This window comes from Streptomyces sp. NPDC003456, assembly GCF_042878735.1.
Classification (GTDB): Bacteria; Actinomycetota; Actinomycetes; order Streptomycetales; family Streptomycetaceae; genus Streptomyces.
This window is the reverse complement of sequence record NZ_JBIAOK010000004.1, coordinates 1-56,397: the sequence shown is the minus strand read 5'-3', so window position 1 is coordinate 56,397 and position 56,397 is coordinate 1. Positions and strand designations below refer to the sequence as shown.

The following is a 56,397-nucleotide window of genomic DNA, read 5'->3' as shown; positions in this document are numbered from 1 at the left end:
GCGCACGTGGTCGCGGAGCTGGCGGCCAACGCGGCGACGCACGGCCGGGTCCCGGGCCGCGACTTCGGCCTGCTGCTGTACGTCGTGGGCGGCACCCTCCGCATCGAGGTGACGGACACCCGCGACGACCGGCTACCGCTGGCCCGGCCCGCCGACGCCGAGGCCGAGTCCGGCCGCGGGTTGCTCCTGGTGGACGCGCTCGCCGACCGCTGGGGCGTCACCCGCGGGCTCCCGCCCCGCAAGACGGTGTGGGCCGAACTCGACCTCCGCCCGGAGGGCCTGACCGCGCCCGTGCCGCCCCGTACGCTGCGCCCATGACCCGCACCACCCCTGCCCGCCCCCTCGACATCACCGGCCTCTTCCCCGAGCTGGCCCCCCTCGCCCGCACCGCCGTGCGGCTGCACCCCCGGGCCGGTGCGCCGACCGCGGCCGACAGTTCCATCGGCGGACCCCTGCTGTGGCCGGCCGCTGAGCCCTGGCCCGGTTGCCCCGAGCACACCGGCCCCTGGCACCGGGGTCTCGACCCGGTCGGCGTCCGGCGCCGGCGGCGGATCCTCGCGGAGGCCTGGGCTCGTCCCCGCGCGGAGGGAGCGGAGCTGCTGACCGAGGAGGAGCGCGCGATCGTCGACGGGGCGACCGAGAAGAGCCGGATACCGCAGGACGGGCCTGTCCCGTTGGTGCCCGTCGCCCAGCTGTACGCCGCGGACATCCCGGGCCTGCCCTGCCCGGAGGGCGCCGACCTGCTGCAGGTGCTGTGGTGCCCGTTCGGCCACGGCCCGGACCAGCTGCCCAGCACGGAGCTGCGCCGGCGTATCGCCGCCGACGTGGTCACGCCGCTCGGCGACGTCCCGCAGCCGTCCGTCATCGGTGACGACGGTTTTCTGCCCGAGCCGTGCGTGCTGCATCCCGAGCAGGTCACGGAGTACCCGGCCCCGCACGAGCTGCCCCGGCAGCTCGCCGAACGGATCGACGCGTGGGAGGAGGGACAGGCGGAGGAGGCCGACGAGACGGAGGCCGACGACGTGACGGACGAGATCTCCTACCAGTACGACCTCGCGGTCGCCCCGGGCAGCAAGGTCGGCGGTCACGCCCCCTGGAGCTTCTCCGATCCGTTTCCCATGTCCTGCCCCGAGTGCGCCGGCCCGGTCCGCCCCCTGCTCACCCTCGACGGCACGGAGTGGGACGGCGGCAGCGCGAGCTGGCGGCCGGTGGAGGACGCCGGGTACGGCGGTCACCACTTCCTCGGCCCGGCCCGCGACACCCAGCTGGAGATCGGCCGGAGCTACAGCCTGCAGCTCTACGTCTGCCGGGCATCGCCCGGCCACCCGCACGTCCAGAACATGCAGTGACCGCGGACCCGTCGCCGCCGCGGCGGGAACGGCAAAGGGGCCCGTACGACCGAAGTCGTACGGGCCCCTTCGAGCCACTCAGGTCAGTGGACCCTCAAGTCAGTCCGGGGACTTACTTGTTGATCTTGGTGACCTGGCCGGCGCCCACGGTCCGGCCACCCTCACGGATGGCGAACTTCAGGCCCTCTTCCATGGCGACGGGCTGGATGAGCTCCACCTTCATCTCGGTGTTGTCACCCGGCATGACCATCTCGGTGCCCTCGGGGAGGGTCACCACGCCGGTCACGTCCGTCGTGCGGAAGTAGAACTGCGGGCGGTAGTTGTTGAAGAACGGCGTGTGGCGGCCACCCTCGTCCTTGGACAGGATGTAGGCCTGCGCCTCGAACTCGGTGTGCGGGGTGACCGAGCCCGGCTTGATGATGACCTGGCCGCGCTCGACGTCCTCGCGCTTGATGCCACGGAGGAGCAGACCGACGTTCTCACCGGCCTGGCCCTCGTCGAGGAGCTTGCGGAACATCTCGATGCCGGTGACCGTGGTGGTGGTCTTCTCCTGCTTGATGCCCACGATGTCGACGGTCTCGTTGACCTTGAGGACACCACGCTCGATACGACCGGTGACGACGGTGCCACGACCGGTGATCGTGAAGACGTCCTCGATCGGCATCAGGAACGGCTTGTCGACGTCACGCTCGGGCTGCGGGATGTTCTCGTCCACGGCCTTCATGAGCTCGAGGACGGAGTTGCCCCACTCCTTGTCGCCCTCGAGCGCCTTGAGCGCCGAGACCTTGACGACCGGCAGGTCGTCGCCCGGGAACTCGTACTCGGAGAGGAGCTCACGGACCTCGAGCTCGACGAGCTCCAGGATCTCCTCGTCGTCCACCATGTCGGCCTTGTTCAGGGCGACGACGATGTACGGAACGCCGACCTGGCGGGCCAGGAGCACGTGCTCCTTGGTCTGCGGCATCGGGCCGTCGGTGGCGGCGACCACGAGGATGGCGCCGTCCATCTGCGCCGCACCCGTGATCATGTTCTTGATGTAGTCCGCGTGACCGGGGCAGTCGACGTGGGCGTAGTGACGCGTCTCGGTCTGGTACTCGACGTGCGCGATGGAGATGGTGATACCGCGCTGGCGCTCCTCAGGAGCCTTGTCGATCTGGTCGAAGGCCGAGGCCTCGTTCAGGTCCGGGTACGCGTCGTGCAGCACCTTGGTAATGGCGGCCGTGAGGGTCGTCTTACCGTGGTCGATGTGACCGATGGTGCCGATGTTGACGTGCGGCTTAGTCCGCTCGAACTTCGCCTTCGCCACTGGGGTCCTCCTGGGAGTGGTTCTGGTACGCCTTACTTCATCGGCGCCAGGTGATCTTTGCTGGAAAGCCCGGGCCTCGGGGCATTCTCACCACGATTGCGGCGGAATGCCCCTCAAGGCTCCGGAGTCAAGCCTACGGCGTGTAGACGCGGTGCGTTACTCGCCCTTGGCCTTCGCGATGATCTCCTCGGCGACGTTCCGCGGAACCTCGGCGTAGGAGTCGAACTGCATGGAGTAGCTCGCACGGCCGGACGTCTTGCTGCGCAGGTCGCCGACGTAGCCGAACATCTCCGAGAGGGGCACGAGGCCCTTCACGACGCGGGCACCGGCCCGCTCCTCCATGGCCTGGATCTGACCACGGCGGGAGTTGATGTCGCCGATGACCTCACCCATGTAGTCCTCGGGCGTGGTGACCTCGACGGCCATCATCGGCTCGAGCAGCACGGGGCTGGCCTTGCGCGCGGCCTCCTTGAAGGCCTGCGAGCCGGCGATCTTGAACGCGAGCTCGGAGGAGTCCACCTCGTGGTAGGCGCCGTCGAGCAGCGTCACGCGGACGCCGGTCATCTCGTAGCCGGCGAGGATGCCGAACTGCATGGCCTCCTGCGCACCGGCGTCCACCGAAGGGATGTACTCCTTCGGCACACGGCCACCGGTCACCTTGTTGATGAACTCGTACGAGGCGTCGCCGCCCTCGATCGGCTCGATCGCGATGATGACGCGAGCGAACTGGCCGGTACCACCCGTCTGCTTCTTGTGGGTGAACTCGACCTTCTCGACGGCCTTGCGGATCGTCTCGCGGTAGGCGACCTGCGGCTTGCCGACGTTGGCCTCGACCTTGAACTCACGGCGCATGCGGTCGACCAGCACCTCGAGGTGCAGCTCGCCCATACCGCCGATGATGGTCTGGCCGGTCTCCTCGTCCGAGTGGACCTGGAAGGACGGGTCCTCCTCGGCCAGGCGCTGGATCGCGACGCCGAGCTTCTCCTGGTCGCCCTTCGACTTGGGCTCGATGGCGACCTGGATGACCGGCGCCGGGAAGTCCATGGACTCCAGGATCACCGGGTTCTTGTCGTCGGACAGCGTCTCACCGGTGGTGGTCTGCTTCAGGCCCATGACGGCGACGATGTCGCCGGCGCCCACCGACTCGATCTCCTCACGCTTGTTCGCGTGCATGCGGTAGATCTTGCCGATGCGCTCCTTCTTGCCCTTGACGGAGTTCAGCACCTGCGTGCCGGACTCCAGGCGGCCCGAGTAGACCCGGACGAAGGTGAGCTTGCCGAGGTGCGGGTCGCTCATGATCTTGAACGCGAGCGCGGCGAGGGGCTCCTCGTCCGACGGCTTGCGGGCGATGACCTGCTCCGGGTCCTTGACGTCGTGACCCTCGATGGCCTCGACGTCGAGCGGGGTGGGCAGGTAGCGCACGACCGCGTCGAGCAGGGGCTGGACGCCCTTGTTCTTGAACGCGGTGCCGCAGAACACGGGGGTGACGGTGGTGCCGCCGCCCTTGCCGGACGCGATGGTGATGCGACGGATCGCGGCGTAGAGCTGCTCCACGGTGGGCTCGGTGCCCTCCAGGTACAGCTCCATCAGCTCTTCGTCGTTCTCGGCGACGGCCTCGAGCAGCTTGCCGCGGTACTCCTCGGCAGCCTCGGCGTGGGTGTCCGGGATGTCGACGGTGTCGTACATCTCGCCCTTGGTCGCCTCGGCCGACCAGACCAGGGCCTTCATCGTCACGAGGTCGATGACGCCCTTGAAGTCCGCCTCCGCACCGATCGGCAGCTGCATGACCAGCGGCTGCGCGCCCAGGCGGTCCGAGATCATGTCCACGCAGCGGTGGAACTCGGCGCCGGTACGGTCCAGCTTGTTCACGAAGCAGATGCGCGGCACGCCGTAACGGTCGGCCTGACGCCACACCGTCTCGGACTGCGGCTCGACACCGGCGACGCCGTCGAACACCGTCACGGCACCGTCGAGCACGCGCAGGGAGCGCTCCACCTCGACGGTGAAGTCGACGTGACCCGGGGTGTCGATGATGTTGATGGTGTAGTCGTCGCCCTCGAGCGGCCAGTGACAGGTGGTGGCAGCAGAGGTGATCGTGATGCCACGCTCCTGCTCCTGCTCCATCCAGTCCATGGTGGCAGCGCCGTCGTGGACCTCACCGATCTTGTACGAAACGCCGGTGTAGAACAGGATCCGCTCGGTGGTGGTCGTCTTGCCCGCGTCGATGTGGGCCATGATCCCGATGTTGCGGACCCTGGCCAGGTCAAGCGAAGTGGTAGCCATAAGGCTTCAGTCTTCTCTCGGTCTCGATGGGGTCTGCGACTACCAGCGGTAGTGCGCGAAGGCCTTGTTGGACTCGGCCATCTTGTGCGTGTCCTCGCGCTTCTTCACAGCGGCGCCGAGGCCGTTGCTGGCGTCGAGGAGCTCGTTGAGCAGACGCTCGGTCATGGTCTTCTCGCGACGGGCGCGGGAGTAACCGACCAGCCAGCGCAGCGCCAGGGTGTTGGCACGGCCGGGCTTGACCTCGACCGGGACCTGGTAGGTGGCGCCACCGACACGGCGGGACTTGACCTCGAGGGTCGGCTTGATGTTCTCGAGAGCGCGCTTGAGCGTGATGACCGGGTCGTTGCCGGTCTTCTCGCGCAGACCCTCCATGGCGCCGTAGACGATGCGCTCGGCGGTGGAGCGCTTGCCGTTCAGCAGCACCTTGTTGATCAGGGAGGTCACCAGAGGAGAGCCGTAGACCGGGTCGATGATGACCGGGCGCTTCGGGGCGGGGCCCTTACGAGGCATTCTTACTTCTCCTTCTTGGCGCCGTAGCGGCTGCGAGCCTGCTTGCGGTTCTTGACACCCTGGGTGTCGAGCGAACCACGGATGATCTTGTAGCGAACACCCGGCAGGTCCTTCACACGGCCGCCGCGCACGAGCACGATGGAGTGCTCCTGCAGGTTGTGTCCCTCACCCGGAATGTAAGCGGTGACCTCGATCCCGCTGGTCAGACGCACACGCGCGACCTTACGCAGGGCCGAGTTCGGCTTCTTCGGGGTGGTCGTGAACACGCGCGTGCAGACACCGCGACGCTGAGGCGAACCCTCGAGTGCGGGCGTCTTGTTCTTCTCGACCTTGTCCTGCCGGCCCTTCCGGACCAGCTGCTGGATCGTAGGCACTACTTCTCCGGTTTCTGTGTGCCGATTGGTGAAGCTAACCTGGAACGTCGCCGACCCACGCGGTCGGGTGTGTCGAATCCCGCGGACTCCCGCCGCCAGGCAGAATTAAGCGCGGATTGCGGTGGCCGGTGTCAGCTCGCTGTGCGGTTGATGGCACGCACGAGAGCCAGGGCACACCCCAGGCACAAGGTCTGAGCGTACCTATCGCATTCGCTGCGGTCAAAACAAATGGGCACCGCCCGCATCACCATGCGGAGCATGTCAAGACCCTCGGCCCTCGACGATCTTCATTTCGACGGCGGACACCCGCTCCGCGGCCCCGTTCAGGCGGCCAGGGCGGACACCACCGTGAGCAGCACCAGGACGAGTGCCCAGCCTGCGGTGGACAACCACCCCAGCACGATCCCGGTCAGCGCCAGCCCCTCCCCCAGCTCCCCGCGGCTGCGGATCTCGGCCCGCGCCACGTGGCCCAGCACGACGGCCGGGATGCCGGTGAGGCCCATGGTGGGCACGCACAGCAGCCCGCACACACCGGCCGCGACCGCCTTGCCGTTCGTCTGCGGCCGCGGCACCGGCGCGAACGTGCGCGGCACCGGCATCACGCCCGGCGGCTGCGCCAGGGGCCCCTGCGGCAGATCGGCGACGAGCAGCGCCAGCTCCCCCACCGTGCGCGCCCCGTAGGCCCGGGCGACCCGCTTGTCGAACTCCTCGCGCTCCATGCGCCCCTCGCCGTACCCGGCTCTGAGCACGTCCACGGCCCTCTCCCGGTCGGCGTGCGAGGCGAGCATGGACGGTCCGCCGGCGCCCTGCCAGGGCTGCCAGGCCGGATAGTGCGGCTGCGACACGGAGCACCTCCCCGGAGGCCCAAGTCCTTCCATGATGCGCCGAACACCGCGTATCGGCACCGGTGCGTCCCCCACGGCGACGGCGTGTCGGCCAGCTGCCCCGGCGCAGCGCCGGGGGCGCTCGCGGCTCGCGGGAGGCCCCGGGTGCCGCTGACCGCCGTCCGGGAACGCCGAAGGGCGGCCACCCCGGAGGATGACCGCCCTTCGTTCAAGCGACCCGCTTACTGGTTGTACGGACCGTAGTCGTAGTCCTCCAGCGGAACGGCCTGGCCGGAGCCGGTGCCGAACGGCGAGTAGTCGATGTCGTCGTAGCCGACGGCCGAGTACATCGCGGCCTTGGCCTCCTCGGTCGGCTCGACCCGGATGTTGCGGTAGCGGGACAGACCCGTACCGGCCGGGATGAGCTTACCGATGATGACGTTCTCCTTGAGGCCGATGAGGCTGTCGGACTTGGCGTTGATCGCCGCATCCGTCAGGACTCGGGTCGTCTCCTGGAAGGAGGCGGCCGACAGCCAGGATTCCGTCGCCAGCGAGGCCTTGGTGATACCCATCAGCTGCGGACGACCGGAGGCCGGGTGACCGCCCTCCTGGACCACACGACGGTTCTCGTGCTCGAACTTCGAGCGCTCGACCAGCTCGCCGGGCAGCAGCTCGGCGTCGCCGGACTCGATGATCGTCACGCGGCGCAGCATCTGCCGGATGATGATCTCGATGTGCTTGTCGTGGATCGACACACCCTGCGAGTTGTAGACCTTCTGGACCTCGCCGACCAGGTGGACCTGGACGGCACGCTGGCCCAGGATGCGCAGCACGTCGTGCGGGTTGGTGGCACCCACGGTGAGCTTCTGGCCCACCTCGACGTGCTCGCCCTCGCTGACCAGGAGACGGGCGCGCTTCGAGATCGGGTAGGCCGTCTCGTCGCTGCCGTCGTCCGGCGTGATGACGATCTTCTTGGTCTTCTCGGTCTCCTCGATCCGCACGCGGCCGGAGGCCTCGGAGATCGGGGCGACACCCTTCGGGGTACGGGCCTCGAAGAGCTCGACGACACGCGGCAGACCCTGGGTGATGTCGTCACCGGCCACACCACCGGTGTGGAAGGTACGCATCGTCAGCTGGGTGCCGGGCTCACCGATGGACTGGGCGGCGATGATGCCGACCGCCTCACCGATGTCGACCAGCTTGCCGGTGGCCAGCGAACGGCCGTAGCACATCGCGCAGGTGCCGACGGCGGACTCGCAGGTCAGGACCGAGCGGGTCTTGACCTCCTCGACGCCGCGGGAGACGAGCTCCTCGATGAGGACGTCGCCCAGGTCGGTGCCGGCCGGGGCCAGCACCTGGCCGTCGACCACGATGTCCTCGGCGAGGCAGCGCGCGTACACGGACGTCTCGACGTCCTCCGCCTTGAGCAGGGTGCCCTCGGCGTTCCGGTCGGCGATCTTCAGACGCAGACCGCGCTCGGTGCCGCAGTCCTCCTCGCGGATGATGACGTCCTGGGAGACGTCGACCAGACGACGCGTGAGGTAACCCGAGTCGGCGGTACGCAGAGCGGTGTCCGCCAGACCCTTACGGGCACCGTGCGTGGAGATGAAGTACTCCAGCACGGACAGGCCCTCACGGAACGACGCCTTGATCGGACGCGGGATCGTCTCGTTCTTCGCGTTCGACACCAGACCACGCATACCGGCGATCTGACGCATCTGCATCATGTTGCCTCGTGCACCCGAGTTCACCATCATGAAGATCGGGTTGGTCTTCGGGAAGTTGTCGTTCATCGCCTCGGCAACCTCGTTGGTCGCCTTGGTCCAGATCGCGATGAGCTCCTGCGTGCGCTCGTCCTTGGTGATCAGACCGCGCTCGTACTGCTTCTGGACCTTCTCGTCCTGCGCCTCGTAGCCGCGGACGATCTCCTTCTTCGCCTCGGGGACGACGACGTCGGAGATCGCGACGGTGACGCCGGAGCGGGTGGCCCAGTAGAAGCCGGCCGCCTTCAGGTTGTCGAGCGTCGCCGCCACGATGACCTTCGGGTAGCGCTCGGCGAGGTCGTTGACGATCTCGGAGAGCTGCTTCTTGCCGACCTCGTAGTCGACGAACGGGTAGTCCTCGGGCAGCAGCTCGTTGAAGAGCGCGCGGCCCAGCGTGGTGTTCAGCCGGAAGCTGTCACCCTGCTGCCACTCGGGCTCACCCTCCTCGCGCGCCGGCGGGGTCCAGCCGCGCGGCGGGATGGTGCCGACCGGGAAGCGGACGTCGATCTTCGACTGGAGCGACAGCTCGCCCGCGTCGAAGGCCATGATCGCCTCCGCGACCGAGGCGAAGGAACGGCCCTCGCCCTTGAGGTCGCGCATCTCGCCGTCGGTGGTGAGGAAGAACAGACCGAGGACCATGTCCTGGGTCGGCATCGTCACCGGGCGGCCGTCGGCCGGCTTGAGGATGTTGTTCGAGGACAGCATCAGGATGCGGGCCTCGGCCTGCGCCTCCGCGGACAGCGGCAGGTGCACGGCCATCTGGTCACCGTCGAAGTCCGCGTTGAACGCGGTGCAGACGAGCGGGTGGATCTGGATGGCCTTGCCCTCGACCAGCTGCGGCTCGAAGGCCTGGATGCCGAGGCGGTGCAGCGTGGGCGCACGGTTCAGCAGAACCGGGTGCTCCGCGATGACCTCTTCCAGCACGTCGTACACGACCGTGCGGCCGCGCTCGACCATGCGCTTGGCGCTCTTGATGTTCTGCGCGTGGTTCAGGTCGACCAGGCGCTTCATCACGAACGGCTTGAAGAGCTCCAGCGCCATGGCCTTGGGCAGACCGCACTGGTGCAGCTTCAGCTGCGGGCCGACGACGATGACGGAACGCGCCGAGTAGTCGACTCGCTTGCCGAGCAGGTTCTGGCGGAAGCGGCCCTGCTTGCCCTTCAGCATGTCGCTGAGGGACTTCAGCGGGCGGTTGCCGGGACCGGTGACCGGACGGCCGCGACGGCCGTTGTCGAACAGCGCGTCCACGGCCTCCTGGAGCATGCGCTTCTCGTTGTTCACGATGATCTCGGGCGCGCCGAGGTCGAGAAGCCGCTTCAGGCGGTTGTTGCGGTTGATCACACGGCGGTACAGGTCGTTCAGGTCGGAGGTCGCGAAGCGGCCACCGTCCAGCTGCACCATCGGACGCAGGTCCGGCGGGATGACCGGCACGCAGTCGAGCACCATGCCCTTGGGGCTGTTGCTGGTCTGCAGGAACGCGGAGACGACCTTCAGGCGCTTGAGCGCACGGGTCTTCTTCTGGCCCTTGCCGGTGCGGATGATCTCCCGGAGGCGCTCGGCCTCCTCGTCGAGGTCGAAGGACTCCAGGCGCTTCTGCAGCGCCGCGGCACCCATCGAGCCGTCGAAGTACGTGCCGAAGCGGTCACGCAGCTCGCGGTAGAGCAGCTCGTCGCCCTCCAGGTCCTGGACCTTGAGGTTCTTGAACCGGTTCCACACCTCGTCGAGGCGGTCGATCTCGCGCTGCGCGCGGTCGCGCAGCTGCTTCATCTCGCGCTCGGCACCCTCGCGCACCTTGCGGCGCACGTCGGCCTTGGCGCCCTCGGCCTCCAGCTCGGCCAGGTCGGTCTCGAGCTTCTTGGCGCGGGCCTCCAGGTCGGCGTCGCGGCGCTGCTCGATCTGCTGGCGCTCGACGGAGACGTGGGCCTCCAGCGAGGGCAGGTCGCGCGTGCGGCGCTCCTCGTCGACGTACGTGATCATGTACGCCGCGAAGTAGATGACCTTCTCGAGGTCCTTGGGAGCCAGGTCGAGCAGGTAGCCCAGCCGGCTCGGGACACCCTTGAAGTACCAGATGTGCGTGACGGGCGCGGCGAGCTCGATGTGGCCCATCCGCTCACGGCGCACCTTGGCGCGCGTGACCTCGACGCCACAGCGCTCACAGATGATGCCCTTGAAGCGGACGCGCTTGTACTTGCCGCAGTAGCACTCCCAGTCCCGGGTCGGACCGAAGATCTTCTCGCAGAAGAGTCCGTCCTTTTCGGGCTTGAGCGTGCGGTAGTTGATGGTCTCGGGCTTCTTGACCTCGCCGTGGCTCCACTGACGGATGTCGTCAGCGGTGGCCAGACCGATCCGGAGCTCGTCGAAGAAGTTGACGTCGAGCACTATGCGTCAATCCCTCTCAGGGTTGTAAGTCTTTGGTCTGATACGGGGGTCCTGGGGCCGGCGGCCTTCGAGGTGAAGGCCGCCGGACTCCCGTCAGACCTCTTCGACGCTGCTCGGCTCGCGCCGGGACAGGTCGATGCCGAGCTCCTCCGCAGCGCGGAAGACGTCCTCGTCGGTGTCGCGCATCTCGATGGACATGCCGTCCGAGGACAGCACCTCCACGTTGAGGCACAGGGACTGCATCTCCTTGATGAGCACCTTGAAGGACTCGGGGATGCCGGGCTCGGGGATGTTCTCGCCCTTGACGATGGCCTCGTAGACCTTCACGCGGCCGGTGACGTCGTCGGACTTGATGGTCAGCAGCTCCTGGAGGGCGTACGCGGCGCCGTAGGCCTCGAGGGCCCACACCTCCATCTCACCGAAGCGCTGGCCACCGAACTGGGCCTTACCACCCAGCGGCTGCTGGGTGATCATCGAGTACGGACCGGTCGAGCGGGCGTGGAGCTTGTCGTCGACCAGGTGGTGCAGCTTGAGGATGTACATGTACCCGACGGAGATCGGGTCCGGGAACGGCTCGCCGGAGCGGCCGTCGAACAGCCGGGCCTTGCCGGTCGGGAGCACCATGCGCTCGCCGTCCCGGTTCGGGATGGTGTGGTTCAGCAGACCGGCCAGCTCGTCCTCGCGGGCACCGTCGAAGACCGGGGTCGCGACGTTGGTGCCGGGCGCGACCTGGTCGGCGCCGATGGCCTGCAGGCGCTGCGCCCACTCCTCCGCGAGGCCGGAGACGTCCCAGCCGCGGCTGGCGAGCCAGCCGAGGTGGATCTCCAGGACCTGCCCCGGGTTCATTCGGGACGGGACACCCAGCGGGTTGAGGATGATGTCGACCGGGGTGCCGTCCTCCAGGAACGGCATGTCCTCGATCGGCAGGATCTTCGAGATGACGCCCTTGTTGCCGTGCCGGCCGGCGAGCTTGTCACCGTCGGTGATCTTGCGCTTCTGCGCGACGTAGACGCGCACCAGCTGGTTCACACCGGGGGGAAGCTCGTCGCCCTCCTCGCGGTCGAAGACGCGGACGCCGATGACCTTGCCGGTCTCGCCGTGCGGCACCTTCAGCGAGGTGTCACGGACCTCACGGGCCTTCTCACCGAAGATCGCGCGCAGCAGGCGCTCCTCCGGCGTCAGCTCGGTCTCGCCCTTGGGCGTGACCTTGCCGACGAGGATGTCGCCGGCGATGACCTCGGCGCCGATGCGGATGATGCCGCGCTCGTCGAGGTCGGCGAGGACCTCCTCGGAGACGTTCGGGATGTCCCGGGTGATCTCCTCGGGGCCGAGCTTGGTGTCACGGGCGTCGACCTCGTGCTCCTCGATGTGGATCGAGGAGAGGACGTCGTCCTGCACGAGGCGCTGCGACAGGATGATCGCGTCCTCGTAGTTGTGACCCTCCCACGGCATGAACGCCACGAGCAGGTTCTTGCCCAGCGCCATCTCGCCGTTCTCGGTGGCCGGACCGTCGGCCAGGACCTGGCCCTCGATGATCCGGTCGCCCTCGTTGACGATGACCTTCTGGTTGACCGAGGTGCCCTGGTTGGAGCGGGCGAACTTGGCCAGGCGGTACGTGATGTACGTGCCGTCGTCGTTGGCGGTGGTGATGTAGTCCGCGGAGACCTCCTGGACCACACCGGGCTTCTCGGCCTTGACCACGTCGCCGGCGTCGACCGCGGAGCGGTACTCCATGCCGGTGCCGACGAGCGGGGACTCGGACTTAATCAGCGGCACGGCCTGACGCATCATGTTCGCGCCCATGAGGGCACGGTTGGCGTCGTCGTGCTCGAGGAAGGGGATCATGGCGGTCGCGACCGACACCATCTGGCGCGGCGAGACGTCCATGTAGTCCACGTCCTCGGGGCCGACGTAGTCGACCTCGCCGCCCTTGCGGCGGACCAGCACGCGGGCCTCGGCGAAGCGCATGTCGTCACCGAGCGTGGCGTTGGCCTGCGCGATGACGAAGCGGTCCTCCTCGTCGGCGGTCAGGTAGTCGACCTCGTCGGTGACCTGGCCGTCGATGACCTTGCGGTACGGGGTCTCGACGAAACCGAACGCGTTGACCCGGCCGTAGGAGGCGAGCGAGCCGATCAGACCGATGTTCGGGCCTTCGGGCGTCTCGATCGGGCACATGCGGCCGTAGTGCGAGGGGTGCACGTCGCGGACCTCGAAGCCGGCCCGCTCACGGGAGAGACCACCCGGGCCGAGAGCCGACAGGCGGCGCTTGTGGGTGAGACCCGACAGCGGGTTGTTCTGGTCCATGAACTGCGACAGCTGGCTGGTGCCGAAGAACTCCTTGATGGAGGCGACGACCGGCCGGATGTTGATCAGGGTCTGCGGCGTGATCGCCTCGACGTCCTGGGTCGTCATCCGCTCGCGGACGACACGCTCCATACGCGCCAGACCCGTGCGGACCTGGTTCTGGATGAGCTCGCCGACGCTGCGCAGGCGGCGGTTGCCGAAGTGGTCGATGTCGTCGGTCTCGACGACGATGTTCGTGCCACTGTCGCCGACCGTCTCGGTCTCGCCCGCGTGCAGCTTCACCAGGTACTTGATCGTCGAGATGATGTCCTCGACGGTCAGGATGCCCGCGTCCAGCGGAGCGTCCGCACCCAGCTTCTTGTTGACCTTGTAGCGGCCGACCTTGGCCAGGTCGTAGCGCTTGGGGTTGAAGTAGAGGTTCTCGAGCAGCGTCTGCGCGGCCTCACGCGTGGGGGGCTCGCCCGGACGCAGCTTGCGGTAGATGTCGAGCAGCGCGTCGTCCTGGCCCTGGGTGTGGTCCTTCTCCAGGGTGGCGCGCATGGACTCGTACTCGCCGAACTCCTCGAGGATCTGCTCGGTGGTCCAGCCGAGCGCCTTGAGCAGGACGGTGACGGACTGCTTGCGCTTGCGGTCGATGCGCACACCGACCATGTCGCGCTTGTCGATCTCCATCTCCAGCCAGGCACCCCGGGACGGGATGATCTTGGCGGAGAAGATGTCCTTGTCGGACGTCTTGTCGATGGAGGAGTCGAAGTAGACACCGGGCGAACGGACGAGCTGCGACACGACGACACGCTCGGTGCCGTTGATGACGAAGGTGCCCTTGTTCGTCATGAGCGGGAAGTCGCCCATGAAGACCGTCTGGGACTTGATCTCGCCGGTCTCGTTGTTGGTGAACTCAGCGGTGACGAAGAGCGGGGCCGCGTACGTGAAGTCGCGCTCCTTGCACTCGTCGATGGAGTTCTTCGGCGGCTCGAAACGGTGGTCGCGGAAGGTCAGCGACATCGACCCGCTGAAGTCCTCGATCGGGGAGATCTCCTCGAAGATCTCCTCGAGCCCGGACTTGGTGGGGACGTCCTGACCGTTCTCGAGAGCCTCCTCGACCCGACTCTGCCAGGCGGTGTTGCCGAGCAGCCAGTCGAAGCTCTCGGTCTGCAGCGCGAGCAGGTTCGGAACCTCGAGAGGCTCCTTGATCTTTGCAAAAGAGATGCGCAGCGGGGCAGTGCTGGCGGCGTTGTTCGTATTCGCGGTCGAGGCGTTGCGCGAGGCGGCCAAGAGGGGGTCCTTCCGAGGGCTCGGACTCACTACGCGCGTACCGGCCCCTCTCCCGTACACGGAGACAAGCTGTGCCCACAGGGCCGAAAGGCCAGGTCAGGCATGTCTTGTCATCGATGCTCGGGCGAGGGCAGACCCCTGGTGACGGGCAGGGGACAGCTAACAGGCAGCGCAAAGGGTCAGTGTAGCCACTTGGCACACTGATGTCCAGTCCGGGTTGTCAGGCCCGTGTTCACCCTCGTTGTTCCACTCCTGCGACAAGGCGCTGCCCTCAACGCACGTTGATACTGCCCTCTTCGTCGTCGATCCATGCCTCGGATTGGATCCTTGTGACGACGCGTCCTGAGAATTGCGCGCTGCGTGCCGTTCGTCAAGGCCCCCCAGCCCCCGAACCGGGGCCGCCCGGAGACACGACGAAGATCACCATACCCCCCGCCACAGAGGCTGCAAGGCAACCGTGGCCGCACCCCTGGAACGCCGAAGAGCGACCACCCGGATGGATGATCGCTCTTCGGCGCTTGCGCGTTACACGCCCAGCGGGACGTGTTGCGGATCCTGACGGATCCGGAAGGTGTTACTTGACCTCGACGGAGGCGCCGGCGCCCTTGAGGGACTCGGCGGCCTTCTCGGCGGCGTCCTTGGCGACCTTCTCGAGAACGGGCTTCGGGGCGCCGTCCACGAGGTCCTTGGCCTCCTTCAGGCCCAGGGAGGTCAGCTCACGCACGACCTTGATGACCTGGATCTTCTTGTCGCCGGCGCCGGTGAGGATGACGTCGAACTCGTCCTTCTCCTCGGCGGCCTCGGCGGCGGCGCCACCAGCGGCACCACCGGCGACGACGACCGGGGCGGCCGCGGCGGCGGTGACGTCGAACTTCTCCTCGAACGCCTTCACGAACTCGGAGAGCTCGATGAGGGTCATCTCCTCGAACTGCGCGAGCAGGTCTTCCTGAGACAGCTTCGCCATGATGGCGGTCCTTCCACTAATTCGGCTGGTGCCGGATGTACATGTGAGGCGGGCGTACTACTGGCCCGCGACGGCCTCCGCGTTCAGGCAGCGGGGGCCGGGATGCGAGCCGAGTTACTCGGCACCGCCCTGCTCGTCCTGCTTGGCACGGAGCGCGTCCACGGTGCGGACGAGCTTCGACGGCAGCGCCTGGAAGACAGAGGCAGCCTGCGACTGCTTGCCCTTCATGGCACCGGCCAGCTTGGAGAGCAGAACCTCGCGGGACTCGAGGTCCGCAAGCTTCTTGATCTCATCGGCGGACAGCGCCTTGCCGTCAAGGACACCGCCCTTGATGATGAGATTCGGGTTGTCCTTGGCGAAGTCACGAAGACCCTTCGCCGACTCCACCGGGTCACCGGTGACGAAGGCGACGGCCGTCGGACCAGCGAAGAGCTGGTCCTCGAGCGTGATCCCGGCCTCGTTGGCCGCAATCTTGGTCAGCGTGTTCTTCACCACGGCGTACTGGGCGTTCTCACCGAGCGAACGACGCAGCGTCTTGAGCTGCGCCACGGTGAGACCGCGGTACTCGGTCAGCACGGCGGCGTTGGAGCTGCGGAACTTGTCCGTCAGCTCGGCAACCGCGGCAGCCTTGTCGGGCCTCGCCATAGAGCCTCGGCCTCCTTCCGGGTGATTCGGACCGCGCGGACCCGAAGGAGGACTGGGGAAAACGAAACGCCCCGGCGCAAGCGCACGGGGCGTAGCTCGACCGGGTTCCCCGACGCACGGGGCGCCGGACTCCGGGAGCTTCTCCAGTGTCACCTGCGCGGGTCGTCCGCCGTTCAGCGGATCCTTCGGCCACCACGCCCTCGGAGGAGCGCGCGGTAACGACCAGCGGTCTTTGGCTTCTGTAGGAGCGTACGGGAACGGGTCGCTGTCAAGCAAATCGCCCGTTCGACGGATCAGCCCCCGCCGGATTCCGCCCCGGCCTTCGTGCCGTCCGGCCGGGACTCACGGGGTGGCGGGAGGGCGTTTCCGCAGGAGGTCCTCGAAGTCGCCGGTGTCGGAGAGCGGGGGGCGGCTGACCCGGACCGGCACGCCGTAGTCGGTGTAGTGCGCGGTCTGGGTCGTGACGCCCGTGGCCGTGCGCGCCTTCTCCACCTTCTTGACCAGCAGGTTCCGCTCGTCGACCCAGATGTCCAGCGTCTCGCCGGTGACCCCGGCGGCGGTGAGCTGCTTGCGCAGGCCGGCATCGGTGACGTCGGCGGCCGTCACGGTGCCCGACCAGTGGGTGGCGGCCCGGCCCCGGACGGTCTCCCGGCCCACCTTCCTGACGTCCCCGGAGGACAGCAGGAGCTTCACCGACTGGTTGGGGGTGGTGCTGCGCATCTGGTCGCCGAAGTGGGCCCCGGAGCCGCCGGTGAGGGCTTCGAGGTCCTCGTAGGCGTAGCGGATCCAGCGTCTGCCGCCGGTCTTCTCGGCGAACTTCTCGCTCATCCGCGCGTAGTAGGCGTCGGGCAGGTAGCGGGCCTGGAGGGAGGCGCTGCCCAGCCGGCGCATGGTGTCGGCGACCGTGCCGCCGGTGTAGGTGATGGTGAGGGTGCCGGTCATGCCGCCGTCCCAGCCCAGGGCGCCGTCGGCCCGCATGGACATCAGCGAGCCCATGGCCGTCGTGGACTCCACCCGGGCCGAACCGGCCCGCTCGGTGGCGCGCTCGGCCGCGCGCAGGGCCGCCAGGGCCCTGCCCCGGGCGGGGCCGTCCTCGCCGGGGCCGCCGGAGGCCGGGGAGGTGCACGCGGTCAGCCCCGTCAGCGCGGTCGCCACCGCGAGCCCCAGTCCCGTACGGCGCACGGTCGTGCCCTGCATACGTCCCCCCGTTCGCATCCGGTTCCCGCACGTTAACCCAGGCCACCGGCGTACGTACCGGAAAAGGGAACGGGCCCCGCACCTGTAAGAGGTGCGGGGCCCGTGACCGGTTGGGTGAGCCGGGAGGCTCAGACCGCGGCCGGGTCCTCCTCGACGAGGAGGTTGCGGGTGCGGTTCGGGTCGACCGGGATGCCGGGGCCCATGGTGGTGCTGACCGCGGCCTTCTTGATGTAGCGGCCCTTGGCGGCGGACGGCTTCAGACGGAGGATCTCCTCCAGGGCCGCGCCGTAGTTCTCCACCAGCTTGCTGTCGTCGAACGACGTCTTGCCGATGATGAAGTGCAGGTTCGCGTGCTTGTCGACACGGAACTCGATCTTGCCGCCCTTGATCTCGGTGACGGCCTTGGCGACGTCGGGGGTGACGGTGCCGGTCTTCGGGTTCGGCATCAGACCACGCGGACCGAGCACGCGGCCGAGGCGGCCGACCTTGCCCATGAGGTCCGGGGTGGCGACGACGGCGTCGAAGTCCAGACGGCCCTTCGACACCTCGTCGATCAGCTCGTCGGCGCCGACGATGTCGGCGCCCGCGGCACGCGCGGCCTCGGCACGGTCACCGGTCGCGAAGACCAGGACCCGGGCGGTCTTGCCGGTGCCGTGCGGGAGGTTCACGGTGCCACGGACCATCTGGTCGGCCTTGCGCGGGTCGACACCCAGGCGGAAGGCGACCTCGACGGTGCCGTCGAACTTGGTCGTGGAGGTCTCCTTGGCGAGACGGACGGCCTCGAGCGGGGCGTAGAGCTTCTCCCGGTCGACCTTGGCGTCCGCAGCGCGAAGGGACTTGCTGCGCTTGCTCACTACTGCTCCTGTGGATGCTGAGGAGTCGTGGTCCGGGCCGAGCAGGCCCTGCCACTACTGCTGATGGGGGGTGGGGCTCAGCCCTCGACCGTGACGCCCATGGAACGGGCGGTGCCGGCGATGATCTTCTCGGCGGCGTCCAGGTCGTTGGCGTTGAGGTCGGGCATCTTGGTCGTGGCGATCTCACGGACCTGGTCACGCGTGATCTTCGCGACCTTGGTCTTGTGCGGCTCGCCCGAGCCCTTCTCGATGCCCGCGGCCTTCAGGATCATCTTGGCGGCCGGCGGGGTCTTGGTGATGAAGGTGAAGGAGCGGTCCTCGTAGACCGTGATCTCCACCGGGATGACCCAGCCGCGCTGCGACTCGGTCGCGGCGTTGTAGGCCTTGCAGAACTCCATGATGTTGACGCCGTGCTGACCCAGCGCGGGGCCGACCGGCGGGGCCGGGTTGGCGGCACCGGCCTGGATCTGGAGCTTGATGAGCCCCGTGACCTTCTTCTTCTTGGGAGGCATAGCTCTCCGGGTCCTTTCGGTTCGGGTCCTGCCCGCTCCCGGGGACCACCCGGATGCAGGCATACCGCACAACGATAACGGGTATAGATGCGCGGCCAAAAACCGCGCAGGTCAGGCAAGCGCCGGAGCGTTCGCCTGACCTGCGCGGAAGCGGTGGTGTCCGGAAGAAACTAGTTCTTCTGGATCTGGTCGAAGGAGAGCTCGACCGGCGTCTCGCGGCCGAAGATCTCGACGAGGCCCTTGACCTTCTTCGAGTCGGGGTTGATCTCGTTGATGGTCGCCTGCAGCGTGGCGAACGGGCCGTCGGTGACGGTGACCGAGTCGCCGACCTCGAAGTCCAGCACCTGGACCTCGACCTTGCGCTGCGGGGCCGGCTTGCCCTCGGCCTCGGCGGCCTCGCGGGCCGCCTTCTCCTCGGCCTCGGGGGCGAGCATCTTGACGATCTCGTCCAGGGTCAGCGGGTACGGGTCGTAGGCGTTGCCCACGAAGCCGGTGACACCGGGGGTGTTGCGGACCACGCCCCAGGACTCGTTCGTCAGGTCCATGCGGACCAGGACGTAGCCCGGGAGCTTGTTCTGCTTGATCGTCTTGCGGTCGCCGTTCTTGATCTGGACGACCTCTTCCTGCGGCACCTCGGCCTGGAAGATGTAGTCCTCGACGTTCAGCGAGACGGCGCGCTGCTCCAGGTTGGTCTTCACGCGGTTCTCGTAGCCGGCGTAGGTGTGGATGACGTACCACTCGCCGGGCAGGACGCGCAGTTCCTCGCGGAGCTTCTCGATCGGGTCGCGGTCGTCCTCGGGCTCTTCCTCGGCCTCGGCCGCGACCTCTTCACCGGTCTCGGTCTCCGCCTCGGCGGCGTCGTCGTCCGCGACGGCGTCGGCAGCCTCGACCTCGGCGGAGGCCTCGGTGTCCTCGCTGTCCGCGCCCTCGACGGCGTCGAGCTCGTCCTCGACGGACTCGACAGGCTCGATGGCGTCGTTCACGTTCGGGTCAGACACGGTGGCTGCTTCTTCCTGGATACATAGGGGTGGAACATGCGAAAGGAGCGCCGGGTACCTCGGCGCTCTTCGCTGGCTGCTCAGCCGAACACGTACTTGGCTGCGTTGCTGAGTCCGTAGTCGATCACGGTGACCAGCCCGATCATGATGACGACGAAGATGATGACCACGGTCGTGTACGTCGTCAGCTGGTTGCGCGTCGGCCAGACGACCTTGCGCAGTTCGGCGATGATCTGGCGGTAGAAGAGGGCCAGGCGCTTCAGCGGGCCCTTCTTGCCGCGCTTTCCGCCCTTGCGGGTCTTCTTGGACTCCGGCGCCTCGTCCTGGGCATCAGGCATGTCGATGGAGCCCACGGCGTCCGTCACTCGTCCTCACCTGATTCCGGGTCGTGGCCGTGCCGCGCCCGGTCTGAGCCGCACGGCGGTGCATTGCTGTACGTACATGCGCACACATCCTGGCGAAGGTGTGTGTAGCAGGGCCGGAGGGACTTGAACCCCCAACCGCTGGTTTTGGAGACCAGTGCTCTACCAATTGAGCTACGACCCTTTGTGTGTCCCCCAACGTACCGCATCCGCCCGGATGCCTGGTGTGCACCGGACGAGCGCGGCCTGCGGGAGGCCAACGAGGTGAGAGTGTACGTGGTCCGCGGCCGGGCGTCGAACAGAAAGGACGCGAGGCAGGGGTGGTTGGCGGAAGATCGGCCGGGAAGCGGGGCCGGCGACCGGGGACATCGGCCGAAGATCGCCCCTGTGAGCACGGCCGATCCGGACTGGTGTTCAGGCGTTTCCCCGGGTTGTTCAGTCTGTGAAACCCCCGTGCCGCGCACGTTTCCTGTCTGAAACGATGGGGCGCATGAGCGCTGCAACCCCTCCCACCGAGCGCCGGGTCTCCGCCCGAGTCGGCGCGATCTCCGAGTCCGCCACCCTCGCCGTGGACGCCAAGGCCAAGGCCCTCAAGGCCGCCGGGCGTCCGGTGATCGGCTTCGGCGCCGGTGAGCCCGACTTCCCGACCCCGGACTACATCGTCGAGGCCGCGATCGAGGCCTGCAAGAACCCGAAGTTCCACCGCTACACGCCGGCCGGCGGTCTGCCGGAGCTGAAGGCCGCGATCGCCGCGAAGACGCTGCGCGACTCGGGCTACGAGGTCGACGCCTCGCAGATCCTCGTCACCAACGGCGGCAAGCAGGCCATCTACGAGGCCTTCGCCGCGATCCTCGACCCGGGCGACGAGGTCATCGTGCCCGCGCCGTACTGGACGACCTACCCGGAGTCGATCCGGCTGGCCGGCGGTGTCCCGGTGGAGGTCGTCGCGGACGAGACGACCGGCTACCGCGTGACCGTCGAGCAGCTGGAGGCGGCCCGTACGGAGAAGACGAAGGTCGTGCTCTTCGTCTCGCCGTCGAACCCGACCGGCGCGGTCTACAGCGAGCACGAGACCGAGGCCATCGGCCGCTGGGCCGTGGAGCACGGCCTGTGGGTGCTCACCGACGAGATCTACGAGCACCTCGTGTACGGCGACGCCTCGGCCGTGTCGCTGCCGGCGGTCCTGCCCGAGCTGCGCGACAAGTGCATCGTGGTCAACGGCGTCGCCAAGACGTACGCGATGACCGGCTGGCGCGTGGGGTGGATCATCGGCCCGAAGGACGTCGTCAAGGCCGCGACCAACCTGCAGTCGCACGCCACGTCGAACGTGTCCAACGTCGCCCAGGCCGCCGCGCTGGCCGCCGTCTCCGGTGACCTGGTCGCCGTGGCGAAGATGCGGGAGGCGTTCGACCGCCGCCGCAAGACCATCGTGCGGATGCTGAACGAGATCGACGGCGTGCTGTGCCCGGAGCCGGAGGGCGCGTTCTACGCCTACCCCTCGGTGAAGGCCCTGGTCGGCAAGGAGATCCGCGGCAAGCGCCCGAAGGACACGGTGGAGCTGGCCGCGCTGATCCTGGAGGAGGCCGAGGTCGCGGTCGTCCCGGGTGAGGCGTTCGGCACCCCGGGCTACCTGCGGCTGTCGTACGCGCTGGGTGACGAGGATCTCGTCGAGGGCGTCAGCCGGATCCAGAAGCTGCTGGCGGAGGCGCAGGACTGACGTCCTGTCCCGCCGCTCCCGGCTCACGGGGCACGCACCGGCTGCGGTGCGTGCCCCGTTTGTTTGTGCGAGCAAGACCACGAAAGGGGAAACGGCTACCGGGACGGCTGAGGTGTACGGCAGGATCCTTGGATGGAGCGTGTACGTGATGTCTCTGAGCTGCCGAAAGCCCACCTGCACCTGCACTTCACCGGGTCCATGCGCCCCTCGACCGTGCTGGAACTGGCCGACAAGTACGGGGTGCGGCTGCCCGACGCGCTGAGTGAGGCGCTGACCAGCGGGGAACCGCCGAGCCTGCGGGCGACGGACGAGCGGGGCTGGTTCCGCTTCCAGCGGCTGTACGACGCGGCGCGCTCGTGCCTGCGGGAGCCGGAGGACATCCAGCGGCTGGTGCGCGAGGCCGCGGAGGAGGACCTGCGGGACGGCTCGGGCTGGCTGGAGATCCAGGTCGACCCGACGTCGTACGCGCCGCGGCTGGGCGGGCTGATCCCGGCGCTGGAGATCATCCTGGACGCGGTGGAGACGACCTCGCGGGAGACCGGGCTGGGGATGCGGGTGCTGGTCGCCGCGAACCGGATGAAGCACCCGCTGGACGCGCGCACGCTGGCCCGGCTGGCGGTGCGCTACGCCGACCAGGGCGTCGTCGGGTTCGGGCTCTCCAACGACGAGCGGCGGGGCATGGCCCGGGACTTCGACCGCGCGTTCTCGATCGCGCGCGAGGCCGGGCTGCTGTCCGCCCCGCACGGCGGCGAGCTGGCCGGTCCGTCGTCGGTGCGGGACTGCCTGGACGACCTGGGGGCGAACCGGGTCGGGCACGGGGTGCGGGCGGCGGAGGACCCCCGGCTGCTGAAGCGGCTGGCCGACCGGCAGGTGACGTGCGAGGTGTGCCCCGCGTCGAACGTGGCGCTGGGGGTCTACGAGAAGCCGGAGGACGTGCCGCTGCGGAGGCTGTTCGAGGCGGGTGTGCCGTTGGCGCTGGGCGCGGACGACCCGCTGCTGTTCGGCTCGCGCCTGGCGGCGCAGTACGACATCGCGCGGCAGCACCACGGCTTCACGGACGCGGAGCTGGCGGAGGTGGCCCGGCAGTCGGTCAGGGGGTCGGCGGCACCGGAGGACGTGAAGGCGAAACTGCTGGCGGGCGTGGACGACTGGCTGGCGTCGTAGGGCCGGCGGGCATCGGGGCCGGCTGCCGGCGGGCGTGACGGCCGGCCGGCGTCGGAGGGCCGCGGCCCGCGGCGCCCGGTGCCCGGCGCGCCGCGAGGGTCGTCGGGCCGTGCCGGGCCGCGCAGCGGGCCTACAGGCTGACGCCGACCGTGACCGGCTCGTTGACCAGCGTGATGCCGAAGGCCTCCCGCACCCCCGCCACGACCTCGCGCGCCAGGGCGAGGAGGTCCTCCGTCGTCGCACGGCCGCGGTTGGTCAGCGCCAGGGTGTGCTTCGTGGAGATGCGGGCCGGGCCCTCGCCGTAGCCCTTGGTGAAGCCGGCCTTGTCGATCAGCCAGGCCGCCGAGGTCTTGGTGCGGCCCTCACCGGCCGGGTAGGCGGGCGGCTCCACCCCGTCGCCGAGCCGGTCGCGCACCCGGGCGCGGAAGGTCTCGAAGTCGGCGTCCGTGAGGATCGGGTTGGTGAAGAAGGAGCCGGCCGACCAGGTGTCGTGGTCCTCGGGGTCGAGGACCATGCCCTTGCCGGCGCGCAGCTTGAGCACCGTCTCGCGGGCCGAGGCGAGCGGTACGCGCTCGCCGGCCTCCACACCGAGGGCCCGGGCGGTCTCGGCGTACCGCAGGGGGGCGGAGAGGCCGCCGGCGTCCTCCAGGGCGAAGCGGACGCGCAGGACCACGTAGCGCTCGGGGTCGGACTTGAAGCGGCTGTGGCGGTAGGAGAAGGCGCACTCCTCGTTGGAGAGGGTGACCGTCTCGCCGCTGCGGCGGTCGTAGGCGACGACCTCGGTGATCGTGGCGGAGACCTCCTGCCCGTACGCGCCGACGTTCTGGATGGGCGTGGCGCCGGCCGAGCCGGGGATGCCGGCCAGGCACTCGATGCCGGCCAGGCCCGCCTCGACGGTGCGGGCGACGGCGTCGGTCCACACCTCACCGGCCGCCAGTTCGAGCCGGGTGCCGTCGAGGGAGAAGCCCCGGGTGGCGATGACGAGGGCGGTGCCGTCGAAGCCCTTGTCGCCGATGACCAGGTTCGATCCGCCGCCGATGAGCAGCAGCGGGGTGCCCGTCTCGTCGGCCTCGCGGACGGCGGCGATCACGTCGTCGTCCGTCGTGGCGGTGACCAGCCGGGTCGCGGGGCCGCCCAGCCGGAAGGTGGTCAGGGGGGCGAGGGGGGCGTCGTGGAGTTCCTGCACGGGCCCAAGACTACGAGACGGCACCGGCGGCGTCGGGCACGCGTGCGTGCGGCCCCGTTCCGCGGGGAACGGGGCCGCACGCACGCGTGGTGGTCGTCAGGGCAGGCGGCGCAGCGCCTCGGGCCAGGAGACGGGCAGGTCGTCGCTGCTCGCCTGCCACGCGGTGAAGGCCGAGTCCTTCATCTGCGGAGCGAGGCCCCGGGCGGCCGGGCCGTGCGTGCCCGCGCGGGCGAAGGCGTGCAGGGCGTCCTTGGACTCCCAGGCCGACAGGGTCCAGAAGGTCCGCTTCAGCGGCTTCGCCCGCAGGGTCGCCCCGTAGGCGCCGGGGCTGCGGCGGATCTGACGCCAGATGCCGGGCGTACCGGCGAGGAACCTGAGCGCTCCCCACAGGGTGCGGGTCTCGAAGCGGGAGGCGAAGACGTACACCTCGGTGCCCGGGGGCGGGGTGGTCGGGACGGTCCAGGGAAGAGTCGGCACGGCTGCTTCTCCTTGTCGGGTCCGGTAGGGGTCAGTGGGAGGCCGTCTCCAGCACCGGCGGCTGACCGGCCGGTGCCGCCTGCGTCCCGGTGCGGCGCCGGGACGGGATGAGCAGGGCCGCGACACCCGCCACGGCGACCACCGCGGAGCCGGTGACCAGGGCGGGGCGCAGGCCGTCGACGAAGGTCTGGCCGGTCTCGTAGCCGCCCTGGGCGGCGAAGATCGACCCCATGACGGCGATGCCGAGCGCGCCGCCCACCTCGCGCAGGGCGTTGTTGGCACCGGAGGCGATGCCCTGCTCCGACGGCCGCACGCTGGACATCACCAGGTGGGAGGCGGGGGCGAAGAACAGGGCCATGCCGATGCCGCTCATGATCAGGGCGGGCAGCTGGGCGCCGTAGGAGGCGTCCGCGGTGGCCACCACGGACATGTAGGCCAGGCCCAGGGCTTGCAGGAACAGGCCGGTGGCGACGACCGGGCGGCCGCCGATGCGGTCGGCCAGGATGCCGGCGATCGGGGCGACCAGCATCGGCATGCCGGTCCAGGGCAGCATCCGCAGACCGGCCTCGGTGGGCGAGTAGCCGAGGACGCCCTGCATGTACTGGCTGAGCAGGAAGATCGAGCCGAACATGCCGAGGAACATCAGCAGGCTCGCCGCGTTGATGCCGGAGAAGGCCCGGGAGCGGAACAGCCGCATCGGCAGCATCGGATTCTTGGCCCGCGTGCTGTAGAGGACGAAGCCGACGAGCAGCGCACCGCCCGCGAACAGCCCCGTGAGGACCAGGGGCGAGGTCCAGCCGTCGGCGGGGCCGCGCACCAGGCCGTAGACGATGCCGAACAGGCCGCCGCTGGCGAGCAGGGTGCCGGGGATGTCGAGCGGGGCCCCGGTGCCGTGGGACTCGGCGAGGCGGAGGCGGGCCAGGGGCAGCAGGGCCAGGCCGAGCGGGACGTTCAGCCAGAAGATCCACTGCCAGGAGATGTGCTCGGTGAGGCTGCCGCCGACCAGCGGACCGGAGGCGACGGCAAGTCCGTTCACGGCGCCCCAGATGCCGTAGGCCATGCCGCGCTTGGCGGCGGGCACGGCCGCCGTCAGCAGGGTGAGCGTCAGCGGCATCATCACCGCGGCGCCGGCGCCCTGGACCGCGCGGGCGGCGATGAGGGAGTCGATGCCCGGTGCCATCGCGGCGGCGGCGGAGGCGCCGGTGAAGACGGTGAGGCCGACGAGGAAGAGCCGCCTGCGGCCGAAGCGGTCGCCGAGGGCCGCGCCGAACATCAGCAGGACGGCGAAGGTGAGCGTGTAGGCGCTCACGGTCCATTCCAGGTCGTGCAGTCCGCCGCCGAGGTCCTCGCGGATGGAGGGCAGGGCGGTGGTGACGACGAGGTTGTCGAGGGCCGCCATGAAGCCGGCGACGCTGGTGATGACGAGGGCCCAGCCGGCTCCCCCGCGACGTGCGGTCTGCTGTGACATCGCTCCCCCAGGAGTGTGTGCGTGTCTCTGCGTGTCTCTGCGATGATGGATTAGTTATTGATTACTAACTTCAGCGGACAGAAGAGTGCGCCGAGTGAACGCCCTCCCGCGTCAGTGGTGCAGCCGCCCCTGGGCGCGCGCCGAGGGGTACATGCCCTCCCAGACGCGGTGCTCGGGCGGGAACCCCATGGCGACCAGGCAGTTGATGAGCATCCCGTACGCCATGAACTGCGTCGTCTCGGCGGCGTCCGCCCCGAGCGGCAGATGGACGGTGTCCCACAGCCGCATCCAGCCGGCCCGCACCGACTCGCCGAACTCGTGGTCGCCCTCCTCCTCGGCGGCCTTCACGGCGACGTACATCTGCATCTGCATCAGGAGCCGCTCGGGCCGCTCCTCGATGACCTTGGTGTACGCGTTCCCCATGGCGTGCAGGGCCTCCTCGCCTTCGAGGCCCTCGGAGGCCGCCGCGAAGGTGCGGATGGTCTCCTCCACGCAGCGCTCGGCCGCCGCCAGGAAGATCGCCTTCTTGCCCGGGAACAGCCGGAAGAGGTAGGGCTGCGAGACGCCGACCCGCCGGGCGATCGCCTCGGTCGAGGTGCCGTGGTAGCCACCTCGGGCGAACTCGGTCGTCGCCGCCCGGATGACGCTCTCGCGCCGCTCTTCCGCACTCATCCTGGCCATGCATACGAAGTTAGTGCTCAATCACTAACCACGTCAAGAGATTCGGGACCGGAAACCGGCCGAGGGGCGCCTCCCGCTCGGGAAACGCCCCTCACCTGCACCTTCGTGGCCTCAGGCCAGTCGTACGACCGCCCGGGACATGCCCAGCACCTTCTGGCCGGCGCTGGTCGCCGTCAGGTCGACGCGGACCGTGTTGTCGTCGAGCTTGGCCGCGACCTTGCCGCTGACCTCGATCTCGGCACCGCGGTCGTCGTTCGGCACGACGACCGGCTTGGTGAAGCGCACGCCGTACTCGACGACCGCGCCCGGGTCGCCGGCCCAGTCGGTGACCACGCGGATCGCCTCGGCCATGGTGAACATGCCGTGCGCGATGACGTCCGGCAGGCCGACCTCCTTGGCGAACTTCTCGTTCCAGTGGATCGGGTTGAAGTCGCCGGAGGCACCCGCGTACTGCACGAGCGTGGCGCGGGTCACGGGAAAGGTCCGGGCGGGCAGCTCGGTGCCGACCTCGACGTCGGCCCAGGAGATCTTCGCCGTCATGGGATCGCTCACGCCTCCTCGGCCGCGCGGGCCACGAGCTTGGTCCAGGCCGTCACGACGTGCTCGCCGGCCTCGTCGTGGACCTCGCCGCGGATGTCCAGGATGTCGTTGCCCGCGAGGGACTTGATCGCCTCGATCGTCGAGGTGACCGTCAGCCGGTCCCCGGCGCGGACCGGGCGGCGGTAGGCGAACTTCTGGTCGCCGTGCACGACGCGGCTGTAGTCGAGGCCGAGCTGGGGGTCCTGCACGACCTCGCCCGCAGCCTTGAAGGTGATCGCGAAGACGAAGGTCGGCGGGGCGATCACGTCCGGGTGGCCGAGCGCCTTGGCGGCCTCCGCGTCCGTGTACGCCGGGTTGGCGTCCCCGACCGCCTCGGCGAACTCACCGATCTTCTCGCGGCCCACCTCGTAGGGCGCGGTGGGCGGGTACGTCCGTCCGACGAAGGACTGGTCGAGCGCCATGGCCCGGCACCTCCTGGTTGCTCTACTGACCGGTACGGGTCGTCCAACGACGCGAGGCCGTCCCCGATCACTCGGGAACGGCCTCGTGTACGAGCCTGATTTATCGCGTTTCGCGGTGCGCGGTGTGCGCGTTGCAACGCGGGCAGTGCTTCTTCATCTCAAGACGGTCCGGGTTGTTACGCCGGTTCTTCTTGGTGATGTAGTTCCGCTCCTTGCACTCCACGCAGGCCAGCGTGATCTTCGGGCGGACGTCGGTGGCAGCCACGTGAGTGCTCCTTGACGAACGGATTGATGGTATTAACGCAGGAAAGAGTAGCCGATTGAAGGACCGACCCCGCAATCGGCTACTGTCAGTAGCGGTGACCGGACTTGAACCGGTGACACAGCGATTATGAGCCGCTTGCTCTACCGACTGAGCTACACCGCTGTGATGCGATCGGGCCCCGTCTTGCGACGGGAACCTCTCACACCAGAGCCCCAAAACGGAATCGAACCGTTGACCTTCTCCTTACCATGGAGACGCTCTGCCGACTGAGCTATTGGGGCGAGCGATGAAGACATTACACGGTCGCCCGCCGTTCGCCCAAATCCGTTTCGAGGCTTCCGCCCGCTGCGCCCCGACCACCGTCCCGGCGGGCCTGCGCACGCCTCGGGCGCGAGGCGGCGCACCGCCGCGGAGGGCCGGCGCGTGACCCGCTGTGAGGCAGGGGACCGCGCCGGCGGGGCCGCGCGCGAGCCGCCGTGGCGTGCGCCGCAGGCAGCGCGAGGGGTCACCGCAGCGCGGGCCGACGGGCCGGACAACCGAGGGCCTTGCGGTGTGCGGCGGGCCGGCGGGCCGCTCCGCCGGCGGGCCGGGCGTACACCGCTGACGGGTCTGGCGTACATCCCTGAAGGGCCATGGGCCACACCGGTACGACTATTGCGCTCCTCCCCGACACGGGCGGGAGGCCGTCCTAGGCTCGTCTCACTCTGCGTGATCACGCGTCCTCCCGCGCGCAGCCCGAGCCCCTGGAGTGCGATGCCCGACAGCCGGCCGCAGCCACCCCCTCCCCCGTCCTCCTCGCCCGGCCCTGCCGGTCCTTCTCCGCTGCTGCTCTGCGGGGCGCGGCTCACCGACGGCCGGACCGTGGACGTACGGCTGGTCGGCGGGCGCATCGAGGCGGTCGGTACGGCGGGCAGCCTGGCGACGGGCGGCGGCACGCGCGCGTGCGGGGCGCGGGTGGACCTCAGCGGCTACCTGCTCCTGCCGTCCCCGGTCGAGCCGCACGCCCACGCCGACACGGCCCTGTCGGCCGACAGTGACGGCCCCGTCTCGTACGAACCGGAGGACGTCCAGCGCCGGGCCACCGAAGCCGCGTTGCTCCAGCTCGGGCACGGGGCGACGGCCGCGCGGGCGCACGTGCGCGTGGGGGACGTCCAGGGGCTGGGCTTGCTGGCGGCCGTGCTCCAGGCCCGCCGGGCGCTGCGGGGACTCGCGGAGCTGACGACCGTGGCGGTGCCCCGGGTGCTCACCGGCGTGGCCGGGGCCGACGGACTGGCGGTGCTGCGGGACGCGGTGAAGATGGGCGCCTCGGTGGTGGGCGGCCGGCCGGACCTCGACCCCGACCCGACGGGGTACGTGGAGGCGGTCCTGGAGGTCGCCTCCGAACACGGCTGCCCGGTCGACCTGCACACGGACGCCGGTGACCCGGCCCGGCTGGCCCGGCTCGCCGCGATGGCGGGCGGCCTGCGCCCCGGCGTGACCCTCAGCCCGTGCGGGGACCTGGGACGGCTGCCGTCCGAGGTGGCCTCGCGGACCGCCGACCAGCTGGCCGCGGCCGGGGTGAGCGTGGTGTGCCTGCCGCAGGGCGGGTGCGGCGGTGTCGACCGGCGGGGCGCGGCCCCGGTGCGGCTGCTGCGCGCGGCCGGGGTGCGGGTGGCCGCCGGGAGCGGCGCCCTGCGCGACGTCTCGAACCCCGTGGGACGGGGCGACCCGCTGGAGGCGGCCTACCTGCTGGCCTCGCGCTACGGGCTGTCCCCCGAGGAGGCGTACGACGCGGTGAGTTCCTCGGCGCGGGCGGTGCTGGGGCTGCCCGAGGTGCGGGTGGAGGCCGGCTTCCCGGCCGAGTTGCTGGCGGTGCGCGGGGACCGGCTGGCCGGGGCGCTCTCGCTCGCCTACAGCCGTGTGGTCGTGCACCGGGGGCGCGTGGTGGCGCGGACCAGTGCGGTGCGGGAGTACTGCAGTTCGACAGGTGCGGTGGAACTGGGTCTGCCCCGTCAGGGGCGGGGGGACGTGTCGTAGGGGCGGCATGGCGGGCCGGGGTGGGGGCGGCATGGTGGGCCGGGGTGGGGACGGCATGGCGGGCCGGGGCGGGGGCGGGGGCGGGGGCGGGGGCGGCATGGTGAGCCGGGGTGGGGGTGCGGTCAAGTCGTGCGGCGGACGGGGCCGTCCGGGCGTACGGTCGAAGGCATGCGCATTGTCATCGCTGGTGGTCATGGTCAGATCGCGTTGCGGCTGGAGCGGTTGCTCACCGCGCGCGGGGACGAGGCGGCGGGCATCATCCGCAAGGCGGAGCAGGCCGACGATCTGCGGCAGGCGGGTGCAGAACCGGTCGTGCTCGACCTGGAGTCGGCGTCCGTGGACGAGGTCGCCGAGCGGCTGCGGGGCGCCGACGCCGCGGTCTTCGCGGCGGGCGCGGGTCCCGGCAGCGGCGCGAACCGCAAGGACACGGTCGACAAGGGCGCGGCGGTCCTCTTCGCGGACGCGGCGGTGAAGGCGGGCGTGCGCCGGTTCGTCGTCGTGTCGTCGATGGGCGCCGACCCGGACCACGAGGGCGACGAGATCTTCGACGTCTACCTGCGCGCCAAGGGCGAAGCGGACGCGTACGTGCGCGGCCTGGAGGCCCTGGACTGGACGATCCTGCGGCCCGGCCGGCTCACGGACGACGCCGGCACGGGGCTGGTGCGCCTGGAGGCCCGCACGGGGCGTGGCCCCGTCCCGCGCGACGACGTGGCCGCCGTGCTCGCCGAGCTCGTCGACACCCCGGCGACCGCCGGGCTGACGCTGGAGCTGATCAGCGGGTCCGCGCCGGTGTCGGTCGCGGTCAAGTCGGTGGCCGGGAACTGACGGTTGACGGTGAGGCCCTCGCAGCGGTGAGGCGGCCCGGCTGCCGCGCCGGTGCCGCTTCATGGCTCAGGTGGGCGTGGGCGGGGCCGGCCCGCCTGAGCCGGCCCGTCAGAACAGGGGCAGCTGGCCGGGGAAGTCCGGCACCACGTAACCGTCCAGGGACGGCTGCTCAGGGCCCGGCAGGGCCACGCGGCGTGAGCCCGGGCACGAGGTGAGTTCGCCGTGCTCGCGTGCTCCCGGCGGGTCGTGGCGCGCGTACCGCCCGGCGACGACGGCGATCTCGCGGCGGCACTCGGGGCAGATTCTGCGGCGGGAGGACATGAGGCCAGTGTGCCGCGTGGTCGCGTGTCCGGGTGGTCGAGCGGGGCGCCCTGACGCCGAGGTGCCGGTTCTGGCCGGTGAGGGGTGCTGGTGTCGCCGGCGGGTGTGGCCTGCGGGGGTCGCCTGGTGGTGTCACCTGCTGGTGCCGCGGCTGAGGGTGCGTTTCCATCGGGCGCTTGCGCCAACCGCCTGTGCCGGCCGCCCGCGCGTCAGAGGCGCGCCGCGCCGAACCACCTCAGCAACTGCCGGCTCAGGCCGAGTTGGTCCTCACCGACCCAGGCCACATGTCCGTCCGGGCGCAACAGCAGGGCTGGGACGTCGAGTTCCTCGCTGACGTCGGCCACCAGGTCGACCCGGTCCGCCCAGCCGACGAGGGACAACCGGCCGCCGCCCGTCTGGTCGAGCAGCAGGCCCCGGCCCGCGTGCATCCGCTCGTAGAGGCGGCCACTCGCCAGCCGAAGGTCCCGCAGCCGCCGCCCGAGGAGTTCGTGGCCCGCGCCGAGGTCGTAGCGGACGGAGACGGCCGTGACCTTCTCGATCAGGTGCCGGTTCACCACCTCGAAGTCCAGCAGTTCCGCCAGCAACCGCCGCACGGCCTGCGCCCCCGGCTCGGGCGCCAGCAACTGCATCTGCGCGCGTGTGTTGTCCAGCACGGCGGCGGCCACGGGGTGGCGTTCGGAGTGGTAGCTGTCGAGCAGTCCTTCGGGGGCCCAGCCGTGCACCTCCGCGGCCAGTTTCCAGCCGAGGTTGAAGGCGTCTTGCAGGCCGAGGTTGAGGCCCTGGCCGCCGGTCGGCGGATGGATGTGCGCTGCATCGCCGGCCAGCAGGACGCAGCCGGTGCGGTACTGCTCGACCAGCCGGGTCGCGTCACCGAAGCGGGAGAGCCAGCGCGGCGAGTGCGCGCCGAAGTCGGTGCCGGCGTAAGCCCGCAACTGCTTCCTGAACTCGTCCAGGGTCGGCGCGACCGTACGGTCCTCCGCCACTCCCTCCGCCGGCACGATGACCCGGTACGTCCCCGCCCCGAGCGGCATGGCACCGAACCGGAACTGCGTCTTACGGACCTCGGCCGTCACCGCCGCCAGCTCCTGAGGCGACGCCGTCAGCTCCATCTCGCCCAGCAGCGTCTCGGTCCGGCTGGGCTCACCGGGGAAGCCGACGCCGAGCAGCCTGCGCACGGTACTGCGGCCGCCGTCGCAGCCCACGAGGTAGCGCGAACGCAGCCGTGTGCCGTCGGACAGTTCGGCGGTCACACCGTCCTCGTCGTGGCTCAGCCCGGCCAGCGCGCAGGCGCGGCGGATCTCGGCTCCGGCGTCGGCGGCGTGCTCGGCCAGCAACCGCTCGGTGACCGTCTGCGGGATGCCGAGCATGTAGCCGTGCGCGGTGTCGAGGCTCTCCGGCCAGGGCTTGGTCAGACCGGCGAAGGTCCCGCCGTTCTCGATCCTCTTGCCCAGAGAGAGAAAACGCTCCAGCAGTCCGCGCTGGTCCAGGATCTCGATGCTGCGTACGTGGAGGCCGAGCGCTCGGGCCTGCCCGGTCGGCTCGGCCAGCTTCTCCAGCACGACGACGTTCAGCCCGTGCAGCCGCAGCTCCCCGGCCAGCATCATGCCGGTCGGACCTCCGCCAGCGACGATCACATCGAGCACGCGAACCCCCGTTTTCCGCCCGTTCCTGCTCCGGGCCGAGGATTCTCCGCCACGACGGGGGCCTTGCCGCAAGAGCCCCCTGCCGCTATACGTTGAGAGTGGCGAGGAGTAAGACTCCTCGCCTTTTCTTGTGCCTGTCGCTCCGCGGGCGGTGGCAGGGGGCAGGCGGCAGATGCTGCAGGGTCCCAGAGGCGGGACGCAGAGCTGCGGTATGCGCAGCGCCGGACATCGGCGAGGTGCCGTAACTGCCGTCCGGGGCCACCGTCCAACCCGTCGGCGGGGACGGGCGGACGGTGGGCGTTTCGCGGGGCTCCGCGACAGGTGTGCCACGTCTCCTCACGGGACTCGCAGGCGCTCCTCACGGATCCAAGGGCGTCCGGTCGCGGCACTTCCCAGCACAGGGGACGCGACGCGAACCCGGTGGGGCTAGCCGCAGGTGCCCTCGATGGCCCAAGCGTTGTCGATCTCGTCGGTCGAGCCGAGATGGGTCTCGCCCGGGGGGACACACCTCTTGATGTCGGTCGGCCACCAGTCGATGTCGACCTGGATCTTGACCCAGCCGCTGCCGCAGTGGCCGTAGTACGCGTCTGTCTGCGTCTCGTAGTAGCCGCAGGCCTTGACCCCCATCTCTGCGGGGGGTTGCCCCTCAGGCGCAGCATGGGCACTCCCGGAGAGCGCCGAGCCCGCGAGGAGTACGGCGCTGAACGCGGTCGCGGCGAGACGGAGCTTGCTGGCGGTTTTCTGCATGGAAAGGTTCCTCACTTGTGTGAGTCGACGGAAGGAGGTGACTTCGGCTGGTGGAAGGCGCCCTTGCCTGCGGCCGGCTGTCGGCGCACGAGGCGCAAGGCGGCACTCGCGCCGCCCGGCTCACGGAGCGAGGCCCGGGCCGCCGGGGCAGCGCTCAAACACTCACACGGCGGTGTCAGTGCTGTCAGCACCTGGGGCCACGCACGATCCCTGCCCGTCGATAAGGTCGGCCTTATGACTGCAGGCAGGCGGGTGGGCGGGGGCTGACACCCGTTCAGGCGCTGCACAGTCAGCGGGACCGAGCCATCACCAGCTTCGCGCTCCGGCAGCCTCGGCCGTCCCGACGGCCTGCTGAACTTGCCCGGCCGATCAAGTGAGCAGCCCGTCCGGGTCGTTGACGTGGGCACGGGGCGAGGGGCCCCTCAGACCGGCAGAGTTCGACCGCTGCACCGTGACGGGTTGCCGCACACGGCGCAGCGGATCGGGACGCAGCAGCCCCTCTGTCTCAAGTGGCTCAAGTTCAACCCAGTCCGCAGCGATCGAGTGCCGCACGAACCCGGTTGAGGCCCTCCACTCTCCAGTGATCCCGGTCGGGCATGTGGTCGTCTCGGCGCCAGCGCCAGGCGGAGAACATCGCCCAGTTCAGGGCGCGGCACCGGTGGATCAGGTCGTGGTCAGCCCCCGCATAGTGCTTTCCGACGTCTTCGGGCGCATGGGCGAGGTCGAACTCGACCGGCCCGCGGCAGCAGGTGGCGAGGTCTACGAAAAGCGGCCCTCTTCTCGTGTTCAGGAGGTTGCCCGGGTGAGGCTCCCCGTGCAACAGCTGGTCGCCGACTTTGTCGATGCTGATCGCGGTGCTCAGTCCACTGAGCGTGTCGCTGAGGAGTGCCCGGTCAGGATCGGGCAGCTCGGGAGACTGCTCCCGGTCGTTCACCTCTCTCAGTGCCACGGCGACTCGATCGGTGAAATGCGGTGCGTGCAGATCGATCTGCCGCAGGGCGGCGTGGTGCCGCAAGAGCACGTCTGCATAGTCGGCTGGCGCGATCCCTGATCCCACCGGTGGGTAGTAGGTCCACAGCGAGATGGCGAAGGCATCACGCACATGGACTCGGGGCTCGACTCGACGCTCGAGCTCAGCCACCGGCGCATCAACGTCGGCGAGACGGCGAGCAACCTCTACTTCGAACTCGGAATCAGCCAGCTGCCCCCACGGTGCGACCCGAGCCAGAACATCACAGGGGACCAGGCGCAGCGCGGCGCGGTCCGAGTTGTGGATGACGAGCGCATCGTCGACCTGAAGGCCCAGCTCCGAAGCAGTCGCCCGCCCTGCCTCAACTGCGTGGTGGAGTTCTAATGGCTCCATACCGTTCTCCCTCATCATTGAGTCGCACATGTCTGGCGACAGCAGCGATGCCCCTGATGTCTTCGTAGCGGAGCATCAACCGGCTCAAACAGTCCCGCGCGGCCGCCACCCGCTTCGACAAGCGCGGCTACGTCTACCTCGGCACCACCACAGCGGCAGCCCTGGTCATCTGGCTCCGACATGATCGGCCGGACAAGTCCTAGAGGAGACCGGCTGCGCAGAGATGCGAGCGAAAGCCCGGAAGGACGCACTGAGCGAGACGGGACTGGCCTCGCTGCTCGTCAAGCCGCCCCTACGACACTGGTGGCGAGTGGCCTCACCTGGGCGTATACGATCCCCGACCATGAAGCGTTCGGTGATCGCGCTGGTCAGCGCAGGAGCAGTCACGCTCGCCTTGGGCGGCTATGCCGTCGGGGCGACGCGACACGACGGCGCGTCCGAGCGGTCTGCGACATGCCAGCAGGCTAACGAGGACTTCGAAAAGCGGGCTGGCCAGTTCCGGAAGCACAAGCAGCGGGAGTACCGCGATGCCGACTACGCCGACTCCGTGAGTGCAAGTTGGGCGGTGGAGTCGACCAAGGTGAAGATCCTCAGCTTGATGGTGGTGCAGAATCCGACCTGTTTCGGTGCAGGGACGCGTGCGACAGCGGCGTATCTGCAGCAACACCGAACTGAGGGCGAGCAGGATGCTGCCGCGTGTGAACTTGCCGCCGTCCCCTCCGAGTACTGCACGATCGCGGTCGACTGAAGTCGGCGCGCGCCTACTGCACCCGTTCAGCCGGAGGACAGCTGAAGAATGCGCGCTGGTGGCGGAGGCCAGACAGCTGCTCGCAGCCTGGCTGATCACGACGCCAGCCCTCTGGGCGGTGTGCCAGCTCACTGGGGAGCGCGAGAGTATCGCCTTTTGTGCTGTTCTTGCCGTCTGGGTGACCGCGTGCGGTGAGCTCGCGCCCAAGTGGCATCAGTACCGCCGATCAAGGAAGCAGGCGCGGAACGCCGCCGCATGATCAAGCTCACGTCGTGTGCCACGGTCGTGCCAAGACGGGCGGGGAACAGCGGGGAGCGCGGACACTGGCGTAAGCCGGAAACGAGAACGGCCCCTGACCAAACTTGCTGGTCAGGGGCCGATTCCCTTTAGGGTGGCGGCGCCAGGATTCGAACCTGGGAAGGCGAAGCCGGCAGATTTACAGTCTGCTCCCTTTGGCCGCTCGGGCACACCGCCGGGGGTTGCTGCCCGTCGAGCCGCTTTCCGCGGCGCTCCGTGGCAACGACGTAAACAATACCCGATGTGGAGGGGTGCTTCGCCACCCGATTGATCTGCGCTCGGAGGGCGGGGGGTGGCTAGGCTTGTCCGGATGCGGCCCGGGACCCGGACGGGTCCTGCCGCCACCCCCACACACGCCGTACGCACGACACGCACCCCGATACAAGGAGCCACAGGACATGGCCGACTCCAGTTTCGACATCGTCTCGAAGGTCGAGCGGCAGGAGGTCGACAACGCACTCAACCAGACCGCCAAGGAGATCTCGCAGCGCTACGACTTCAAGGGCGTGGGTGCCTCGATCTCGTGGTCCGGCGAGAAGATCCTCATGGAGGCGAACTCCGAGGACCGGGTGAAGGCCATCCTCGACGTCTTCCAGTCCAAGCTGATCAAGCGGGGCATCTCGCTCAAGGCCCTGGACGCGGGCGAGCCCCAGCTCTCCGGCAAGGAGTACAAGATCTTCGCGTCGATCACGGAGGGCATCTCCCAGGAGAACGCGAAGAAGGTCGCGAAGACCATCCGTGACGAGGGCCCCAAGGGCGTCAAGGCGCAGGTGCAGGGCGAGGAGCTGCGGGTCAGCTCCAAGAGCCGTGACGACCTGCAGGCCGTCATCACCCTGCTGAAGGGCAAGGACTTCGACTTCGCGCTGCAGTTCGTGAACTACCGGTAGGCCTCCGACCTGATGGCCTTGCGGCCTTCCGGTCTCCCGGTCTTCCGGTCTCCGCCCCCGGTTCGGTCGTCGTTCGTTCGTCCGGCCCGGGTGGACATGAGCAAGGGTGGGCGTCTGCCGGGCGCCCGCCCTTCTTGTTGTGCCCGACGGCGCTCGCCCCGCCCCCCGTCGGGCTGGGTGGGCGCCCGCGCGGGTCAGTCCCGGGAGTGGCCGAACAAGAGACGGTAGGCGATGAGCAGCACCAGCGACCCGCCGATCGCCGCGGCCCAGGTCGTGCCGTCGTAGAAGTCCTTGGTGATCGGGTGGTCCATCCAGCGGGCCGATATCCAGCCCCCGATGAACGCGCCCGCTATGCCGATCAGGGTCGTGCCGATGAGACCGCCCGGGTCGCGGCCCGGCAGCAGGAACTTCGCGATGGCTCCGGCCAACAGTCCCAGGATGATCCAGCTGACGATGGTCATGCCGTGAACCTGCCCTTTCACGCTGTGCCCGTACGGCCTCGGACCGGTGATCCTGTTCCCGGCGGGCCGGGGTCGCGGGTGGTGCCACGGGCGTCCCACCCGCGTCGTCGTCGGCGCGCCTGGTCGTCCCGTCTTGGTGGGGAGGACGTCCGAGGGACATCCACCGGTTGCGTCGCTCAGTTGCGTCGATCAGTAGGGTGCGATGCGTGACAGCCTCCGGTTCAGAACTGCGCCGCACCCTGGGTGTGGGCGACGCCGTCGTGGTCGGGCTCGGTTCGATGGTGGGTGCGGGGATCTTCGCCGCACTGGCGCCGGCGGCCCGCGCGGCCGGATCGGGCCTGCTCCTCGGGCTCGCCGTCGCCGCGGTGGTCGCCTACTGCAACGCCATGTCGTCGGCTCGCCTCGCCGCCCGGTACCCGGCGTCCGGTGGCACGTACGTGTACGGGCGCGAGCGGCTCGGGGAGTTCTGGGGGTACCTCGCGGGCTGGTCGTTCGTGGTCGGGAAGACGGCCTCCTGTGCGGCCATGGCGCTCACCGTGGGGGCGTACGTCTGGCCGGAGCAGGCGCACGCGGTGGCCGTCGCGGCCGTGGTGGCGCTGACCGCGGTGAACTACGGCGGTGTGCAGAAGTCCGCGTGGCTCACCCGGGTGATCGTCGCGGTGGTCCTGGGTGTCCTCGCCTCCGTGGTGGTCGTGTGCCTGCTGTCGGGTGAGTCCGACGCCGGGCGGCTCGACATCGGGGCGTCGGGCGGGGCCGACGGTGTGCTGCAGGCGGCCGGGCTGCTGTTCTTCGCGTTCGCGGGGTACGCCCGGATCGCGACCCTGGGCGAGGAGGTCCGCGACCCGGCTCGGACGATCCCGCGGGCGATTCCGCTGGCCCTGGGCATCGCGCTGGTCGTGTACGTCTGCGTGGCGGTGGCTGTCCTTTCGGTGCTGGGGTCCGGCGGGCTGGGGAGCGCGACGGCGCCGCTGGCGGACGCGGTGCGGGCCGCCGGGGTGCCCGGGCTCGCGCCGGTGGTGCGGGTCGGGGCCGCCGTGGCCGCGCTGGGTTCCCTGCTCGCGCTGATCCTGGGGGTGTCCAGGACGACACTGGCCATGGCCAGGGACCGGCATCTGCCGGGTGCGCTGGCCGCGGTGCATCCTCGGTTCCGGGTGCCGCACCGGGCCGAGTTGGCGGTGGGCACGGTGGTCGCAGTCCTGGCCGCCACGGTGGACGTCCGGGGCGCCATCGGGTTCTCCTCCTTCGGTGTGCTGGCGTACTACGCCGTGGCCAACGCCTCGGCGTGGACGCTCGATGCGTCGCCGGTGGCACGGCTGGTGCCGGTGGTCGGGCTGGTCGGGTGCGTGGTGCTGGCGTTCGCACTGCCCGGCGTGTCCGTGGCCGTGGGCACGGTGGTGCTGGCGGTGGGGGCCGCCGCGTACGGGGTGCGGCGACGGTGGGGCGGGAGCGGCTCCGTGCCCGGGGCTGCGGGCGGGGGCGGTTGAGCCGGTAGCGGTCGTCGCGCCGATGGGGCGTGGTGGATCGCGGAGCGCAGCGTCGTCGGGGATGAGTAGGGCTGAGCCGTGGGGGCGCTGCCGGGCCGCGAGAGCGGTGCCCGCGGGTCGCGGACAGAGGACGGCGGCCCGCTATCTGGAGAGGGAGCCCGTCCGTTGGGCGGGCGGCTGCCTGCAGGCCCTTGCACGAGCCGGCTGGAGGGCAGGCGGTCCTGCGCGCCGTGGGCCCGCGCCGGAGCGCGAAGTCGGGCCTCGCGGGGGCACGTCGGGGGTCGTGGTGGTCACTTCGGTCGGCAACTGCTCGTGCGCGGTCATGGGTTCATGATGCAGACCGGCGACGGCGGGCGGGCGAGGCTGTGGACAACCCTCCGCCTGTGGAAAAACCAGGCCGTCGATCCGGCGTCAGCGGACCGCGAACGGCTCGTCCGTCCGCACGATGTCGCGGCCCAGCGGCAGCAGCGAGACCGGGATCAGCTTGAAGTTGGCGATGCCGAGCGGGATACCGATGAGCGTGAGGCACAGCGCGATGCCGGTGACGATGTGGCCCAGGGCGAGCCACCAGCCCGCGAGGACCAGCCACAGCACGTTGCCCACGCAGGACGGGGCGCCGGCGTCACGGCGTTCGACGGTCGTGTACCCGAAGGGCCACAGGGCGTAGACGCCGATGCGGAACGCCGCGACGCCGAACGGGATGCCGATGATGGTGATGCACAGGAGCAGGCCCGCCGCCATGTAGGCGAGGAACAGCCAGAAGCCGCTGAAAACGAGCCATATGACGTTGAGTACGGTCCTCACTGGTTCCCACCTGCCATCTTCTCGAGCCGGTCGATGCGATCCGCCATCGGCGGGTGTGTGGAGAACATCCGGGAAAGGCCCTGGCCGGGACGGAACGGGTTCGCGATCATCATGTGACTGGCCGTCTCGATGCGGGGCTCGGGCGGCAGCGGCAGCTGCTTGGTGCCCACCTCGAGCTTGCGCAGGGCACTGGCCAGGGCGAGCGGGTCGCCGGTGAGCTGGGCGCCCGAGGCGTCCGCCTGGTACTCCCGGGAGCGGCTGATGGCCAGTTGGATGACGGAGGCGGCGAGCGGGCCCAGCAGCATGATCAGCAGCATGCCGAGCAGACCGGGGCCGTCGTCGTCGTCGGAGCGCCCGATGGGGATGAGCCAGGCGAAGTTGACCAGGAACATGATCACGGAGGCGAGGGCGCCGGCGACCGACGAGATGAGGATGTCGCGGTTGTAGACGTGGCTCAGCTCGTGGCCGATGACGCCGCGCAGCTCACGCTCGTCCAGCAGGCGCAGGATGCCGTCCGTGCAGCACACGGCGGCGTTGCGCGGGTTGCGGCCCGTGGCGAAGGCGTTGGGCGCCTCCGTCGGGGAGATGTACAGGCGCGGCATGGGCTGGCGGGCCTGGGTGGAGAGCTCGCGGACCATGCGGTAGAGCTGCGGGGCCTCGAACTCGCTCACCGGGCGGGCGCGCATCGCGCGGAGGGCCAGCTTGTCGCTGTTCCAGTACGCGTACGCGTTGGTGGCCAGCGCTACCAGGACGGCGATGACGAGCCCCATGCGGCCGAAGAAGCTGCCGATGACGATGATGAGTGCGGACAGTCCCCCCAGGAGGACTGCTGTCCTGAGCCCGTTGTGCCGGCGGTGCACGGTACGCCCTCCAAGTCGTGCGGCAGGGGAACCCTCGCTTGCGTCTCTGCGGTGCCACCGGTGTCGTGGTGTCACGTCCAGTGGACCCTCCCGTACTGGTCAACGCCAGGCGGGAGGCACTAGTTCCCTTGTGCGCGCGGGGCCGGCCGTGAGCCGTACGGGTGACGGCCGCGGGCTCCGCCACGCACGCGTGCGGGGCCGGGTTCCCCGCACGCGCGTGGTGAAAGCGTGACCCGGGCGACGGTCCGGCTCAGAAGAGGCCGGTGTCGGTGAAGCGCAGGACCAGCTGCGGGGCACCGGACAGGGCGATGCCGAGGACTCCGGTGACGGCGATCGCGGCGGTGAGCGGCGCGGGCACGCGCTGCTTCTCGGGCTCGCCCTCGGGGGCGCGGAACAGCAGGGCCGTCCACTGCAGGTAGTAGAACAGCGCGATCACGACGTTGACGGCCATGATCACGGCCAGCCAGCCGAGGCCGGCGTCGACGGCCGCGGAGAAGACGGTGACCTTGGCGAAGAGGCCGATGATGCCCGGGGGCAGTCCGGCCAGGCAGAGCAGGAAGAAGGCCAGGAGCAGAGCGGACAGGGGGCTGGTGGCGTACAGGCCGCGGTAGTCGGCGACCCGGTTGAGCAGCTTGGTGCGGCCGACGAGTGCGGCGACGGCGAAGGCGCCCAGGTTCACGGCGCCGTACATCAGGGCGTAGGCGACGGTGGAGCCGATCGACTTCTCGGCGTCCCCGGAGTACGCGGCGGCCGCGATCGGCACCAGGAGGTAGCCGGCCTGGCCGACGGAGGACCAGGCGAGCAGGCGTACCGCGCTGTACGCGCGCGTGGTCTGCTGGCGCAGCGCCCCGACGTTGCCCACCGTCATGGTGAGCGCGGCCAGGACGGCGAGGGCGGGTCCCCAGACGTCGGCGTACGACGGCAGGGCGACGACCGTGACGAGGATCAGGCCGGTGAAGCCGACGGCCTTGCCGATGACCGACAGGTAGGCGGCGATGGGCAGGGGCGCGCCGACGTAGGTGTCGGGGACCCAGAAGTGGAAGGGGACGGCGGCCGTCTTGAAGGCGAAGCCGATCAGGGTGAGGACGACACCGGTCTGGGCGAGCGTGTCGAGTCGGCCGTCGACGTCCTGGATGCGTTCGGCGATCCGGGTGAGGTGGAGGGTGCCCGTCGAGGCGTACAGGAAGCTGACGCCCATGAGGCTGACGGCGGTGGCGGTCACCGAGGACAGGAAGAACTTCAGGGCCGCTTCGGAGGACCTGCGGTCGCCGTACTTGAGGCCGACCAGCGCGAAGGCGGGCAGAGAGGCCACTTCGAGCGCGACGATCAGGGTGGCCAGGTCGCGGGAGGCGGGCAGGAGCGCGGCGCCGGCGGCGGAGGACAGCAGCAGGAACCAGTACTCCCCCTCGGGCAGGTCCTTGCGGGCGTCCTTCAGCGCGGTGACCGACAGCAGGGCGGCGAGGAGGGCGCCGCCGAGGACCAGGAACTGGATGACCAGGGTGAAGCGGTCGGCCGTGTAGCTGCAGACGGCGGGGTCGCCGTTCAGGCAGAAGGTGCTGCGGTCGCCGTCCAGGAGGGGCAGCAGCAGCGCGGTGGCGGCGGCGAGCCCTGCGACGGACGTCCAGCCGAGGACCGTCTTGCGGTGCTCGGGCACGAACAGGTCGGCGACCAGCACGACGAGCCCGACGACCGCCGCGAGGGTGGGCGGTGCGATGGCGAGCCAGTCGATGGACTGGACCAGCGAGGCGGCCAGGGGCTGGGCCGGGGAGCTCATCGGGTGCCTCCTGCGAGGAGCTGCTGGACGGCCGGGTCGCTCAGGCCGAGCAGGGCTTTGGGCCACAGGCCGGCGACGACGGTGAGGACGACGAGCGGGGTCCAGGCGGCGAACTCGTACGAGCGGACGTCGGTGAGGCGGGGCGTGTCCTGGGGCAGGGCGCCCATGCAGACGCGCCGGACCACGGTCAGCAGGTACGCGGCCGTCAGCAGTGTGCCGAACGCGCCGATCGCCATGAAGGTGAGGAAGGCGGGGCGGCTGAGGCCCTCGGCGGGCTGGAACGCGCCGAACAGGGCCAGCATCTCGCCCCAGAAGCCGGCGAGGCCCGGCAGGCCGAGGGAGGCCACCGCCGCGAAGGCGAGCAGGCCGCCGAGGCGCGGGGCCTTGCCGTAGAGGGCGGCGCCGGTCTCCTCGGCGAGGGTGTCGAGGTCGGTGGTGCCGGTGCGGTCCTTCAGGGCGCCGACCAGGAAGAAGAGCAGGCCGGTGATCAGGCCGTGGGCGATGTTGGCGAAGAGGGCGCCGTTCACGCCGGTCGGGGTCATGGTGGCGATGCCCAGCAGGACGAAGCCCATGTGGCCGACGGAGGAGTAGGCGATGAGGCGCTTCAGGTCGCCCTTCGCACCCCGTCTGGCCAGGGCCAGGCAGGCCAGGGAACCGTAGATGATGCCGACGACGGCCAGGGCGGCGAGGTACGGCGCGAAGGTGCGGAAGCCGTCGGGCGCGACGGGTAGCAGGATCCGGACGAATCCGTACGTGCCCATCTTGAGCAGGACGCCGGCCAGCAGGACCGAGCCGACGGTCGGGGCGGCGGTGTGGGCGTCCGGCAGCCAGCTGTGCAGGGGCCACATCGGCGTCTTCACCGCGAGCCCGACACCGATCGCCAGAACGGCGATGACCTGCACGGATGTGGTCAGGGACCGGCCGTTGTCAGTGGCGAGTGCCACCATGTCGAACGTGCCCGCCTTGATTCCGATCAGGAGCAGGCCGAGCAGCATGACCACGGAACCGAGCAGCGTGTAGAGGATGAACCGCCACGCGGCCCGGCTCCGGTCCTCGCCGCCCCAGCGGGCGATGAGGAAGTACATCGGGATGAGGACCATCTCGAAGGCGAGGAAGAACAGCAGCAGGTCGAGGACGGCGAAGGTCGCGAGCGTGCCGGACTCGAGGACGAGCAGCAGGGCGACGAAGGCCTTCGGGGCCGGACCCGCCGGCATCTGGAAGTACGAGTAGAGCGCGCAGAGGAAGGTCAGCAGCGCGGTCAGGACCAGAAGGGGGAGGGAGATGCCGTCGATGCCGAGGTGGATGCGCACGTCGAGTGCGGGGATCCAGCTGATGTCGGTGCTGGCCTGCATCTTCGACGGCTGGTCGTGGTCGAAGCCGAACGCGAGGGCGATCGCCGCGAGGAGGACGGCGCCGGTGACGGTCACGCCGTGCCGGAGCACCGCCTGCTCGGGTGACTTCCCCTTCAGTCCGGGCGGGGCGGGCAGGAGAGCCGCGACGGCGCCGAGGAGCGGGCCGACGACGACGAACGCCAGAAGGAACTGCATCACGGACTCGCTGATATCGATCACGCCTGCTCACGCTCCCGTGGCGACGAGGACGACGGCGACCGCGAGGACGACGGTGCCGGCGAGCAGCGCGCTCACATAGGTCTGGACGTTGCCGGTCTGGGTGCGCCGTACGGCGGCGCCGAGCCAGCGGGGCAGCGCACCCGCACCGCGGACATAGGTCTCGACGACCTCGCGGTCGAGGAACCGCACGAGGCTCGCTCCGGCCTGGACCGGGCGGACGAAGAGGGCCGCGTACACGGCGTCCAGGTGGAAGCCGGCGGCCGCGTGCCGGTGCAGGGGGCCGAGCAGGAGCCGTCCCGGGTCGGCGGGGTCGGGTGCCTGGGCGATGTCTCCGTAGGCCGGCTCGTGGCTGGCGATGGCCTCGGCCTCGACCCGGGCGGCGTCGCCCTCGGGGTGGGCCGCGACGGCGCCCAGCGGGAAGCGGGCCGCGCGTGCGGCGGTGTGCCGCCAGGCGGCGTAGGTGACGATGCCGCCGGCCAGGGCGAGACCCGTGCCGAGCACGGAGGTGGTCAGGGTCGGGCCGAGGTCGCGGCCGTCGAACCAGTCGGGCAGCAGCCGGAAGGCGAACCCGCCGAGAGCAAGGGAGGGCACGGCCAGCACCCACAGCACGACGGTCATCGTGAGCGGCTGTCGGCCGTGGTCGGGGGCCTCCGCACCCCGGCCGCGGAAGGCCAGCAGCCACAGGCGTGCGGCGTAGGCGGCGGTGAGCACGGCCGTGAGCAGACCGGCGACCAGGACGATCCAGCCCGCCGCGGCGGGGGCGTGCTCGGTGTGCCCGGTGACGACGTGCTCGGCGACGCCGAGGACGGCCTCCTTGGAGAAGAAGCCGCTGAACGGCGGGATCGCGGCGAGCGCGAGCAGCGCCACGGTCATCGTCCAGTAGGCGTCGGGGACGCGGTCGCGCAGGTGGCCCATGCGGGACATGGCGGCCAGCGAGTTGGTGCCGGCGGCGTGGATGATCACGCCTGCGGCGAGGAACAGCAGCGCCTTGAAGGCGCCGTGGGACAGGAGGTGGAAGACGGCGGCGCCGCGGTCGCCGACGGCGAGGGCGCCGGTCATGTAGCCGAGTTGCCCGATCGTCGAGTAGGCGAGGACGCGCTTGATGTCGTCCTGGGCGAGCGCGGCGAGCGCCGAGCCGGCCATGGTGACGGCGGCCATGACGGCCATGACCACCATCGCGGCCTGCGAGGCCTCGAAGACCGGGAGGAGACGGGCGATGAAGTAGACACCGGCGGCGACCATCGTCGCGGCGTGGATCAGCGCGGAGACGGGGGTCGGGCCCGCCATCGCGTCGGGGAGCCAGGTGTGCAGCGGGAACTGCGCCGACTTGCCCGCCACACCTGCCAGGAGCAGCAGGGCGATCACCGTCGGGTGGTCCAGCCCGCCGCCGGCGACGGTGCTGAGGATGCGGGTGATGCGGAAGGACCCCGCGTCGGTGGCCAGGGCGAACAGGCCGATCAGGAAGGGGACGTCGCCGAGCTTGGTGACCAGGAAGGCCTTGAGGGAGGCGGCGCGGGCCTCCGGGGTCTCCCAGTAGTGGCCGACCAGGAAGTAGGAGCAGATGCCCATGACCTCCCAGCCGACCAGCAGCACCATCAGATCGCCGGAGTAGACGACCAGCAGCATCGCGGAGGTGAACAGGGAGACGAGGGCGGCGTAGGAGGGGTAGCGCGGGTCGTCGCGCAGGTAGCCCGTGGAGTAGATCTGCACGCAGGAGGCGACCAGGCCGACCAGGACGGCGACGAGAGCGGCGAAGCCGTCGATGTGCAGGGCCAGCTCGATCGGCACGGAGCCGGTCGGGGTCAGCTCGGTGGCCGAGTCGACGGCCGGGCCACCGCCCTGGCGGGCGGCGACCAGCGCGGCGAGGACCAGGGAGGTGAGGGTCGGCAGGACGGCGAGCGGGCGCGCGAAGCCGGGGGCCGTGCGGCCCAGGAGCAGGCCGGCGACGGCGCCGAGGAACGGCAGGAGGGGGACGAGGACGGCGAGGGTGGTCGTGGTCACGCGGTGGCCTCAGCCTTCTGGGCCTCGCCGGTCGGGCCGGGGGTGTCGGTGTCGTGGCCGTCGTGGCCGGATCCGTCGGGGCCGTCGGGGTGATGCCGTTCGGCGGTGTCGCGGAGCTTGTCGATGTCCGCGGTGCCGCGGTTGCGGTGGACGGCGAGGACGATCGCCAGTCCGATGCCGATCTCGGCGGCGGCGATGGCGATGGTGAACAAGGTCAGGGCCTGGCCGGAGTGCAGGGTCTCCTCGGCGGCCTTGCTGAGCCACACGTCGAAGGCGACCAGGTTGAGGTTGACGGCGTTGAGCATCAGCTCGACCGACATCAGGACCAGGATCGCGTTGCGGCGGGCGAGGACGCCGTACAGGCCCGTGCAGAAGAGGAGGGCGGAGAGCACGGCGGGATAGGCGAGGTGCATCAGCGGGTCCCTTCCGTGCCACGGCGGGGGGTGCGCCCGGTGTCCGACGAGGGCGCGTCGGTTTCGCTCGTCTTCTCGGACCCGGACGCCCCGGCGGCCTCGGTTGCTCCGGCACTCGGGGTGGATCCGGCCTTGGGGGTCGGTCCGGCACTCGAGGTGGATCCGGCCGTGGCGGTTGCTCCGGCCCTGGGGGTCGGTCCGGCCTGAGCGGGCGGTCCGGGCTTGGCGGGCGGTCCGGGCTTGGCGGTTGCTGCGGCCCTGGTGGCTGGGTCGGCCGTGGAGGCCGCCTCGGCCTTGGACTTGCGGGAGAGGACGATCGCGCCGACGAGGGCGGCGAGGAGGAGGACGGAGAGGGCCTCGAAGGGGAGGACCCAGTTCTGGAAGAGGCTCGCCCCGGTGACCTCGGTGGAGCCGGCGGCGGGGCCGTCCAGGTCGATCCAGGTCGTGCGGAAGGCGTCGACGACGACCCAGACCAGGGCGGCGGCCGCGGCGACGGCCACGGTGAGGGCGGCCCAGCGGTTGCCGGAGTCGGCGTCCGGTGACCGGCCGATGGGGGCCCTGGTGAGCATCAGGCCGAACAGGAGGAGGACGACGACGGAACCGACGTAGATGAGGACCTGCACCCAGGCGATGAACTCCGCGGTGAGCAGGAGGTACTCGACGGCGAGACCGCCGAGGGCGACGACGAGCCACAGGGCGGCGTGCACGAGTTGCCGGGTGGTGACGGTGACGAGGGCGGCGCCGAAGGTGACCAGGCCGACCAGGAGGAAGGCGATCTCGACGCCGCTCGGCGACAGGAAGCCGCGGGTCTCGGCGGCGGCCGTCGCGGAGTGCGCCAGGAGCTGGGCCTGGGCGGCGCTTGCGGAGACGGTCACGCGGTGCCCCCCTGCCCCGGCTCGGGCCGGTCGGAGCCCGGTCCGGGTCCGTCCACCTGCTGCTGGGAGTCGCCGTGGGCGCGGGTGGGCTGCTCGGCGGCGCGGGCCTGCTCGTCGGCGTGCGGTTCGGTGACGGGCGGGGCCTGCTGGGCGGCGAGCTTGTCGGCGGCCTTGCGGGCGGCGGCGAGTTCCTTGGGTTCCTCCGCGCCGGGGTCGAGGGCGGGCGGGGCCGGGACGGTCCACATCCACTCGCGGAGCTTGTCGCGCTCGTGGGTGAGGTCACGGATGTCGGTCTCGGCGTACTCGAACTCCGGGGACCAGAACAGGGCGTCGAAGGGACACACCTCGATGCAGATGCCGCAGTACATGCACAGGGCGAAGTCGATGGCGAAGCGGTCGAGGACGTTGCGGCTGCGCTCGCGGCCACCGGGGGCCGCGGGCGGGACCGTCTCCTTGTGGGAGTCGATGTAGATGCACCAGTCGGGGCACTCGCGGGCGCACAGCATGCAGACCGTGCAGTTCTCCTCGAACAGGCCGATCACACCGCGGGAGCGGGGCGGGAGCTCGGGCTGGACGTCCGGGTAGTGCGCGGTGACGGACTTCTTCGTCATCGTGCGGAGGGTGACGGCCAGGCCCTTGGCCAGGCCACTTCCTGGAATGGGGGCCATGGTTACTGGATCACCACCTTGACGACGCCGGTGAGGGCGATCTGGGCGAGGGCGAGGGGGACGAGAAGGGTCCAGGACAACTTCTGGAGCTGGTCCTCGCGCAGGCGCGGGTAGGTGACGCGCAGCCAGATGACGAGGAAGGCGAGGACGGCGGTCTTCAGCAGGGTCCAGACCCAGCCGAGGCCGTCGGCACCCCAGGGGCCGTGCCAGCCGCCCAGGAAGAGGACGGTGGTCAGACCGCACAGGACGACGATCCCGGCGTACTCGGCGAGGAGGAAGAGGGCGAAGCGGAGGCCTGTGTACTCGGTGTAGGCACCGAAGATGATCTCCGAGTCGGCGACGGGCATGTCGAAGGGCGGGCGCTGGAGTTCGGCGAGCCCGGCCACGAAGAAGACGATCGCGCCGACGATCTGCCAGGGCAGCCACCACCACTCGAAGGCGTCGAGGATGCCGGGGAGGGAGACGGTGCCCGCCGCCATGGCCACCGAGGCGGCGGTCAGCAGCATGGGCAGTTCGTAGGCGAGGAGCTGGGCGGCCGTGCGCAGGCCGCCGAGGAGGGAGAACTTGTTCGCGGACGCCCAGCCGGCCATGAGCGACCCGAGGACGCCCACGCCCATGACGGCCAGGACGAAGAAGACGCCCGCGTCGACGACCTGGCCGACGGCGCCCTCGTCCGGTCCGACGGGGATGGCGAGCAGGACGAGGAGATAGGGCAGGAGGGCGACGGCGGGGGCCAGCTGGAAGATCCGGCGGTCGGCGCCCGCGGGGACGACGTCCTCCTTCTGCGCGAACTTCACGCCGTCGGCGATCAGCTGGGCCCAGCCGTGGAAGCCGCCGGCGTACATGGGGCCGACGCGGCCCTGCATGTGGGCCATCACCTTGTGTTCGGTCTGGCCGATGATCAGGGGGAAGGTGAGGAAGACGACGAAGACGATCAGGAGTCGCAGGATGACGTCGAGCACGTCGTTCACCGCGGGCCTCCTGCGGAATCCGGGGTATCGGGAGTCTCGGGGGTATCGGGGGTATCGGGGGAATCAGGGCGGGGGTCGGGGTCGGCCTCGGGCCCGGATCGGGGGCCGTCGGGCGTGCCGGGCCTGTCGGGCGTGGTGGGCTCGTCGGCGGGCTGCCGGCCGTCACGCGGCTTCGCCTCGCCGGCAGCGCTCGCGCCGTCGCGCGGCTCGCCGGGCTTCACCTCGTCCGCCGCCGGCCGCGCCGTCTCCCCGGTGGGGTCACCTGCGGTGTCTCCTGCGGTCTCCCCTGTGGGGTCGCCTACGGGGTCGCCTGCGATGTCCCCTGTGGTGTTCGGCCGCTCGGGTTCCGGCTCGTCGAAGGCCGGGCGGGCGTGGTGCCAGGGGGCGTCCGTGCTGCGCGGGGCCCGGTTGGGGCCGCCGGTCGGGGTGGCGGTGCCCTGGTCGTCCCCGGTCCCGGCCGGCGGGGCGGAGCGCTGGCTCGCACTGCCCTCCGACGCGCTGCGCGAACGGCGCGGCCCGGCGGAGGAAGCCGGCCGTGTGCGCTGGGACGCCGAGCCTTCACTCGCGCTGCGGGCCCGGCGCGGGCCCGTCGACGCGGCGGGGTCCCCGGTGGCCGGGGCACTCGGGGTTTCCCCGCTCGCGGAAGTCGCCGACTCGGCAGCTCCCGACCCGGCCCCGGCCACGCCCGCGGCACCAGTCGAGTCAGCGGCACCACCGGAGTCCGCAGCACCACCCGAGTCACCAGCAGCACCCGAGTCGCCAGCGCCACCGGCTCCGGCGGCACCACCGGCGATGCCCGCACCACCCTTGTCGGCGGCAGCACCCGCCTGAGCGACCCGCCCAGCGGCCTCCGACGCGGCGGCGGAACCGCTCGCGGCAGCAGTGCCCGTCGCGGCGGTGGAACCGCCGAGGCCCGCGGCTTCCGCCGTGGCGGAACCGGCCGCAACCGCAGGTCCCTGGCTCGCCGAGCCCTCCGACGCCGAGCGCGTGCGCCGCACCGGGCGCTCGCCTGCGGCACGGGGTGTGCGGGCAGGGCGTTCGCCCGCCGCACGAGCGCCCCTGGCCGGACGCGCCGGAGCCGGGGGGAGCTGGCCCTTCAGGGGGCCCCATTCGTTCGGGTCGGGCACACCGGGCGGGAGCATCTGGCGGCGCTTGGGACCGCCGTGCTCGGACTCGCCGGGTTCCTTCGCACCGGGCCATGCCTTGGCGACGCGGGCGGCCAGGACGAAGTCCTTGCGCAGGGGGTGGCCCTCGAAGGTGTCGGGCAGCAGGAGGTGGTCCAGCGCCGGGTGGCCCTCGAAGGTGACGCCGAACATCTCGTGCGTCTCGCGTTCGTGCCAGGCGGCGCCGGCGTAGACGCCGATGGCCGAAGGCAGGGTGGGGGCCTCGTGCGGGACCGTCGTCCGCAGCAGGAGGCGGCGGAGCGGGGACAGCGCGGCGACGTGGGCCGCGACGCGGAAGCCGGTGCCCGGTTCGTCGACGGCGCTCAGCCAGTCGAAGTAGGTGCAGCCCAGCCGGTCGCGGGCGGTCTCCAGAGCGGAGATCCAGGCGGCCGGGGGCACGTCGACCGTGAGGACCTCGTAGGACTCCTCGGCGGTGGCGTCGGGACCGAAGAGTTCGCCGGTGTCGGCGGGCAGCCAGCCGACCGCGGTCATCGACCCTCCTCCCCGGACGCAGCCCCATCAGCAGCCCCAGACCCGGACCCGGAGCCGGCCCCGGAAGCAGAGCCAGACCCAGACCCGGACCCGGACCCGAAGCCAGCCCCATCAGCGGAGCCAGACCCAGACCCGGCCGCACCGGAATCCGCCCCCGGCGGCCGGACCAACCCGCTCTGCAGAGCCGCCGCCGAAGGACGGGCCGGACTGTCGCCGTACCGCTCCCCGAGCGACTCCCGGGCGATCTTCTCCTGGAGCTTGAGGATGCCCTGCAGGAGCGCCTCGGGCCGGGGCGGGCAGCCGGGGACGTAGACGTCGACGGGGATGATCTGGTCGACGCCCTTGGTGACGGCGTACGAGTCCCAGTACGGGCCGCCGCAGTTGCTGCACGCGCCGAAGGAGATGACGTACTTCGGCTCGGGCATCTGCTCGTAGAGGCGCTTCACGGCCGGGGCCATCTTGTCGGTGACCGTGCCGGAGACGACCATCAGGTCGGCCTGGCGGGGGCCCGGCGCGAAGGGGATGACGCCGAGGCGGATGAAGTCGTGGCGGGCCATGGACGCGGCGATGAACTCGATCGCGCAGCAGGCGAGGCCGAAGTTGAAGACCCAGAGCGAGTAGCGGCGGCCCCAGTTGAGGATCACCTTCATCGGCTCGGGCGCGAGGCGCGCGAGGGTGCCGAGCCGCCGGGGCTCGGGCAGCAGTACGGGCTCGGGGGTCACGTCCATGCCAGGACGCCCTTCTTGTAGGCGTAGAGCAGGCCCACGGCCAGGAAGCCGAGGAAGACGAACATCTCGACCAGGGTCGCGGCGCCGTAGCCGGGGGCGGCGAAGACGGTCGCCCAGGGGAACAGGAAGATCGAGTCGACGGCGAAGATGACGTAGAGGAACGCGTAGACGTAGTAGCGGACCTGGGTGTGGGCCCAGCCCTCGCCGACGGGGTCGACGCCGCATTCGTACGTCAGCAGTTTCTCGGGGGTCGGGACCACGGGCCGCAGCAGGCGGCCGGCCCCGAAGGCGACGGCGACGAAGAGCACGCCGACGACGGCGAGCAGGCCGACGACCGAGTAGGCCCGGAAGTAGTCCGCCGCGACGACGGTCGTGGTGACGACGGTCGGTTCCGGCACGTCCGTCCCTCGCTCCCTGAAACTCGTACTGGTTCCTGTGACGGTCCCGCGGTACCCCGGCGGGAGGCCGGAAACACGCACGCCGTCGTTCGGCGATCTGTACGCACGGGAGTCTAGGCCCTGATAAAGGCAGGGTAAGCAGCCCGTCACCGCCGGGATCACGGGGGTGGGGTTTTCCTCAGGGGATCCTGGCGGCACACCTCATGGCGCGGCCGTCCGCGGCCGGGCACGCTTACGCACATGACCGAACGCTTCCCGTCCCCCGGCGCGCAGGCGGCCGCGGGGGCAGCCGGGCAGGACGGCCACCCGCCGCCGCCCCGCTTCGCCTACGACCGGCACACCTGGAAGGAGATCGCGCATCTCCTGGCGAACCTCCCGGTGTCGCTGCTCGGTTTCACCTACGTCGTGACGGTGCTGTTCACGGGGTTCGGACTGACCGTCACGGTGGTCGGGTTCCCGCTGCTGGCGGCCGGGCTGATCGGGGCGCGGCAGCTGGGCCGGCTGGAGCGGGCCCGGGCCAGGGCGCTGCTCGGCGTGCGGGTGGAGGAGCCGAGCCGGCTGCGGCTGCGCGGCGGGGGCGGCTTCTTCCAGCGGCTGTGGATGCAGTTGAAGGACCCGGTGGGCTGGCGGACGGTGCTCTACGAGTTCATCCGGCTGCCGTGGGGGGTGCTGACCTTCGCCGTGACGACGGCCTCGCTGTTCGTGCTGTGGCCGGTGCTGCCGTTCATCGCGCGCGGGCTGGCCAACGCCGACCGGGCGATGGTGCGGGCGCTGCTGTCGCCCTCCGACGAACTGGAGCGGCGCATCGCCGAACTGGAGTCGGACCGGGGGGTGGTGGTCGACACGGCGGCGGCCGACCTGCGGCGCATCGAGCGGGATCTGCACGACGGGGCGCAGGCCCGGCTGGTCAACCTGGCGATGGGGCTGGGCCTGGCCAAGGAGAAGGTGCTGGAGGACCCCGACGCCGCGGCGGCGATGGTCGAGGAGGCGCACGGCGAGGTGAAGCTGGCGCTGCAGGAACTGCGGGACCTGGCCCGGGGCATCCACCCGGCGGTCCTCACCGACCGCGGACTGGACGCGGCCCTGTCGTCGGTCGCCACGCGCTGCACGGTCCCGGTGAAGGTGACGGTCGACCTGCCCGCGCGTCCGGCCGCGGCCATCGAGGGCATCGCCTACTTCACCGTCTCGGAGCTGCTGCAGAACGTCAGCAAGCACAGCCGGGCGAGGTCGGCCTCGGTCGAGGTGTGGCGGACGGACGACCGGCTGCTGATCCAGGTGCGGGACGACGGCCGCGGCGGCGCGAGCGTCGACGGCGGTACGGGGATGAGGGGGCTGGCGGACCGGCTGAACGCGGTCGACGGCCTGTTCGTCCTGGAGTCCCCGGAGGGCGGTCCGACGACGGTCACGGCGGAACTGCCCTGGCGCGAGCGGGACACCGCCGCCGGAACAGCCCCCTCCGACTAGCAAGCCCCGCTTCGGTGAGGCCCCGCCGGTTCCTGACCGGCGGGGCCTCGCGCATGCCCGTGCCCCCTCGTGCGGCCGGCTCCTCCCCTGGGGTGGGGAAAACCCCCCGTCCAAGACGCCGACGGCCTTCATGGTCCGCGGGCGCGCGGACGAGGAGGGTGGAGGTACGAGGGAACAGCCGCAGGACGAGGAGAAGGACGGCGCCGATGGCCACGGGATACGGACAGGGGTACGGGCTCGACGGCGAGGCCGGGTTCCGCGGGAGCACCGAGCGGCGGCACCGGCTGCCCGCCGTACTGCGGGCGCCGGTCGAGGGCCGCACCTGGCGAGAGCTGGGCTACGTGCTGCTGAGTCTGCCGATCAGCGTGCTGCTGTTCACCTACGCGGTCACGATGGTCTCGCTGGGTGCGGGCCTGCTGGTGACGTTCCTCGGCATCCCGGTGCTGGCGGCGGCGCTCGCCGGGTGCCGCGGCATCGGCACGGTGGAGCGGGCCCGGGCGCGGGCGCTGCTGGGCCTGGACGTGGCCGAGCCGGAGCCGCTGCGGGTGCGCAAGCGGGGCGCCATGGCCTGGATGGGGGCCGTCCTGAAGAGCGGCACCTCCTGGCGGGCCCTGCTGTACTCGGTGCTCCAGCTGCCCTGGGCGATCTTCTCCTTCGTCGTCGCCGTGAACGTGTGGGTGCTGGGCTGGGGGCTGTTGACGTACCCGCTGTGGTGCTGGGTGTTCCCCATGTACACCGGGCAGGACGGGATCCAGCTGTACGGCGACGAGACGCACCGGGTGTACCTCGACAACCCGTTCGAGATCACGGTGACCGCCCTGGTGGGGCTGCTGTTCACGATCGCCACGCCGTGGATCGTGCGGGCCCTGACGATGGTGGACCGGCTGATGGTGCACGGGCTGCTCGGGCCGTCGCGGCTGGTCTCGCGGGTGGTGGAGCTGGAGTCGGACCGCGGGGTCGTGGTCGACACGGCGGCGGCCGACCTGCGGCGCATCGAGCGGGACCTGCACGACGGTGCGCAGGCCCGGCTGGTGGCGCTGGCGATGGACCTGGGGCTGGCGAAGGAGAAGCTGCAGGAGGACCCGGATGCGGCCGCGCGGATGGTGGACGAGGCGCACGGCGAGGTGAAGACGGCGTTGCAGGAGCTGCGGGACCTGGCCCGGGGCATCCACCCGGCGGTGCTGACCGACCGCGGACTGGACGCGGCCCTGTCCGCGGTGGCGTCGCGCTGCACGGTGCCGGTGCAGGTCGAGGTGGACCTCGCGGAGCGGCCGGCGCCGGCGATCGAGGGCATCGCGTACTTCACGGTGTCGGAGCTGCTGCAGAACGTCAGCAAGCACGCGCGGGCGACCTGGGCGGGCGTGGAGGTCTGGCGCACGGAGAACCGGCTGATGCTGCAGGTCGTGGACAACGGCGTGGGCGGCGCGGACGTGTCCGCCGGATCGGGCCTGGCGGGCCTGGCCGAACGGCTGGACGCGGTCGACGGCATCCTCGTCGTGGACTCCCCCGCAGGCGGGCCGACCCGGGTGACGGCGGAACTGCCGTGGCGGGGCGCGCGGCTCCGGTGACCCCCCGAGTGCGTCCGGTGGAACGAGGAGCACCCGCCCCGGACCACTGACCAGCAGGACCCGGCGGCGCCTGCCTCCTCCGGCACGGAAGGGGGCAGGCGCCGCCCGGCGTCCCCCCAAGAGCGGCGAGCCCCGCAGGATCCTCCTCCCCCCGGTCCGGCGACGAGCACGCCCTCCCTCCACGCGATTCCGCCGGGCCGGATGCCCGTCCCGTGTCCCATCCGGGCGCCGGTCCTGAAATGCTGGACCCGTCGCCCGGGTGGGCGCGGGGCCGTCGGGGCCCGCGGACGGGCGGCGTCGGGGCCAGGGGGGCCGAACATCGTGGAGGACAGGGTGCGGGTCGTCATCGCCGAGGATTCAGTGCTGCTCAGGGAGGGCCTGACCCGGTTGCTGACCGACCGCGGGCACGACGTCGTCGCGGGCGTCGGCGACGGTGAGGCGCTGGTCAAGACGATCACCGAGCTGGACGCGCAGGGCGAGCTGCCGGACGTGGTCGTGGCCGACGTGCGGATGCCGCCCACGCACACCGACGAGGGGGTGCGGGCGGCGGTGCAGCTGCGCAAGGCCCACCCGGGCCTGGGCGTGCTCGTGCTGTCGCAGTACGTGGAGGAGCGGTACGCCACGGAGCTGCTCGCGGGCTCCAGCCGGGGCGTCGGCTACCTGCTGAAGGACCGGGTGGCCGAGGTACGGGAGTTCGTCGACGCCGTGGTCCGGGTGGCCGGGGGCGGTACGGCCCTGGACCCGGAGGTGGTCGCCCAGTTGCTGGGCCGCAGCCGCAAGCAGGACGTGCTGGCGGGGCTCACCCCGCGGGAGCGCGAGGTGCTGGGGCTGATGGCCGAGGGGCGCACGAACTCGGCGATCGCCCGGCAGCTGGTGGTCAGTGACGGGGCCGTGGAGAAGCACGTCAGCAACATCTTCCTCAAGCTCGGGCTGTCCCCCAGCGAGGGGGACCACCGCCGGGTGCTGGCCGTGCTGACGTACCTCAACTCCTGACGGGGCGGTGCACCGAACCGGAAGACCGCGCACGAGCGTCTCCAGCAGCGGCACCACCTGCACAAACCAGGCAGGGCGGGTACGCGGGAGGGGCTCGATGTCGTGTCCAACATGCAAATGACCCCAGGAACGCGACCCGCGCGGTCGTAGGGTTGATCCAGGGAGGCCTGCGGGAAGGCCTGTCCGGGACAGCCGCCTCGAGGGAGGTCCAGTTCAGTGACCAGCCAGGTCAGCAGCCCAGCGGAGCAGGCCGACGAAACTGTCGTAGGAGAACAGCGCAAAGCGGTGGGGGCGAAGGACGTCCGTCGTCTCGACCGGGTGATCATCAGGTTCGCGGGTGACTCGGGTGACGGTATGCAGCTCACCGGTGACCGTTTCACCTCGGAGACGGCGTCGTTCGGCAACGACCTGTCGACGCTGCCGAATTTCCCGGCGGAGATCCGGGCGCCTGCCGGGACGTTGCCGGGTGTGTCGTCGTTCCAGTTGCATTTCGCCGACCATGACATCCTCACGCCCGGTGACGCGCCGAACGTGCTGGTGGCGATGAATCCGGCGGCGTTGAAGGCGAACATCGGGGACCTGCCGCGCGGCGCGGAGATCATCGTGAACACCGATGAGTTCACGCGGCGGGCTATGCAGAAGGTCGGCTATGCGGCCAGTCCGTTGGAGGACGGTTCGCTGGACGGCTACAGCGTGCATCCGGTGCCGTTGACGACGTTGACGGTGGAGGCGCTGCGGGAGTTCGATCTGAGCCGTAAGGAGGCCGAGCGCAGCAAGAACATGTTCGCGCTGGGTCTGCTGAGCTGGATGTATCACCGGCCCACCGAGGGCACGGAGAAGTTTCTGCGTGCCAAGTTCGCGAAGAAGCCGCAGATCGCGGCGGCGAACATCGCGGCGTTCCGGGCGGGATGGAACTTCGGTGAGACGACGGAGGATTTCGCGGTCTCCTATGAGGTGGCTCCGGCGGCGACGGCGTTCCCGCCGGGGGTGTATCGCAACATCTC

General features: G+C 70.5%; 51 protein-coding genes and 4 tRNA genes (1 of these 55 only partly in view). 13 read left to right on the top strand and 42 right to left on the bottom strand.

All coding sequences use genetic code 11. The annotated features are described in order from the left end of the window. Positions 1–318 carry the 3' portion of an ATP-binding protein gene (locus tag ACFYWG_RS16410; protein WP_389201890.1) on the top strand. The gene continues 147 nt to the left of window position 1, outside the view, so the window shows 318 of its 465 coding nt (coding positions 148–465); its start codon lies beyond the left edge, outside the window; the stop codon is at positions 316–318. Next, positions 315–1,349, top strand: coding sequence for a hypothetical protein (locus ACFYWG_RS16405; protein ID WP_389201889.1), 1,035 nt, complete (start codon positions 315–317; stop codon positions 1,347–1,349). The genes ACFYWG_RS16410 and ACFYWG_RS16405 overlap by 4 nt, the downstream gene beginning before the upstream one ends. Positions 1,350–1,461: 112 nt before the next feature. Here ACFYWG_RS16405 and tuf read toward each other — a convergent pair whose 3' ends face one another. The 15 genes from tuf to ACFYWG_RS16330 form a co-directional block, all read right to left on the bottom strand. Further along, complete coding sequence (tuf, locus tag ACFYWG_RS16400; RefSeq protein ID WP_030839706.1) at positions 1,462–2,655, bottom strand: elongation factor Tu; 1,194 nt, start codon at positions 2,653–2,655, stop codon at positions 1,462–1,464. A gap of 156 nt (positions 2,656–2,811) precedes the next feature. Then, complete coding sequence (fusA, locus tag ACFYWG_RS16395; RefSeq protein WP_031118794.1) at positions 2,812–4,938, bottom strand: elongation factor G; 2,127 nt, start codon at positions 4,936–4,938, stop codon at positions 2,812–2,814. A 39-nt stretch (positions 4,939–4,977) separates the two neighbouring features. Beyond that, positions 4,978–5,448 carry a 30S ribosomal protein S7 gene (gene rpsG, locus ACFYWG_RS16390; protein ID WP_003998848.1) on the bottom strand — a complete coding sequence of 157 codons (471 nt, stop codon included), beginning with the start codon at positions 5,446–5,448 and terminating at the stop codon, positions 4,978–4,980. A gap of 2 nt (positions 5,449–5,450) precedes the next feature. After that, positions 5,451–5,822 (bottom strand): 30S ribosomal protein S12, encoded by a 372-nt coding sequence (rpsL, locus tag ACFYWG_RS16385; protein WP_003948652.1) that lies wholly within the window; start codon positions 5,820–5,822, stop codon positions 5,451–5,453. 323 nt (positions 5,823–6,145) lie between these two features. Then, positions 6,146–6,667, bottom strand: coding sequence for a DUF1707 and DUF4190 domain-containing protein (locus ACFYWG_RS16380; protein ID WP_389201885.1), 522 nt, complete (start codon positions 6,665–6,667; stop codon positions 6,146–6,148). Positions 6,668–6,888: 221 nt separating this feature from the next. After that, positions 6,889–10,788, bottom strand: a complete 3,900-nt coding sequence (locus ACFYWG_RS16375; RefSeq protein WP_383500934.1) for a DNA-directed RNA polymerase subunit beta' — start codon at positions 10,786–10,788, stop codon at positions 6,889–6,891. Between the two features lie 93 nt (positions 10,789–10,881). Further along, a complete protein-coding gene (rpoB, locus tag ACFYWG_RS16370; protein ID WP_383500937.1) occupies positions 10,882–14,367 on the bottom strand; it encodes a DNA-directed RNA polymerase subunit beta in 3,486 nt (1,161 codons plus the stop codon). Between the two features lie 574 nt (positions 14,368–14,941). Continuing rightward, the gene (gene rplL, locus ACFYWG_RS16365; protein ID WP_376329234.1) at positions 14,942–15,331 is read right to left on the bottom strand and encodes a 50S ribosomal protein L7/L12; all 390 of its coding nucleotides are present in this window, start codon (positions 15,329–15,331) and stop codon (positions 14,942–14,944) included. 114 nt (positions 15,332–15,445) lie between these two features. Continuing rightward, complete coding sequence (rplJ, locus tag ACFYWG_RS16360) at positions 15,446–15,976, bottom strand: 50S ribosomal protein L10 (RefSeq protein ID WP_094054440.1); 531 nt, start codon at positions 15,974–15,976, stop codon at positions 15,446–15,448. Between the two features lie 342 nt (positions 15,977–16,318). Further along, positions 16,319–17,173 (bottom strand): hypothetical protein, encoded by an 855-nt coding sequence (locus ACFYWG_RS16355; RefSeq protein ID WP_389201882.1) that lies wholly within the window; start codon positions 17,171–17,173, stop codon positions 16,319–16,321. 128 nt (positions 17,174–17,301) lie between these two features. Then, positions 17,302–18,027, bottom strand: coding sequence for a 50S ribosomal protein L1 (rplA, locus tag ACFYWG_RS16350; RefSeq protein WP_376329228.1), 726 nt, complete (start codon positions 18,025–18,027; stop codon positions 17,302–17,304). Positions 18,028–18,104: 77 nt separating this feature from the next. Beyond that, positions 18,105–18,539, bottom strand: coding sequence for a 50S ribosomal protein L11 (gene rplK, locus ACFYWG_RS16345; protein WP_003992325.1), 435 nt, complete (start codon positions 18,537–18,539; stop codon positions 18,105–18,107). Between the two features lie 170 nt (positions 18,540–18,709). Further along, complete coding sequence (nusG, locus tag ACFYWG_RS16340) at positions 18,710–19,537, bottom strand: transcription termination/antitermination protein NusG (protein ID WP_383500945.1); 828 nt, start codon at positions 19,535–19,537, stop codon at positions 18,710–18,712. Positions 19,538–19,617: 80 nt separating this feature from the next. Continuing rightward, positions 19,618–19,902 (bottom strand): preprotein translocase subunit SecE, encoded by a 285-nt coding sequence (secE, locus tag ACFYWG_RS16335; RefSeq protein WP_376329221.1) that lies wholly within the window; start codon positions 19,900–19,902, stop codon positions 19,618–19,620. A gap of 108 nt (positions 19,903–20,010) precedes the next feature. Next, positions 20,011–20,083, bottom strand: a tRNA-Trp gene (locus ACFYWG_RS16330). A 306-nt stretch (positions 20,084–20,389) separates the two neighbouring features. Between ACFYWG_RS16330 and ACFYWG_RS16325 the strand changes: the two genes are divergently transcribed. Both ACFYWG_RS16325 and ACFYWG_RS16320 read left to right on the top strand, forming a co-directional pair. Further along, the gene (locus ACFYWG_RS16325; protein WP_389201878.1) at positions 20,390–21,616 is read left to right on the top strand and encodes a pyridoxal phosphate-dependent aminotransferase; all 1,227 of its coding nucleotides are present in this window, start codon (positions 20,390–20,392) and stop codon (positions 21,614–21,616) included. 132 nt (positions 21,617–21,748) lie between these two features. Continuing rightward, entirely contained in the window at positions 21,749–22,780 is a 1,032-nt protein-coding gene (locus ACFYWG_RS16320) for an adenosine deaminase (protein ID WP_376329215.1), read from the top strand. A 130-nt stretch (positions 22,781–22,910) separates the two neighbouring features. Here ACFYWG_RS16320 and ACFYWG_RS16315 read toward each other — a convergent pair whose 3' ends face one another. The 9 genes from ACFYWG_RS16315 to ACFYWG_RS16275 all read right to left on the bottom strand — a co-directional run bounded on the left by ACFYWG_RS16315 (position 22,911) and on the right by ACFYWG_RS16275 (position 28,139). Further along, positions 22,911–23,966, bottom strand: a complete 1,056-nt coding sequence (locus ACFYWG_RS16315) for a UDP-N-acetylmuramate dehydrogenase (RefSeq protein WP_376329399.1) — start codon at positions 23,964–23,966, stop codon at positions 22,911–22,913. A gap of 96 nt (positions 23,967–24,062) precedes the next feature. Beyond that, positions 24,063–24,443, bottom strand: a complete 381-nt coding sequence (locus tag ACFYWG_RS16310) for a DUF3291 domain-containing protein (protein WP_383511339.1) — start codon at positions 24,441–24,443, stop codon at positions 24,063–24,065. Positions 24,444–24,474: 31 nt separating this feature from the next. Then, entirely contained in the window at positions 24,475–25,911 is a 1,437-nt protein-coding gene (locus tag ACFYWG_RS16305; protein WP_383511341.1) for an MFS transporter, read from the bottom strand. 111 nt (positions 25,912–26,022) lie between these two features. Further along, complete coding sequence (locus ACFYWG_RS16300) at positions 26,023–26,592, bottom strand: TetR/AcrR family transcriptional regulator (RefSeq protein ID WP_383511343.1); 570 nt, start codon at positions 26,590–26,592, stop codon at positions 26,023–26,025. Positions 26,593–26,703: 111 nt separating this feature from the next. Continuing rightward, a complete protein-coding gene (locus ACFYWG_RS16295; RefSeq protein ID WP_383511351.1) occupies positions 26,704–27,132 on the bottom strand; it encodes a MaoC family dehydratase in 429 nt (142 codons plus the stop codon). Between the two features lie 8 nt (positions 27,133–27,140). After that, the gene (locus tag ACFYWG_RS16290) at positions 27,141–27,593 is read right to left on the bottom strand and encodes a MaoC family dehydratase N-terminal domain-containing protein (protein WP_389201875.1); all 453 of its coding nucleotides are present in this window, start codon (positions 27,591–27,593) and stop codon (positions 27,141–27,143) included. Positions 27,594–27,693: 100 nt separating this feature from the next. Further along, positions 27,694–27,858: a 50S ribosomal protein L33 gene (rpmG, locus tag ACFYWG_RS16285; protein WP_003948671.1), complete on the bottom strand. Its 165-nt coding sequence runs from the start codon at positions 27,856–27,858 to the stop codon at positions 27,694–27,696. An 89-nt stretch (positions 27,859–27,947) separates the two neighbouring features. Then, a tRNA-Met gene (locus ACFYWG_RS16280) sits at positions 27,948–28,020 on the bottom strand. 46 nt (positions 28,021–28,066) lie between these two features. Beyond that, positions 28,067–28,139 (bottom strand) — tRNA-Thr (locus ACFYWG_RS16275). A 472-nt stretch (positions 28,140–28,611) separates the two neighbouring features. Here ACFYWG_RS16275 and ACFYWG_RS16270 point away from each other — a divergent pair. Continuing rightward, positions 28,612–29,874: an amidohydrolase family protein gene (locus tag ACFYWG_RS16270; protein WP_389201873.1), complete on the top strand. Its 1,263-nt coding sequence runs from the start codon at positions 28,612–28,614 to the stop codon at positions 29,872–29,874. A gap of 168 nt (positions 29,875–30,042) precedes the next feature. Next, positions 30,043–30,699: an SDR family oxidoreductase gene (locus ACFYWG_RS16265; RefSeq protein ID WP_389201871.1), complete on the top strand. Its 657-nt coding sequence runs from the start codon at positions 30,043–30,045 to the stop codon at positions 30,697–30,699. A gap of 108 nt (positions 30,700–30,807) precedes the next feature. Here the strand turns inward: ACFYWG_RS16265 and ACFYWG_RS16260 are convergent, their stop codons facing one another. The 4 genes from ACFYWG_RS16260 to ACFYWG_RS16245 form a co-directional block, all read right to left on the bottom strand. Further along, a complete protein-coding gene (locus ACFYWG_RS16260) occupies positions 30,808–31,020 on the bottom strand; it encodes a hypothetical protein (RefSeq protein ID WP_376329200.1) in 213 nt (70 codons plus the stop codon). A 209-nt stretch (positions 31,021–31,229) separates the two neighbouring features. Beyond that, complete coding sequence (rox, locus tag ACFYWG_RS16255) at positions 31,230–32,663, bottom strand: rifampin monooxygenase (protein ID WP_389201868.1); 1,434 nt, start codon at positions 32,661–32,663, stop codon at positions 31,230–31,232. A gap of 426 nt (positions 32,664–33,089) precedes the next feature. Then, positions 33,090–33,290, bottom strand: a complete 201-nt coding sequence (locus ACFYWG_RS16250) for a DUF6355 family natural product biosynthesis protein (protein ID WP_385419738.1) — start codon at positions 33,288–33,290, stop codon at positions 33,090–33,092. Between the two features lie 640 nt (positions 33,291–33,930). After that, on the bottom strand, positions 33,931–34,773 hold the full coding sequence (locus tag ACFYWG_RS16245) for a phosphotransferase (RefSeq protein WP_383509572.1): 843 nt from the start codon (positions 34,771–34,773) through the stop codon (positions 33,931–33,933). A 343-nt stretch (positions 34,774–35,116) separates the two neighbouring features. Between ACFYWG_RS16245 and ACFYWG_RS16240 the strand changes: the two genes are divergently transcribed. Then, entirely contained in the window at positions 35,117–35,521 is a 405-nt protein-coding gene (locus ACFYWG_RS16240) for a hypothetical protein (RefSeq protein WP_389201865.1), read from the top strand. A 392-nt stretch (positions 35,522–35,913) separates the two neighbouring features. On the opposite strand, the gene ACFYWG_RS16235 is transcribed toward ACFYWG_RS16240, so the two are convergent. Continuing rightward, positions 35,914–35,995: transfer RNA gene (locus ACFYWG_RS16235), tRNA-Tyr, on the bottom strand. Between the two features lie 221 nt (positions 35,996–36,216). Here ACFYWG_RS16235 and ACFYWG_RS16230 point away from each other — a divergent pair. Then, entirely contained in the window at positions 36,217–36,705 is a 489-nt protein-coding gene (locus ACFYWG_RS16230; RefSeq protein WP_383509850.1) for a YajQ family cyclic di-GMP-binding protein, read from the top strand. A 194-nt stretch (positions 36,706–36,899) separates the two neighbouring features. On the opposite strand, the gene ACFYWG_RS16225 is transcribed toward ACFYWG_RS16230, so the two are convergent. After that, positions 36,900–37,166, bottom strand: a complete 267-nt coding sequence (locus ACFYWG_RS16225; protein WP_376329182.1) for a GlsB/YeaQ/YmgE family stress response membrane protein — start codon at positions 37,164–37,166, stop codon at positions 36,900–36,902. A 206-nt stretch (positions 37,167–37,372) separates the two neighbouring features. On the opposite strand from ACFYWG_RS16225, the gene ACFYWG_RS16220 reads away from it, so the two are divergent. After that, a complete protein-coding gene (locus ACFYWG_RS16220) occupies positions 37,373–38,650 on the top strand; it encodes an APC family permease (protein ID WP_389201861.1) in 1,278 nt (425 codons plus the stop codon). A gap of 411 nt (positions 38,651–39,061) precedes the next feature. Here the strand turns inward: ACFYWG_RS16220 and ACFYWG_RS16215 are convergent, their stop codons facing one another. The 12 genes from ACFYWG_RS16215 to ACFYWG_RS16160 form a co-directional block, all read right to left on the bottom strand. After that, on the bottom strand, positions 39,062–39,454 hold the full coding sequence (locus ACFYWG_RS16215; protein WP_383509856.1) for a YccF domain-containing protein: 393 nt from the start codon (positions 39,452–39,454) through the stop codon (positions 39,062–39,064). After that, positions 39,451–40,314 carry a zinc metalloprotease HtpX gene (htpX, locus tag ACFYWG_RS16210; protein WP_383509859.1) on the bottom strand — a complete coding sequence of 288 codons (864 nt, stop codon included), beginning with the start codon at positions 40,312–40,314 and terminating at the stop codon, positions 39,451–39,453. Before htpX ends, ACFYWG_RS16215 begins: the two co-directional genes overlap by 4 nt. Positions 40,315–40,564: 250 nt before the next feature. Next, positions 40,565–42,088, bottom strand: a complete 1,524-nt coding sequence (locus ACFYWG_RS16205) for an NADH-quinone oxidoreductase subunit N (RefSeq protein ID WP_376329171.1) — start codon at positions 42,086–42,088, stop codon at positions 40,565–40,567. After that, a complete protein-coding gene (locus tag ACFYWG_RS16200) occupies positions 42,085–43,659 on the bottom strand; it encodes an NADH-quinone oxidoreductase subunit M (protein ID WP_389201857.1) in 1,575 nt (524 codons plus the stop codon). Before ACFYWG_RS16200 ends, ACFYWG_RS16205 begins: the two co-directional genes overlap by 4 nt. 6 nt (positions 43,660–43,665) lie before the next feature. After that, positions 43,666–45,660 carry an NADH-quinone oxidoreductase subunit L gene (locus ACFYWG_RS16195; protein ID WP_389201855.1) on the bottom strand — a complete coding sequence of 665 codons (1,995 nt, stop codon included), beginning with the start codon at positions 45,658–45,660 and terminating at the stop codon, positions 43,666–43,668. Beyond that, positions 45,657–46,073, bottom strand: a complete 417-nt coding sequence (gene nuoK / locus ACFYWG_RS16190) for an NADH-quinone oxidoreductase subunit NuoK (RefSeq protein ID WP_385419719.1) — start codon at positions 46,071–46,073, stop codon at positions 45,657–45,659. The genes ACFYWG_RS16195 and nuoK overlap by 4 nt, the downstream gene beginning before the upstream one ends. After that, entirely contained in the window at positions 46,073–46,948 is an 876-nt protein-coding gene (locus tag ACFYWG_RS16185; protein WP_389201853.1) for an NADH-quinone oxidoreductase subunit J, read from the bottom strand. The genes nuoK and ACFYWG_RS16185 overlap by 1 nt, the downstream gene beginning before the upstream one ends. Then, complete coding sequence (locus ACFYWG_RS16180) at positions 46,945–47,616, bottom strand: NuoI/complex I 23 kDa subunit family protein (RefSeq protein WP_383509877.1); 672 nt, start codon at positions 47,614–47,616, stop codon at positions 46,945–46,947. The genes ACFYWG_RS16185 and ACFYWG_RS16180 overlap by 4 nt, the downstream gene beginning before the upstream one ends. A 2-nt stretch (positions 47,617–47,618) precedes the next feature. Continuing rightward, on the bottom strand, positions 47,619–48,587 hold the full coding sequence (locus ACFYWG_RS16175; RefSeq protein WP_383509880.1) for an NADH-quinone oxidoreductase subunit H: 969 nt from the start codon (positions 48,585–48,587) through the stop codon (positions 47,619–47,621). Next, complete coding sequence (locus ACFYWG_RS16170) at positions 48,584–50,242, bottom strand: NADH-quinone oxidoreductase subunit C (RefSeq protein WP_389201850.1); 1,659 nt, start codon at positions 50,240–50,242, stop codon at positions 48,584–48,586. Before ACFYWG_RS16170 ends, ACFYWG_RS16175 begins: the two co-directional genes overlap by 4 nt. Further along, a complete protein-coding gene (locus ACFYWG_RS16165) occupies positions 50,239–50,970 on the bottom strand; it encodes an NADH-quinone oxidoreductase subunit B (RefSeq protein ID WP_389201848.1) in 732 nt (243 codons plus the stop codon). Before ACFYWG_RS16165 ends, ACFYWG_RS16170 begins: the two co-directional genes overlap by 4 nt. Further along, the gene (locus tag ACFYWG_RS16160; protein ID WP_376329150.1) at positions 50,961–51,368 is read right to left on the bottom strand and encodes an NADH-quinone oxidoreductase subunit A; all 408 of its coding nucleotides are present in this window, start codon (positions 51,366–51,368) and stop codon (positions 50,961–50,963) included. Before ACFYWG_RS16160 ends, ACFYWG_RS16165 begins: the two co-directional genes overlap by 10 nt. A gap of 240 nt (positions 51,369–51,608) precedes the next feature. On the opposite strand from ACFYWG_RS16160, the gene ACFYWG_RS16155 reads away from it, so the two are divergent. The 4 genes from ACFYWG_RS16155 to ACFYWG_RS16140 all read left to right on the top strand — a co-directional run. Beyond that, the gene (locus ACFYWG_RS16155; protein WP_376329147.1) at positions 51,609–52,832 is read left to right on the top strand and encodes a sensor histidine kinase; all 1,224 of its coding nucleotides are present in this window, start codon (positions 51,609–51,611) and stop codon (positions 52,830–52,832) included. 206 nt (positions 52,833–53,038) lie between these two features. Next, complete coding sequence (locus tag ACFYWG_RS16150; protein WP_383509890.1) at positions 53,039–54,400, top strand: sensor histidine kinase; 1,362 nt, start codon at positions 53,039–53,041, stop codon at positions 54,398–54,400. Between the two features lie 333 nt (positions 54,401–54,733). Then, complete coding sequence (locus tag ACFYWG_RS16145) at positions 54,734–55,393, top strand: LuxR C-terminal-related transcriptional regulator (protein WP_383509895.1); 660 nt, start codon at positions 54,734–54,736, stop codon at positions 55,391–55,393. Positions 55,394–55,609: 216 nt separating this feature from the next. Further along, the coding region (locus ACFYWG_RS16140; protein ID WP_389201845.1) for a 2-oxoacid:acceptor oxidoreductase family protein at positions 55,610–56,397 on the top strand (788 nt) is incomplete at its 3' end.

Excerpts from the sequence above, each read along its gene's own strand:
- ACFYWG_RS16205 (WP_376329171.1), bottom strand. The coding sequence starts at position 42,088 with ATGAGCTCCCCGGCCCAGCCCCTGGCCGCCTCGCTGGTCCAGTCCATC.
- rplL (WP_376329234.1), bottom strand. The coding sequence starts at position 15,331 with ATGGCGAAGCTGTCTCAGGAAGACCTGCTCGCGCAGTTCGAGGAGATG.
- rplJ (WP_094054440.1), bottom strand. The coding sequence starts at position 15,976 with ATGGCGAGGCCCGACAAGGCTGCCGCGGTTGCCGAGCTGACGGACAAG.
- ACFYWG_RS16355 (WP_389201882.1), bottom strand. The coding sequence starts at position 17,173 with ATGCAGGGCACGACCGTGCGCCGTACGGGACTGGGGCTCGCGGTGGCG.
- ACFYWG_RS16260 (WP_376329200.1), bottom strand. The coding sequence starts at position 31,020 with ATGTCCTCCCGCCGCAGAATCTGCCCCGAGTGCCGCCGCGAGATCGCC.
- ACFYWG_RS16305 (WP_383511341.1), bottom strand. The coding sequence starts at position 25,911 with ATGTCACAGCAGACCGCACGTCGCGGGGGAGCCGGCTGGGCCCTCGTC.
- ACFYWG_RS16155 (WP_376329147.1), top strand. The coding sequence starts at position 51,609 with ATGACCGAACGCTTCCCGTCCCCCGGCGCGCAGGCGGCCGCGGGGGCA.
- ACFYWG_RS16295 (WP_383511351.1), bottom strand. The coding sequence starts at position 27,132 with ATGACGGCGAAGATCTCCTGGGCCGACGTCGAGGTCGGCACCGAGCTG.
- ACFYWG_RS16250 (WP_385419738.1), bottom strand. The coding sequence starts at position 33,290 with ATGGGGGTCAAGGCCTGCGGCTACTACGAGACGCAGACAGACGCGTAC.
- ACFYWG_RS16300 (WP_383511343.1), bottom strand. The coding sequence starts at position 26,592 with ATGGCCAGGATGAGTGCGGAAGAGCGGCGCGAGAGCGTCATCCGGGCG.
- nuoK (WP_385419719.1), bottom strand. The coding sequence starts at position 46,073 with ATGCACCTCGCCTATCCCGCCGTGCTCTCCGCCCTCCTCTTCTGCACG.
- ACFYWG_RS16165 (WP_389201848.1), bottom strand. The coding sequence starts at position 50,970 with ATGGACGTGACCCCCGAGCCCGTACTGCTGCCCGAGCCCCGGCGGCTC.
- ACFYWG_RS16245 (WP_383509572.1), bottom strand. The coding sequence starts at position 34,773 with ATGGAGCCATTAGAACTCCACCACGCAGTTGAGGCAGGGCGGGCGACT.
- ACFYWG_RS16320 (WP_376329215.1), top strand. The coding sequence starts at position 21,749 with ATGGAGCGTGTACGTGATGTCTCTGAGCTGCCGAAAGCCCACCTGCAC.
- ACFYWG_RS16290 (WP_389201875.1), bottom strand. The coding sequence starts at position 27,593 with ATGGCGCTCGACCAGTCCTTCGTCGGACGGACGTACCCGCCCACCGCG.
- rplK (WP_003992325.1), bottom strand. The coding sequence starts at position 18,539 with ATGCCTCCCAAGAAGAAGAAGGTCACGGGGCTCATCAAGCTCCAGATC.
- ACFYWG_RS16240 (WP_389201865.1), top strand. The coding sequence starts at position 35,117 with ATGAAGCGTTCGGTGATCGCGCTGGTCAGCGCAGGAGCAGTCACGCTC.
- ACFYWG_RS16230 (WP_383509850.1), top strand. The coding sequence starts at position 36,217 with ATGGCCGACTCCAGTTTCGACATCGTCTCGAAGGTCGAGCGGCAGGAG.
- ACFYWG_RS16405 (WP_389201889.1), top strand. The coding sequence starts at position 315 with ATGACCCGCACCACCCCTGCCCGCCCCCTCGACATCACCGGCCTCTTC.
- ACFYWG_RS16270 (WP_389201873.1), top strand. The coding sequence starts at position 28,612 with ATGCCCGACAGCCGGCCGCAGCCACCCCCTCCCCCGTCCTCCTCGCCC.
- ACFYWG_RS16170 (WP_389201850.1), bottom strand. The coding sequence starts at position 50,242 with ATGACCGCGGTCGGCTGGCTGCCCGCCGACACCGGCGAACTCTTCGGT.
- ACFYWG_RS16265 (WP_389201871.1), top strand. The coding sequence starts at position 30,043 with ATGCGCATTGTCATCGCTGGTGGTCATGGTCAGATCGCGTTGCGGCTG.
- ACFYWG_RS16225 (WP_376329182.1), bottom strand. The coding sequence starts at position 37,166 with ATGACCATCGTCAGCTGGATCATCCTGGGACTGTTGGCCGGAGCCATC.
- ACFYWG_RS16325 (WP_389201878.1), top strand. The coding sequence starts at position 20,390 with ATGAGCGCTGCAACCCCTCCCACCGAGCGCCGGGTCTCCGCCCGAGTC.
- fusA (WP_031118794.1), bottom strand. The coding sequence starts at position 4,938 with ATGGCTACCACTTCGCTTGACCTGGCCAGGGTCCGCAACATCGGGATC.
- rpsG (WP_003998848.1), bottom strand. The coding sequence starts at position 5,448 with ATGCCTCGTAAGGGCCCCGCCCCGAAGCGCCCGGTCATCATCGACCCG.
- ACFYWG_RS16150 (WP_383509890.1), top strand. The coding sequence starts at position 53,039 with ATGGCCACGGGATACGGACAGGGGTACGGGCTCGACGGCGAGGCCGGG.
- ACFYWG_RS16180 (WP_383509877.1), bottom strand. The coding sequence starts at position 47,616 with ATGGCCCCCATTCCAGGAAGTGGCCTGGCCAAGGGCCTGGCCGTCACC.